Below are 57,671 nucleotides of genomic sequence, written 5' to 3'. Positions count from 1 at the left end.
AAACAAATCACAATTACTCTACCATAGGAGAGAAAAAATGAGCGTTTCAATTGAGCGTGTTTTAAGTGAAATTGATCAATTGACTCTAGTAGAACAGATGCAAGTATTAGAGCATTTGGTGAAGCAGATGAAGCAATCTGTAGAAGCTGTAGCGGTAACTCCAAAGCCTAAGTATGGAGGCAGCCTTAATGAAACTAAGTGATGCTTTTGCAGAGGTAGCAAAGGGGATATCAGCTATACCGACATTCTCAATGATCGTAAAATCGGCTAAAATGGCAAAATGTCATCAAAAACCCATTATCCAAATATAAATATAATTTTACCCAGTCATCCTAACGCACCAAGTGAAATGTTGTAGCGGGGGGAAGATCAAGTTAAAAATAAGTAGGTTAAAGAAACGGGGAAACTAACGTGAGTTCTGGATTTGATTACGATTTAGTGATTATTGGCGCAGGTGTAGGTGGACATGGCGCAGCCCTACACGCTGTCAATTATGGTCTGAAAACAGCGATTATTGAAGCAGCAGACATGGGAGGAACCTGTGTTAACCGGGGTTGTATTCCTTCTAAGGCGCTTTTAGCTGCTTCAGGAAGAGTGCGGGAGTTACGCAACGCTCACCACCTGAAATCTTTGGGAATTCAAATTGGTAATGTAGAATTTGATCGGCAAGCGATCGCAAATCATGCCGATAATCTTGTTTCTAAAATTCAAGGTGACTTAACCAACAGTCTCAAACGCTTGGGAGTCGATATTATCCGGGGTTGGGGAAAAGTCGCTGGTTCACAAAAAGTCACCGTCTCTACAGATAGCGGTGAAAAAACCATCACAGCCCAAAATATCATTCTTTGTCCTGGTTCTGTTCCCTTCGTTCCTCCCGGAATTGAAGTAGATGGCAAAACAGTCTTTACCAGCGACCAAGGGGTAAAATTAGAATCTCTACCCCAGTGGATAGCAATTATTGGTAGCGGTTACATCGGTTTAGAATTTTCCGATATTTACACCGCTTTGGGTTGTGAAGTGACAATGATTGAAGCCCTAGATGTGTTAATGCCAGGATTTGACCGCGATATTGCTAAACTGGCAGAACGGGTTTTAATTACTCCCCGCGATATTGAAACCAAAGTGGGAATATACGCCAAAAAAATCATTCCTGGTTCTCCAGTTGTAATTGAATTGGCAGATTTCCAAACTAAAGAAGATTTAGAAGTGTTGGAAGTTGATGCTTGTTTAGTAGCTACAGGTCGCATCCCCGCTACTAAAAATCTTGGTTTAGATTCTGTGGGTGTGGAACTGGATAAACGGAATTTTATCCCTGTTAACGATGGAATGGCGGTACTTTCCGCAGGTGAAGTAGTCCCCCATCTGTATGCTATTGGTGATGCTAACGGGAAAATGATGTTAGCTCACGCGGCTTCGGCTCAAGGTATCATTGCGGTAGAAAATATCCTGGGTAGAGACAAAAAAGCAGATTATCGCAGTATTCCCGCAGCCGCTTTTACCCATCCCGAAGTTAGTTATGTGGGTTTAACAGAACCAGCTGCTCAAGAATTGGGTTTAGCTGAAGGCTTTGAAATTGGAACTGCTAAGAGTTACTTCAAAGGCAATTCTAAAGCTTTAGCAGAAAATGAAGCCGATGGTATCGCTAAAGTGATTTACCGTAAAGATACAGGTGAAGTATTAGGTGTGCATATTTTCGGTTTACACGCTTCTGATTTAATTCACGAAGCATCCGCCGCAGTTGCTAACCGTCAATCTGTAAAAGACCTGGCTTATTTAGTTCACGCCCATCCTACACTATCAGAAGTGCTGGATGAAGCCTACAAACGAGCGATCGCAAGTTAGGTAATGGGTAATTGGTAATGGGTAATTGGTAATTGATTATTCTCTCCAATTTCCCGTTACTTATTCCCTGTTCCCTGTTCCCTATTCCCTATTCCCTATTCCCTAAAGTAATGCAAATCCGTCGTCGTTCATCTGGTTCAGCTATTGATGTATCAATTATCCGCTACCACACAGTTTTAGATGATTCAGCACCAAATAATATTTTGGAAGAAATTGTTTGGCAAAAAGAGATCGAAGTTGAGCAAATGCGGGAAAAATTGCCTTTGGCAGAATTGCAAAAAACAGCCCTTTCTGCACCACCAACCCGTGATTTTATCGCTGCATTACGTCAAGGTAAAACCAAACCCGCCCTAATTGCAGAAGTTAAAAAAGCTTCTCCTAGTAAGGGAGTGTTACGAGCAGATTTTGACCCGGTAGAAATCGCTAAATCCTATCAAGACGGTGGTGCTAGTTGTCTCTCTGTTCTCACAGATAAAAAGTTTTTTCAAGGCAGTTTTGAGAATTTATCTCTGGTGCGTGCTGCCGTAGATTTACCATTATTGTGTAAGGAATTTATCATTTATCCTTATCAAATGTATTTAGCGCGAATTAATGGTGCAGATGCGGTTTTACTCATAGCAGCAATTCTCAGTGATCAAGATTTACAGTATTTTGTCAAAATTGCTAATAAGCTAAATATGGCTGCTTTGATAGAAGTTCATAGTTTAGAAGAACTTGACAGAGTTTTATCCTTAGATGGTGTTTCTTTAGTTGGTATAAATAATCGCAACTTAGAGGATTTTTCCGTTGACTTACAAACTACTTGTCAATTACTGAAAGACAGAGGTAGTCAATTACAGGATAGAAATATTCTGGTAGTGAGTGAATCAGGAATTCATACCCCAGAGGATTTAAGTGTAGTCGAAACAGCCGGCGCATCAGCTGTACTAATTGGTGAGTCTTTGGTAAAACAACCAGACCCGAAATTGGCAATTACTAATCTTTTTAGCGGTGACAGGTGACAGGGGATTGGGGATTGGGGATTGGGGATTGGGGATTGGGGATTGGGGATTGGGGATTGGGGAATTGGAAAAGAACTAATGACTAATGACTAATGACCAATGACCAAACTTTGTTTGCTATGTAACAATTTATTTAGCAAGAGATAAACTCTTGATAAGCTAAAATCTCACATTAGTAATTTTACATGAACTTCATGGAGCAACTTCCTCTACCTGCGCCTATCCACTATGAACTTATACTGCAACTGTTAGAAAAGCAAACAATGAATGCTGTAAATAATAATCAGGATTTACGGTATGAAGTTAGTCAGTTAATTATTACCCTACGAAAAGCTGCGGCACAACAAAAGCGATTAGAAGAACTTTGTCAAGCTTCATATTTAGGAGTAGAGCATCGTTGGTCACTCAATCATGTTACGGAAAAAGTCGTTACTCCTGATTGATATCTACAGAGAATTGGTCAATCTCTCAGGTAGGATAAATTGATGAGAATCTGAATGAATTGGTAGATAAAGTTATAAAATTTACCATCAGATCAAAACATACTCAAATTTGACTCTTATTTGATTTTTAGGATACAGATAATGGACGATAAGTTAATGTTGATGATTCCTGGACCTACGCCAGTTCCAGAAGCAGCTTTACTGGCATTGGCCAAACACCCCATCGGCCACCGTTCAGGTGAATTTAGCAGCATGATGGGTGAGGTGACAGCAAACCTGAAATGGCTGCACCAAACTGAAAATGATGTACTGATGCTGAATGTCAGCGGTACTGGTGCGGTAGAAGCGGGGATGATTAATTTTCTTTCTCCTGGCGATCGCATTTTAGTTGGTTCTAATGGTAAATTTGGTGAACGTTGGGTAGAAGTTGGTCAAGCTTTTGGTTTGAATGTAGAAACTGTCACCGCAGAATGGGGACAACCTTTAGACCCTGCTAAGTTTGGGGAAATATTACAAGCTGACACCAACAAAGAAATCAAAGCTGTAATTATCACCCACAGCGAAACTTCCACAGGTGTAATTAATGATTTGGCAGCTATCAACAGTCATGTAAAAGCACACGGTGAGGCATTAATTATTGTTGATGCTGTCACTAGCTTGGGTGCTTACAATGTCGCTGTCGATGCGTTGGGTTTGGATGTCGTTGCGTCCGGTTCCCAAAAAGGTTACATGATACCCCCCGGTTTAGGGTTTGTGTCTGTGAGTCCTAAAGCTTGGGAAGCTTACAAAACTGCGAAATTGCCAAAATACTATTTAGATTTAGGTAAATACCGCAAATCGACTGCTAAAAATACCACTCCCTTTACTCCCCCAGTTAACTTGATGGTGGCACTACACACCACCTTGGGGATGATGAAAAAAGAGGGTTTAGAGTCAATCTTTACTCGTCATGAACGTCAAAAGAATGCGACTCGTGCGGCGATGAAGGCTTTAAATTTACCATTGTTTGCAGCTGATGAATGCGCTAGTCCAGCCATTACCGCTGTCTCAGTACCAGGAATGGAAGCGGATAAAATTCGCTCATTGATGAAAAAGCGGTTTGATATTGCTTTAGCTGGTGGACAAGACCATCTGAGTAATAAAATTTTCCGTATTGGTCATTTGGGATTTGTGAGCGATCGCGATATTCTTAGCTGTATCGCATCATTGGAAGTTGTGCTTGCAGAACTTGGCTATGAACAATTTACTCCCGGTGCAGGTATAGCCGCAGCAGGTAAGGTTTTTAGATAAGGTAGGTGACTGGGGATTGGGGATTGGGGATTGGGGATTGGGGATTGGGGATTGGGGATTGGGGATTGGGGATTGGGGATTGGGGAGAATATATATTAATTACTTTCTTTATGCCTTCTGACTCCTGACTCCTGACTCCTGACATTAAAAAGGCGAGTTTTTGATCAACTCGCCTTTTTATTTTAGATATGAATGAGTAAAAACTGTCTGAGTTAATTGTTCTATTGATCAAACTTTGCAAAGAGCAGAGTTGATTTGACATACCTCAATTCTCCTGAAGTAGCTCAACCGTTCCACATTGAATTTGCATAGATTTAGCCGCCAGAATATTTACCAGCAATAGATTTTCTGGGTTTCTATTGCTTACTTATGCAGTCTCCAACCAGTCATAAATTTGTTCTAACTGTTCTAGGGTAATCAATCCATACTGCCACAGGATCATCGTTAAAGAGCCTGTATCCTGCTCACGATGACGCAAAGCCACAGATAGAGATGCTGCGGAAATTGCCAAATCTTCCTGGAGAAAATTAATTAAACGAGAATATCTTGATTGTGCCATTTGTATCTCACCTCCTTGGGTAGAGTGTATTATCATATATCCTTTCCTCTTTTCTCAGTGATCTAAAGCCAGTATTTGATGTGTCACTGTCCTATGACTGAATAAATACTCCAGCACAGATGATTTTTATTTCCTCGTAGCAGGTCATGATTTATTCCTGCTAAATTTTTTGACAAAAGATTAGTTTTATTCTGCTTGTTTTCCCTAAACTGAAGTAGGACTAACTATCTCCTTAAATTGGCTTCATCCCATTGAGTTTTTTGTGCTTGATGTCATCACATCTGAAGTAACAAAGATTCCATAGCTTATACTCGTCTATTGATGACTATTTACACTTATGTCAAAAGGAGGATTTTTGGAATGAAACTTTCAATCCAAGATTTTAGCTATGGAAAAGCTAGGTCTAATGTCAAGAGAACTACTGGTAAATATTAACCTCTTTATTTCACGGAATAGTTTTTTTACCACAGTATCTTTATACAAACTTGACCAATTCTTCATATAGGGAACGGGGACTAGTACCGCAAGGCGGAAGTCAAAAATCAAAAGTCAAAAGTCAAAAGTCAAAAGTAATAGGTCATAAATTTTTTAGCGATTGAGAATGGTTGGTTTACTTACGCCGCAGTGTACTGGGGGAAATGAATCAACTTTTGTCTTGTGACTGCTGCTATAACAACTGAATTTTGACCTGATCTCCTACCTGTAAACCTAATTCCTGAGCGCGTCCAGACCTGAGTTCAATTACTTGGTCTATTGGCTCATTCGGTCCGTAGGTGGGGCAAGGTTCGCTATTACAGGGGGGTGCAGCAGTCTGGATATACTTAATCACCCCATTTTGCAGAAATACCATATCTAAAGCTACGGGTACATTTTTCATCCAGAATCTGACTGGTTGGGGTGAGGGAAATACAAACAACATTCCCCTGTCATCTGGTAAAGCTGGTCGATACATTAACCCCATCGCCTGCTGTTCTGGTGTTTGCGCTACTTCTAAGTTGATTTGTGTGCCATTGGGAATGGTCGCTTTAGCAGAAATTGGCAAATTTTGACCTTGAGATAATGGTGCTTGAATTTGAGCAACTGATGTATTCGTAGGTTTAGCTGTGGTTGGTGGAGAACAACCTATCAGGAAAACACTCAGTAATATACAAAACAAAGTTAGCTGACGAAACATAGGCAATTGAAAATTCAAATTTATCAATGGACAAGTGGAAGGAAGCAGGAGGTATGAACTGAATAATTAAGGTTTTTGTAATTTAGATTTCGATTTTACAGAAATTTAGACAAAATAGCCCGTTATTTTCAATTATTTTTTTGTCATTAAAACTTACCCCCCTTAAATAGAAAGGTTAATGTTGTTTTCTATACAGAAATGGTGATTGGGTATCTAAAAAGGTTTATATTCAATGGAGAAATAAAGACCGTTTTCTTGTAAAGAGTTTCCGGTTCTATCAACTTTAACTAAGGGAACACCCCAATCAAATCTGGCGTTAAAATTTTGACCTACTAATAAACGTAAACCTACACCTAGTGACGATAGGGTTTTTTGCTTGATGTCTACATCAGAATTTGAGTGATTCCAAACAGTACCCAAATCGAAAAAGGGAGTTAATTCTAAAGTGGTTTGCCATTTGGGGACGCGCAGAATTGCTGTACGAATTTCTGCGGAGGCAAATAAGCCATTATCAGCTAGTAAAGAGTCTTGTCGATAACCGCGCACGCTCTGCTGTCCACCGGCGCTAAATTGCTCTAGTGCAACTAAGGGGCGATCGCTTAATTGCATATCTGATCTCAATAATAATGTTGTATCTGGTGTTAATAACCGCAAATATTGAGTTTGTCCACGCCATGTTAAAAACTGACTATCAGGAGCGTCATCATTATTTGTGGCATTAAAAGCATTAATTCCTAAGCTAAATTGCGATCGCAATGCAAAAACTTGCTGACTATCTCGTTGAGTATATTCCTGAAAAAAACGGAGAGCAGAAATTCTCACTTCCCCTTGATCATTTGCACCGGGAGATAAGGGAAAAGGTTCATCTAAAAGGGTGGTTTCTGACTCTTGTCTAGAACCTGTTAAACCCAATATAAATTCTTTTGTCGGGCTTTGATAAAGGGGTTGACGATAAGTAATTTGATAGTTGCGAGATGCAGATTGAATATCTAAGATGTTAAATGGATCTTCAATAATGTTGGTATGGGTGCGACTGTAGCTCAAGCCGATAGTCCCGTTGTAGGGATTGATGGGAAATGTGTAGCTCAAATCATTGAGGGAGTTGCTACCATCAGTATTAATATAACCAACTTGAAAGCGATCTCCAAATCCTAAAAAATTGTTGTGATTGATTTGCAGTTGACGACGCACACTACCCACACTAGGCGATCGCTGATTATCAATACTTATCTCTGTTGAAAAAGCGTCAGCCTCTCGCACTTTAATTTCTAAAACGCTTACCCCAGCACGAGAACCAGCAGCTAATTCTGCTGATAAATTAGCAATTAGAGGATCAATTTGCAACATTTGCAAAGCCTGCAGCAAGCGATTTTGATCTAAAGGTGCTTTTGTTGCTAAAGCTAATCTACTACGAACATAACCAGGCCGCAATCTGTTCAACCCAGAAATATTAATTGATTCAACTTTACCTTCAATTACTGCAATTTTTACCACTCCATCTTTTAATTCTTGGGGAGGAATAAAAGCTCCAGAGGTAATATAACCATTTTCTAAATATAATTCATTAATAACTTCTTTAGCCTTCAATAATTCAGCAAAAGAAATAGGAGTATTAGTAAAAGGTTCTAGTTTTTTTGCTAGTTCTTCTTGACTGAAAACTGTACTACCAATAACTTCAAACTTTGTAATTGTAATTGTTCCAGGAATCTCTTCTAGTGATGGCTGGGGAGTCGTTGGAGTGGTATCTGGTTTGGGAAGTAATTCTTCTAGGGGTGGTAAAGGTGTTTCTGGTAGAGGACCAAAATTAGGTGAGTAAGTCGGTTGTTTTTCTAGTTCCCTAAGTTGCTCAGGTGTTGGGGTTACAGTTTGGGTAATTATTTGAGCATTGACTGGTAATGAAAAATTAGAAAGAAAAAATTCCCCAGACAAAATTGAAACATAAAATATGTATTTTTTAAAATTTTGATTTTTCACTTTTCCTTACACACCTTAATTTCAAACTGACGACTTAACAATTATGAAATCAAACACCATCGGTAGCATTTACTAACAGGAGTAATAAATACTAAGTATTCTATCTGAAGTTCGTGAATATCTCAAGTTTGACTATGAGCAATCACGATACTTTGCGTATGATACACCAAATAATTATTACTTTAATCATACCAGTAAATTTAATTGGCTTATTACGTACTTGATTTGATTAATTATTTGCTCTCAAATTTATCCAAAACCTCACAAATACAGTCTATACAGCCCTATAATCCTAAGAGGATGTTTATAAAGTAAAGTCTAGATTTATACCTATCCCTTACGAAACCGTAGGAATAGGTGGACTTAGTTTGTGTAGCTAACCGCTGATGTATTGATTAACCTACTCAGGTTTAGCAAAAACTGTTAACAATACTGGACCTAATAAATAATAATGACCTAAACACAAAAGTCCAGCCCCAGCACCTAATTGTTGACGTTGTTCTTGATGATAAAATTTAATTCCTGTTGGAGAATTGGCCATGAGTTTAAAAGCAGAATTATCAGCCGTTATATCAACTAAATAAAAGTTTCCACCAGGAGAAAGTACCCGTGCAACTTCATTTAAAACTTTTTCTGGTTGAGGATAATGTAGGAAACTGATAGTGTTAAAAACCGCATTAAATTGACCTTCAGCAAAAGGCAGTGATTCAGCATTACCTTCAAGATAAATTAATCGCGGATGGTGTTGATTACTTTGTCTAGCAACCCGCAACATTTGAGGAGATAAATCTAATCCTGTCCCGCGCAAGTTAGGAAAATGACTCGCTAATCTATTTAGTAAGCGTCCCGTTCCACAACCTAAATCAAGTACGTTAGCATTTGCTGGTAGTTGAATTTGAGAAATCAATCTTTTATGGATAGCTTGGTAAATAAAAGAGGGAAATGTCCAATCGTAGCTTGATGCCCAGCGATCAAAGAGTTGTTTTTTATTATTGATAAAGTTATTCATCGGTTACTGTTTGGTGTAAGCTTTATTTACTCATGTCATGCTAATCAAGCAGGTCTAATATCACAAAATTTCTTATTTGTCAATACTCAAAATTCTATCCATCAAACAACAGCATCGAATTTAGGCAAAATTTGTTTTACTAATCCTTGACTAATTTATTAAGTTTTGTATTATTTTTTGTTCGCAATTCCTGAAGTGCTTATAAATGAAGGCTTTTAAACTTATGCTTTCAACTCAATCTTACAAATAGGCACAATAATCGAAATTACAAATTCTCATAAATCATAGCATATCGCTGAAAGTATTGCAATACCGTTGATAAATAAAAATAATTCTCAATTAATTATTAAGAAAATATAAAGGAAAAATTTTGAAGGTTATAAATTTTTAAATGATTTGGAAAGTCTGATAAGTATTAGCTATATAAATATTCAAAAGAGAGAGTATCTTGCGGTACAGCAAAAAAGGTATCACTTTTTAATTTACTTAGAGAACTCCACAAAAAACATGATCCAATAGTGTAGGGGTAATTCATGAATTACCCCTACTTTCGCGGAAGCTTTAGGGGAATGATATTAAAACAGGATCAATCATTCTATGGAGTTCACTTATCGAAAATTGGGGTTGAAAACTTCGTCTTTCTAAGAGGGTGTTTGAAGCAGAGCCTCTGAGATGGCATTCCCAGCCGGAGACTGGGAACGAGATGACATTAAAGAATGTTCAGCACCCTCCTTAATAAGGCTTGATCTTCTGGTTTGGGTTTCAGACGACCATTTTCTACATCACGAATCCAACTTTGACTTTTACCTGTCAGCTTGGCTAGTTCCCTTTGGGAGATATTAATATCTTTGCGGGCTTGCAAAACCTGTGCAGCTAATAAATCATCTGGGGTTTTGAGAATTCTTTTACTCCTAACAGTACGCCGCTTTTTTTTCTCTGCTTCTGAACTTAATTGTTCCCATTCTGGTGGTAGTTCAAAAGATAGAATCCGCGCATTCATTAGCATATTCCATTTACCACGGGGTCCGCTATCTGTAAGGCGATGATCACCACCACCGTCATTAATCCAAAATTCCAAAGCCTCATCTGGATCTTCGGGAATATCAACTAATTTAGCCCACAAAGGTTGGATTTCTGGAGGATAGGTAACTGGGTCAAAAATTGCCTTAACTCCATAATGATTGAGAACTTCTAAATCATTTTCAAATGTTCGTAATAGACGTTTACGTTCATCCCGTAATCTAGAAGCTAGGTTAATTTTTTCCTCACCATAAGCAACGCGCAGTAAAGTAGGAATAGTGATGCGTTGTTCTCTACCCATTTTGGTTTTAAAAAGTAACCATAACATCAATCTCACTGCGCCTTCATGTTGCTGCCAAAGACTCATAACTGTATTTAACAGCGTTTTCGGAAGACTACCATATTGATAGAATCCAGTCCGCTCTTTACAGCCTTGTTTATTTAGGAAATGCTGCGCCCAAACACCAGCTTTGACCTTAAATGTCAAGCCAATTAGATATTTAGAACCTTGCTTGTCTTCTTGAAAGTGATGCTGAATATCTGTTAAATGCCACAGACGACTTTCTTGAACAGAAAAGCCGGGAACTTTACCCCGTTGTGGCCAGTCAATAGAAACTATGAGTGAGCAAGCTTGCTGAACGATGTTCTTAATTAAACATAGCTTGGTGATTTTGTTTAGGTCTTTGCGTTTTTCTAATCCCAAGTATTTTTCAATTTGGCGTTCATCAATAGCAAATTCTTGTTCCCACGGTTGATCTAAGACTGTAGCATGAGCAGCAAAAATCAGATGAATACAAGCTGCTCGAAGATCGAGATTTTCAATTACTGGTAAATTTTGCGCCAGGTTACTAACTTGAAATGGGTCTTGGATGTAAAATGAAATTGCACCCCGACCTTGATTCACCTGTCGGCTATAGTGTAAATTACCTTCTGCGTCTGTTTCCCAGTTTAATGATTTACGTTGTGCTAGTAGGTTGCAAGCTTCCCAGATAACTATTGCCGAAGCAAAAGGGTGATTCTTGCCATTAGAAAACAAATCAGGACTGGTAGGTTCTCGCGCTTCAACTTTGCATCTGCCTTTTTTTGCTTGCCACGGTATAGGAGAATTTGTTGGACAAGCAATTACACATTGTGGTTCTGGATAATAACCCTCGCAATTGTTACAAAGACAAGGATCAATCCAATATTCATTATTTTCAATTTTGATTGCACCCGTAGGACATTGGAGGCGGCATTTATCACATCTACCACAATTTTGATTAGGAATTGTATAAGGCATAAGGCTTCTTCCTACTCTAATTGCTGAGATGTTTGGCTCAAGTCTCCCCTCGATGTCTCCTCTTGATTCATAACTTGCTACCAAATTATCTCCATGACAAGAAAATTTCTTCTCGCCTCACTTAGCGGTTAACAGTTATCAGGTTCATGATTTAAAGTGAGAGATGGTAATTTGTATTTTCTATCACTTATCACCTCCCTCTTTTAGACCTTTAAACCAAGGCTTCATTGCTTCTTCATTAACTATACATTTCATAAAGATTTCGCTAAGTTTGTTCATAATGAGCTTAGAGGGTGTTTTAAATATTTATGTTTTGATTTCCTTAGAATTCCTTGCTTAAACTGTTTTTAAGGAACATATATAAAATTAGGAATTGTTTTTATTTGGTTAATATTGAGATCATAATTTTATGCAAAAGCTCAAGTATATTCTTGTTAGATAAGTTCAAAATATAACTTTTGCTCTCTTGGCATTTGTATAGATATTTGCATAACTGACAAATAACTAATTTTTAGTATCCGTAAATACTTTACTCATACCTTTTAGATCATAGAAATAATTTTATTTTTGCGAAAAATATCGAAAAATATTAATATCTCTATTCTCAAATATATCTATAATTTTTTGGCTATTTCTTGGATACGCAAGGATTAAGCCTGGATTTTATTAGTAATGAATTGCATTTAAAATGGTTTATTTTACAAACTAAATTGAGATATTTTAGCAAGTCAGCAAAACTTGATAAAAAAGTTAATTTTTATCATCAATATTAAAAAATATTAGGCTAGTATTAAGAGTAAATCACCAACTAATTTGTAAGCAAAATTGCTGAGGATAGATTCATGGCAACATTAACAGGAGTAAGATTTGGCGGTGGCACTTGGACACCTAAATTTGCTACAGAAATTGACAAAGATAAATGTATCGGTTGTGGCAGATGTATTAAAGTATGTGGTCACAAAGTTTTAGGCTTGATGGCATTGAATGAAGAAGGTGAATTTGTAGAAGACGAAGATGATGAAGAAATTGAACGCAAAGTGATGGTAGTTGCTCATCCAGAAAACTGTATTGGTTGTGAAGCTTGTTCTCGGATTTGTCCCAAAAATTGTTATTCTCATGCAACATTAGACAGCTAAGATTTTTGGTAATTAACTAAAGTCTTAACTTGTGTATTTGAGCCTAGCCAGGTAATTAGAGGGGAATACTCAATCCTTACTTAATTTATTTAAATTTGTTAAAAAGTTCACAATAAACAAAAACATAAATTTAAAATTGTTATTGATCGACTATCTCAACATTAAACAGAGATAGATCCCCGACTTCTTAAAGAAGTCGGGGATCTGGTTCAATTTTTCTCTCACAAAAATATAATTTGTAATATTTGGAAGAGAGATATGAAAAAATATGGAAGTTTCAGCACTTTTAATTTAGTGCAAGTTAGAACGGTAATAAGTGAAAATCAAAAACACCTCTGAAATTGTGAAACCTCTTAGCTATGGAAATAATTTAGCTATAGGTAAATATCAATAGCAGAAGTGATGCACTAAATCAGTAAACAATAAACAAATTGATAACTGATAACTGATACAGCAGATTGCAGATCAATGAGGTACAGATGTGAACGATAAAGCCTGATGCTAAGGGACTTTTAAACCTGTTCCCTGTTCCCTGTTCCCTGCTGTAACTGATAACTGATAACTGATAGAGAACAGCTAGTATGCAAAAAGTTCCTGTGTCGTTGTGGACGCTTTTAGCTGGGATGATAATTTCCCCTATCAGCATCTGGATTGGTCAAAATCACAATTTATTGCCAGTACAAGCATCCGAACAAGCACCTTTGGTAGACGGATTATTTAATATCATGTTTACCATTGCGATCGCTCTTTTTCTGGTAGTGGAAGGCACGATTCTAGTGTTCTTATTTATCTATCGTCGCCGTCCAGGAGACAATAGTGATGGTACACCCGTAGAAGGTAATTTAGCCTTAGAAATCTTTTGGACAGCAGTTCCTAGCGTCATTGTGATTGGTTTAGGTATCTATAGCGTAGATATTTATAACCAAATGGGAGGTTTAGAACCAGGTAGTCATCCTCATGGCCATGTTGCTCATGTTTCCGGTACAGCGATGGCTGCTAGTATGAGTGATGGTTCTCAATCTTTAGCTGCTCCTAATATTGGTATTGGTGGCAGTCCTCAAACTCAAAATAAACCAGCAGATTTGGTAGTTGATGTTAAAGGGATTCAGTTTGCTTGGTTATTTAACTATCCCGAAACAGGTATTTCTGCTGGTGAATTACACGTTCCTGTTGGTGCTGATGTGCAGTTAAATTTATCCGCAGATGATGTAATTCATTCTTTCTGGGTTCCTCAATTTCGTCTCAAACAAGATGCACTTCCTGGTATTGCGACTGAATTGCGTTTTGTGGCTACAAAACCAGGTACTTATCCCGTTGTTTGTGCAGAATTGTGTGGTGGTTATCACGGCGCAATGCGGACACAAGTTATTGTCCACAGCCAAGAAGATTTTGATAGCTGGTTAACAGAAAATCAGATTGCTCAAAAACAAGGACAACCTCAAGTTGTAGCAGTAAATCCTGCTAATTTATCTACACCTGAATTTCTTGCTCCTTATGTAAAGGATATGGGAGTGAGTCAAGCAAATCTTGATTCATTAGTCGTAGGGACGAAGCATTTGGTCGATTAATTATCGGTTTTTCCCCAAGTAGGGGCGAAGCATTTGGTCGATTAATTATCGGTTTTTCCCCACGTTTATCTTCCGAATGCTTCGCCCCTACATTTCACTGAAAACTGAACACTGAAAAAAGCATGACACAAATAGAATTTCCACCAAATACACCACCAGAAAAGGTAGTGTCTCACACTCAACATCACCAAGCATGGAAATTGAAGGACTACTTCACTTTTAATATTGATCACAAAGTAATTGGGATTCAATATTTAGTGACATCCTTCGCATTTTATTTGATTGGTGGGTTGATGGCGATCGCTCTCCGCACGGAATTAGCAACACCAGATTCTGATTTTCTTGATCCGAATTTGTATAACGCCTTCATGACCAATCATGGCACAATCATGATTTTTCTCTGGATTGTTCCCAGTGCAATTGGCGGATTTGGTAATTATCTAGTTCCCTTAATGGTGGGTGCTAGAGATATGGCATTTCCTAAATTAAATGCGATCGCCTTTTGGTTAAACCCACCCGCAGGTTTACTGTTATTACTAAGTTTCATCTTCGGTGGTTCTCAATCAGGTTGGACAGCTTACCCACCTTTAAGTTTAGTTACCGCCCCAATTGCTCAAAGTATGTGGATTTTGGCAATTGTGTTAGTAGGAACTTCCTCAATTTTGGGTTCATTAAACTTTGTCATCACCATTTTGATGATGAAAGTTCCCAGCATGAAATGGGATCAAATTCCCCTATTTTGCTGGGCAATTTTAGCAACTTCTATCCTCGCACTTGTATCCACGCCAGTATTAGCAGCAGGTTTAATTCTGCTGTTGTTTGATATTAACTTCGGTACTTCTTTCTTCAAACCAGATGCAGGTGGTAACGTCGTTATTTACCAACATTTATTCTGGTTTTATTCCCACCCGGCAGTTTATTTAATGATTCTGCCAATTTTTGGGATTATGTCAGAAGTAATTCCCACCCATGCACGCAAACAGATTTTTGGTTATAAAGCGATCGCTTTTTCCACAGTCGCTATTTGCGTCGTCGGTTTATTCGTCTGGGTTCACCATATGTTCACCAGTGGAACACCCGGATGGATGCGGATGTTCTTCACTATTTCCACACTCATAGTTGCAGTTCCCACAGGTGTCAAAATTTTCGGTTGGGTAGCAACACTTTGGGGTGGAAAAATCCGCTTTACCACAGCAATGTTATTCGCAATTGGTTTATTATCAATGTTCGTCATGGGTGGTTTAAGTGGCGTAACCATGGGAACAGCACCCTTTGATGTTCACGTTCACGACACCTATTATGTAGTCGCACATTTCCACTACGTTTTATTTGGTGGTTCTGTATTTGGTATTTACGCAGGTATCTATCATTGGTTCCCCAAAATGACCGGCAGAATGATGAACGAAACCTGGGGAAGAGTTCATTTTGTTCTGACATTAATTGGGACTAATTTAACATTTTTACCCATGCACAAACTCGGTTTACAAGGAATGCCTCGCCGAGTTGCTATGTATGACCCCCAATTTATGAGCTTAAACCAGCTTTGCACCATTGGCGCATTCATTTTGGGTATTTCAGTAATTCCCTTCGCTTACAACGCCTTTAAAAGCTGGACAGAAGGAGAATTTGCAGGTGATAACCCTTGGGAAAGTTTAACTTTGGAATGGACAACCAGTTCACCCCCAATTATTGAAAACTGGGAAGTTTTACCTGTTGTTACTCATGGACCCTATGACTATGGTCATAACGATGATGAATCTTCATCAGTAACAGAAGCAGTAAGTTAAATGTAGGTTGGGTTGACTTCAGGAAATCCAACATTTTGGAAATTCAGGAAACCCAACATTTTGGGGGTTTGTTGGGTTGCGCTCACCCTGTTAACTCAACCTACATCTATTCATCATTCACTAGGAAAATAGTATGACTGCAATTACAACAGGTGAACATCACGAAGGTGGACATGAAGCACATCAAGATTTAAGAGTTTGGGGACTCTTGACTTTTCTGGTTTCTGAATCTTTGATGTTTGGTGGATTTTTCGCTACCTACTTATTTTTTAGAGGTACTACCGCAGTTTGGCCACCAGAAGGAACAGAAGTAGAATTATTTATCCCTACAATTAACACCATCATCCTGGTTTCTAGCAGTTTTGTCATTCACTTTGGTGATATGGCAATTAAAAGAAATAGTGTGGGTTGGATGCGGTTTTGGTATTTTATCACCGCAGTTATGGGTGCTGTATTCCTAGCCGGTCAGGTTTATGAATACATGAATTTGGGTTATGGTTTAACCACCAATATTTTCGCCAATTGCTTTTATTTAATGACTGGTTTCCACGGTTTACACGTCTTTATCGGATTGTTGTTAATCTTGGGAGTATTATGGCGTTCTCTCCGTCGTGGTCATTATTCTGATACCAAACATACAGGCATCGAAATGGCAGAAATTTACTGGCACTTTGTTGATATCATTTGGATTGTTCTCTTCACCTTGGTTTACATTCTCAACGCATTTTAAGTCAGATCCCCGACTTCTAATATTAATGATATTACTCAATGATAAATTACTAAAAGAAGTCGGGGATCTTTGCTGCATAACTAAAATCCTGTAAATCCTTAAATCCTGGATATCCTGGTTCTGACAATTAGCCGCAATTTTGCTATAATCATGATGACTTCAATGTAATCGGTGACAAAAGAAACTCCTGATTAATCAAAAATCTGTGATGTTTGTAAATTGAGACTATTAAATTGTGGAGAAATAACTAAATCATCACCACAAAAAATCCCAATCTCATGATAAATTTCATTGACTAATTCTAAAACTAAAATACTTTGATTTTGGGGGTTAATAATCCAATATTCAGGAATACCACAATCTTGATACTGTAGACGTTTAGCAATAAAATCTCTATCTCTTTGTAATTCCCCAGGACTAACAACTTCAACAACCAATAAAGGTGGTGACATTGAGAGGCGAATAGTATTCCGGTTTGCTAATTGTTGAATATGCTCTTCTCGAATAATAGTTAAATCAGGATAACGGTTTCTTGGTTCTCCTCTTATTTCCAATTCCAAACCATGTCCCCGCACTCTATCAATGCCTATTAACAATGCAAAAATGAGAAAAAGACGATTAGCAATCTGCACATTAATTCCTGACTCTGGTGGCATTTCAATCAACTCTCCATTAAACAATTCATACAAGTTATCAGTGCCATCATCATAAGATAAATATTCTTCAAAACTTGCAAATCTATGTTTAGTTTGTACCATGACATTTACTCCATGATTACTGATGGTTTAATTTTAACATTATTTATAAGTATTAAAACATCATCCAATCACATCCTGTAAATCCTGATTCTGAAAATTAGCCGCAATTCTGCTATAATCATAATACTTGCTACGTAATCGGTGACAGCATAATGATTACCACTGTTGAGCGTCGTTATAGTTTAGATGAATATCGCGCTATTGAAGAAACAGCAGAAGGACGCAACGAATATCATGATGGAGAAATTGTACCAATGCCAGGAGGATCACTCAACCACAGCCGTATCAGTGGTAATATTTTTGCATTTCTAAAATTTCTTCTGCGTGATAGTCAATTTGAGCCAATTAATAGTGATTTACGTTTATGGATACCTGAATATAGAAGGGGTTTATATCCAGACGTGATGGTTTTTGCAGGTGAACCACAATTACATGAAAATCGCAGTGATGAAGTTTTAAATCCTACTTTAATTATAGAAGTATTATCTCCTTCTACCGCAGATTATGACCACAAAGACAAGTTTAGAATGTATCGCTCAATTAGCAGTTTTTGTGAATATTTATTAGTTGAACAAGATGAAATTTTTATAGAAAAATATAGTAAACAATCTCAAGGTTGGTTATTAAGTGATTTTAATAATTTAGAAAAATCTATTACTTTGGAGTCAATTGGGGTTGAATTACCGATAGCAGAAATTTATCGCGGTGTTGTTTTTGAGTAAGCAATATTCAGATCCCCAACTTCTTTGATAAATTTATCATTAAATAAGATGATTGATTAAAGAAGTCGGGGATCTTGGTTTTTTCCCAGAATAAAATAATATTCAGATCCCCGACTTCTTTGATTAATTTATCATTAATAAGATGATTGATCTCAGAAGTCGGGGATCTTTGCGTCGTTGTTAAATTACATCCTATAAATCCTTAAATCCTGGACATCCTGTTCGCGTAGCGTGGCGTTAGCCATTTCTGACAAATAACCCCTTGACAATTTCTGAATTATCTATTATTCTAAGTATAATAACTTTATTATAGATATTCATCTCCCCACACCCAAAATCAAATAATCCCAAACCCCAATACCGCACTTCAAAAAAACGCAAAAAAATTGATCGCCTGACGGCGAAGGGAAAGGGCAAAGAAAAAAGCGCAGAGCGCAAAAGGGAAAAAGAGCAAAGGGCTACTGAGTCCTGGAAGATACGACTACACGGAAACCCACGTAGTAGTCCCTATTGACACGCGTGAGGCTGAAACGAAACGCAGAACGACAGCCTCTAGCGAGGGCGTTCCAAGAACCACCACGCAGCAGTCTATACCCGCCGCTTTGATTAATCCAAACACTGCCATCTACAGGCGCATTTATATAATTTTCGTGCCAGTCATCTTCACACCACTCCCAAACATTCCCGTGCATATCATACAAACCAAATTTGTTAGGGGGAAAAGAACCTACATCAGTGGTTTGTTTTCGATATTTACCTTTTGCACCGGAATTATAGGGATAATTACAATGGTAATTTACCAAATCAGTGGTAATATTATCACCAAAATAAAATGGTGTAGTTGTTCCGGCTCTACAGGCGTATTCCCATTCAGCTTCACTGGGAAGACGATATTTTTTACCTGTAGCTTTGCTTATTCTAGCACAAAATTCCTGTGCGTCAAGCCATGAAACCTGTTCCACTGGTCTATTTTTACCAGAAAAGCGAGAAGGTTTAGGATTTAAATCCTGTTTAATTTTTGGTAAAACCGCTACCCTTTCCCATTGTGCCTGAGTAACAGTAAACTTGCCCATGTAAAATGGTTGAATAGTTACCCGATGTTGGGGACTTTCTGAATCACGTCTTTCCGGTTCATTTTCCGGTGAACCCATCAAAAAACTTCCCCCAGGAATAGCAATCATTTCTAACAATACACCATTACCTAAATCTTCGGTAAATGATGTGTGAGAATTAGTAGGTTGAGGTTTAATGATTGTTGGTTGAGGTGGATTATTTGGGGGAGAAACAAACTGTTGAAAAATTTGTTTAAATGGATTATTAGGACTTGGTGGTGTTTGCGGAGGTGGTGGGTTAGGAATAACAACGGTTTTTCTAGGAATGGGATTTTTTAATGCTGCTAAAACTTCTGCTGCTGAATGATAGCGTTTTTTAGGAATATCCTGCAACATTGTTTCTAAAATATCAGTTAATTCCTGACTTAAAGAAACATACTTTTGCCATTGCCATTCCATATTTATAGTATCAAATAACTGATCTGAACCATCAATTTTTTGAAAATGTCCCGTCAATAAACGTACACAAGTAACAGCTAAACTATAAAGATCACTACTTGGGTAAACCATCCCGCGAAATTGTTCCGGTGGTGCATATCCAGGAGTACCTGTAATCGTACCAACTCTAGTTAAAATACTGCCACTGGTTTCCTTAGAAACACCAAAATCAATTAGGAATAATTTACCGTTTTTACTTCTAATAATATTTTCTGGTTTAATATCTCGATGAATTACTTTATTGTCGTGAATAAATTGCAAAACTGGTAATAATTCTGTTAAAATATTTTTAATTTGGGATTCATTTAATTGACCTTGAATTTGTAACTCTTCCAATAAATTTTGACCATCAATAAATTCCTGTATTAAATACAATCTACCATCCTGGGGAAAGAAAGCGAGTAAATCTGGTATTTGGGAATGTTTTCCTAACTCTTGCAGTCGTTTAGCTTCTTGTTGAAATAATTCTGTAGCTTTTGGTAAAGATGAACTTCCTGCTTGTTGGGGTAAAAATTGTTTAATGACACAGGGAGTATTTAATCTTTTCACATCTACAGCTTGAAAAGTCCTCCCAAAACCACCTTCTCCGATAAATTTAATCGGTAGATAACGGTCATCTAAGATGATTTTATTTCCACAACGTTGACAAAAGCTAGTACCCTGGGGATTTTGGTAAAGACAGTCAGGATTGAGACATTGACTCATGGTAGTTGCTGGGTATATCTAGTGATGATTTTAGCATACTACTGTCAGAATCAGGATTTACACGAGACGAGAGGTTCAGATCCCCGACTTCTTGAAGAAGTCGGGGATCTTTTTGTTCATAAATTATTTAGAATTGCTATATTTCCTAGTTATGTGTAATTTATGATTCTGGTTAATTATTTATTATTTTTCAAGATAGATATTGAGATAATATAAAATTTACAGAATTACGTCTAGTCTATGCTATAAATTAAATTGGTAATTGGTAAATTACATCCTGAAAATCCTCAAATCCTGGAAATCCTGATTCAGACAATTTACTATGTTTAAATATTATGCAAACCAACACCAATAAGTTCTCCTGGTTTGATGTATCTGATGATGTCAAAGAACTATTAATATTAGCAACCCAAACCTGGGAAAATACAGAAGAATCTACAAAATATATGCAGCAAGCATTAGCTAAAACAGGAGACAACACAGACGTTTTAGTTGCAGCTTATAGATATTTTTATTACAAAAATAATTATGTTCTAGCACTGACAACAGCAGAGAAAATAATTGCTAAAATTAAAGAAGTCGAGAAATTACCCGATAACTGGGAAAAACTAAAACCTATTTTAGTTCAAAGAAAAGAAGAACCTAAAATCAGACTTTTCTTAAATGCTTATGCTGCTTCTGGGTTAGTATTAGCTAAACTAGGAGAATTAGAAAAAGCTCAAGAAATCAGTGCCAAAATTAAAGGTATTGATGATAAAAATGATTTTGGTGCTGGTATTCTTCTGGATATTTTAACCCGTTCCCCAGAAGAAGATTAAAATAATCCGTAATTGACCGAAACTTTTACCTAGTAACAAATCCTAGAATTAAGCATCATGAATAATTGTTTTTTCATCAATCCAACTTCTGCTCAATCGCTTCCATTATCTACTAAGAATAATATTATCCTACCTGGACTTCCTGAATCTCCTATGACTCCTGTAACTAAAATGCCTCAAGCAAATCCTCCCATAATTTTCTTACCTAAATATTAGTAGTTTATAGTATATAAATTATGCAAGGAAAGGATTTGTTTGTCGCTGGAGATGGAAAGATTCAAATCTGTAAATCAGCGAGAGAATGGGATTTATTGCGTGATAATTATCGTCTATATCGGTTTCTAACTGAGATAGAAGATGTTCTCAATAATGCTGAGGATGAATCAACTCATCTACCAGAAATGAGAATGTTAGTTAGACGATTGATTATTAATTCCTATTGGGTACAAAGTCAATTTATCAAACCCGATCCAAAAACAGGAAATTCGGTTTTATTGTTATATGATGAATTAGGATTTCCCTTAACTGTACAAACAGTCACATTTGCACCAGGAACAACTTCTAATATTCATAATCATGGAACTTGGGGAATAGTTGCAATATTAAAAGGTCAGGAAAAAAACACATTTTGGCGACGCAGTTCCAACCCAGAATTTCCTGATAAAATTGAAAAAACAGGAGAAATAAATTTATCCCCCGGTGATATTATCAGCTTTACACCTGAGACAATACATCATGTTCAAGCCATTGGGGAAGAACCAACAGTAACATTTAATATTTATGGAGAAACAAACCCAAAACAGAGATGGGAATTTGATGTAATTAACCATAGTGCTAAAAAATTTTAAATGTAGTCACAAAAACATCAATAACAGTTTAATCTGATAAATATAATAATATCTGCGTTCATCTGCGTTTATCCGCGTTTAATTATTTTCGATCTAGAAATCAATAGGAGATATAGCAATGGCCAGAGTAATTTTCTATGAAAAACCAGGCTGTAAAAACAATACCAGACAAAAAGTATTACTCACAGCCGCAGGTCATCAAGTAGTAGCATATAGTTTATTAACAGAACCTTGGACAGTGGAAAAATTAAAATCATTTTTTGGCGATCGCCCCGTCATCGAATGGTTTAATAAAGCCGCACCTCGGATAAAATCAGGAGAGGTGATTCCCGAAAACATCGACGCTGACACCGCTTTGGTAATGATGCTTAGAGACCCTTTATTAATTCGTCGTCCTTTATTGGAAGTAGGAGATAAACGAGAAATAGGCTTTGATACCGATAAAATTGACGCATGGATAGGCTTAAAACCCGTCGATGACTCTTTTAAAGAAATGAGTGAAAACCTCATGCAGCAAGACCTTCAGGGCTGCGCTCATGGCAAAAATCACGAACACCACCATCATGGAGAAGGTGGTTGTAAACATCATTAATTTTGATCCAAATACAGCAGCATTCGTAAGAATTCAAGTAAGGCGATAAGATCCCCGACTTCTTTTATTTATTGTGTCCATAAATGATAAATTGATCTTAGAAGTCGGGGATCTGGGTATGAACGATTACTCTAGCTCCTGTATGTTTCCAAGAGGTGATGGGGATAAACATTTATTTAAGCAACTTTAGGGGTTAAAATCCCCGTTGCAAAACGTAATTCTAAATTCTAAATTCTAAATTCTAAATTCTAAATTCTAAATTCTTTTAATTTACCTTTGGGCAACTCGCATTAACAAAAATAAACCTGTTCCTAAACCAAACAAATTAGGCAACCAAGCGCCTATGATTGGAGAAAGTATCTCTGCCTGTGCCAAAGCCCCAGAAACTGATAATAATAAATAGTAAGTAAAAATCACAATTACACTAATACCAAAACTCGTACCTCTACCAGTACGTTGAGGTATGCTTCCCATCGCAGAACCAACTAAACCAAAAATAATACAAACAAAAGGAAAGGCAATTTTTTGTTGAATCCGCACCTCCAATTTTCTAATTTTCTGAGGATTCCCTGCCAAACGTTCTACTTCTAATTGTTGTAAGGCTTGGGAAATATTCATTTCTCCGTAATCCCGGCTATTTTCTGCTAAATTTAAAGGCGTGCGTGGTAGTTGCAATTGTTGATGTTCAAACCGCAAAATATTACGATAAGAACGGTCAGGGGCAACTAAATAAATAGTACCATTATAAAAATCCCAAACTTTTTCAGAAGCATTCCATTCCGCAGATTCAGAAACTAAAATTTGATTTACTCCTTCTCTAGAACGGTCGATAATTGTTAACCCTTTCATTTGCTTACCATCAAATTGGTCAGCATAAAACAAGCGAGAAAGTAATTTATTTGTGCTACCATCTTCCGCTTTAACTTCCCTGTATTCAGGATAATAAATATTTTGTTGTTTAAATGATGGTTTGTCTGATTTGATTGCTTGTTCTAGAGTCCGAGTTGCTTCATAATTTGCTGCTGGGGCAATTTGTTCATTAAAAACATAAGTCATACCTGTAATTAAACTACTTAATATTACAGCAGTTAGTACCATCCGATAAACACTAACTCCGCATCCTCGTAAAGCTATTAATTCACTCTCACTAGATAACTTGCTGTAAGTCATCAACGTAGCTAATAAAGTAGACATGGGGAAAGAATAAACCATTACATAAGGCAATTTTAATAAAAAAACCTTCAATGCAATATTAATTGGTAATCCAGATTCTACTACTTTTCGTAATAATTCAAATAAGCTATCAATGGCTAAAACTACAGAAGTAAATGCCCCCACTCCAAATAAAAATAACGGTAGCAACTGCATAGCCAAATAGCGATCCATGATGGAAAAAGGCAGCAGTGAAGAAACGGTGTAGAAAGATTTAATCTGCTTAGATACCATAATCCCAATTAAAATTTTAAACTACGCCTAATTAAAAATGTGCCTAAATTTTTGTCGTTCTCTATTCCTGATTTTATTTAGGCGTTATTTAGGCGGAAAATTTATCACCTAAATAATATTGTCGCACCAACGGGTTATTATAAAGTTCATCAGCAATGCCAAAAGCGAGAATTTGACCTTCCCGCATAATGTAGGCACGATCTGTAATAGCCAGAGTTTCGCGGACATTATGATCTGTGATTAAAATTCCCATTCCGCGATCGCGCAATTGTCCCACAATTTGTTGAATTTCCGAAACTGCAATCGGATCAACTCCGGCAAATGGTTCATCTAAAAATAAAAATTTTGGACCATCTCTTCCTGCTGCCAAAGCCCTAGCTAATTCTGTCCTCCGTCGTTCACCTCCAGAAAGTTGAATACCTTTACTATTGGCAACTTTTTCTAAGCGAAACTCCCCGATTAAATCATGCAATCGTTGCGACCATTGTCTCCGTGGCACATTAGTTTGTTCTAGGACTAGGAGAATATTATCTATCACCGAAAGTTGACGAAATACACTTGCTTCCTGTGCCAAATAGCCAATGCCTAATCTGGCTCTTTTGTGCATTGGCATTCCTGTAATATCTAAATTATCTAACCACACTCTACCTTGATTGGGTTTTTCTAAACCTGTAGCAATATAAAATGTGGTAGTTTTACCAGCACCATTAGGTCCGAGTAATCCGACAATCTCACCTTGGGAAACAGAAAGGTTAACACGATTGACAATTACTCGCTTACCATAAGATTTGTGAATATTTTCTAAAACAATTTTCACTATTTGTAGTTTTGTGGTAAAAAATGTTAATTAGAACGTTTCAAGGCTGGTGTTTTGGGCGCAGGTTTAGCCGTTTGTCCATTAACATTAGTGTCATCCACCATGTAGACAGATTCTACCTGACGATTGGACTGAGGTAAGGCAATAAATCGACCTTCATCAATTAAATAAGTAACCCTCTCAGCCCTAATACTATTATTACCTTGTTGCAAAATATAGACATTGCCACTAAAATCAATCCTGCGTTCTTTGCTGAAGTATTGCGCTTGGGCTGAAGTGGCTTGTAACTGACGAGCAGGATACAACATCTGCACATTACCACGAGCAGTAATTACTTGAGATTTAGCATCATATTCCTGCACATCAGAGCGAATAGTCAGCGGGCGATTTCCCCCAGCAGATTGGGCTGTAGCGGTAGGGAGTTGGTGAGAAAGGGTTGCTGCACCCAAGAGGGCTACAGGCAGCATCAGAGCTAATCCTAGACGGTGCATTTGTAATTTTGGCAATTGATAGGAAGGTATCATAAAAATTGGGGATAGAAGATTTCAGGTTATATTCTAGTTGGTAAACTTGACGCTTTCTGCAACCTGAAGGTTTCGTTATATCAAGTCTGTTTGATCTGGTGATTGGTAAATAAGTAATGAACCAGACGTGATATTACTGCTATTCCTTAATAATAAAAATGTTGGGTAAAGGTAAAACTGCATTTTCACCCACATTACTACTAGGAATTTTTTCTAACTCTATTTGTTGGAGTACCTTTAAAAATGCCACACTCTCAAGCAACAATTTTTCTACATTGATACCGCAATCATTGTCTGGGTAACGACGCAGACGGTTACTACCTTCTCCTAATAAAATCATTGCTCCGCGCAAGTTGCCATTGCCCAAGTGATATAAAGCTACAGCAATTTGCAAAATACCCTGATACAAACTTTTCTCTGGTTCAGTTGCTTCAATCCACAGAGCTTCCAGGGTATCATGACAAGCGTAGAACTGTCCAGAGTTGAACTGTTCTACTCCTAGCCAAAACTCTTGGGGTAGGTTTTCACTCATCCCATGCTCTCGCGGACTTCTTTGATGGTTTCCAGAGAAATTTCTTGTCTTTCACAGGCAAAATCATTATCACTGGTGAGAAATAGCATACAGTGACATTCTTTGCGTTCTCGCATGGGTACACAAGGACAGTTCCAATAAGCTGCGTTGACTTCCGCTTCTTTGTCTTCATAGTGACGACAGGGACACAAAGGCGCACCCAGGTCGTCTTTATGTTTGGCTAAACCTTCAATCACGACTGCTGTCACAGAAGGTTCAGTACAGAAGTATGTTCCAGTCCGCTTTGCGTATTGTTCGGAAAAATGCCGCATTGCTTCTAGGCTTTTTTCACTGGATTTTGTGTTAACTTCTGAATTGATCATGGGATCGGTGTTCATAATTTAAATATTTCTTTGCATTGTACACCACAGGCAGGGGGGATTGGGGATTGGGGATTGGGGATTGGGGATTGGGGATTGGAAAAAATAAATTCTTGCTCCTGACTCTTCGATCTGCTTTTAAAAGGAACTTAATGGTTTTTGCAACTGAAGTTGTAGTTCTTGTTCACTTTGCAGGATGATGCCGGGGTAATCTCGATTGACTACGACTTGTGCTGAGGATGAGTTGACATTCTCCCATAAAACCCAACGACTTCCCAGAGGTAAGTCAGCTAAGGTGAGGGGATTTTGGGTAAGCCAAATTAGGGGGTATTTCTCTGGTAGTGTATTCGCTTCTTCCAGAGGGTTGGTTGCTGCTAGTGTTTCCAGAACAGTAATATCACCTTTGACTAAACCTGTCGCTGCTGTCCAAAGTTCTACTTGTAATTGTTGTTTTTGAGCATAAAAATATAAGGATGCAGCAGCAGTTACGGCTTGTTCAAATTGTGCTTCTTGCCAGTTGGCTGCGCTATCAAGGGCAATAATGATTTCTTGTCCCCCTGTGATCAGTTCTAATTCGCGTACTCGCAATTCTCCATAACGCGCACTGGTACGCCAATGAATCAGCCGCGTAGGATCACCGATGCGATAGGGACGGAGCGATCGCACTAATCCTGTTGTGGCTAATTGTAATGGTTTACCACGGGGATCATTTCTCTGACTGTCATCTTGGCCAATTTCATCAACTAGGGGACAGGTGCTGAGGGGTAAAACTGTGGGATAGACGATACCTCTAGCTTTGCACTCTCGTTGGCGACGACACCAAAATAAACCCCAGGGCGCACCTGTAGCTAATTCTACTGTTTGCCATCTGTATATTCCCCGTCGTTGAGTGGGGTAGTAGTATTGCCACAGGTAACTATTTTTTGCCTCAATGCTATCAATGGGCTGTTTGACTGGTTTGCCTAAAATGAAAGGCAGTATATCAGCAACTTGTAATAAAGTTACAGGTCGCTGGGTAAGATTATGGATTTCAATTTCAATTTTCAGTTCATCGCCAACGCTGACTGGTGCAATGGGAGAGCGTTTGATGACTAGATTTTTGAGCGATCGCGGTGCTAAGAAAATTGATACACCTAATAAAGCCAGAGATATGCCACTAATTACATATAACCAGCCCGCCATGGTGTTGATAGCAGCGCCTAAATAACAAATAGCAACGCCGGCTAAGACCCAACCGCCATAGGTAGGAGATGAGGCGTGGGTTTCTAGCCAATTGGTGATGTTTTTGGTGATTTTCATAGTTTCTTTTATGAACGACCCCATCTTACTTCGTTGAAGATGGGGTTTGTACATCCCCATCAGTAAGTTGAGATTTTTAACGTTTCACACGACCCTGACAACAACCCAGAAAATTACTTCTCCTGGAGACTCGACCCAGCACCAGCACAAGGCCAATAAATGTTGTACTCCTCAGCAAGCTGAGGTAAACAGCCTTTTGTAGAACACATCCCCGCGATATGCGGGGGTGATTCTAACCGCTAAGAAATAAATGTCTAGAAGTGATCATCATCCCCCCCCCCAACCTCCCCAACTAGCTTATAATTTCCAAGGGGCGGACGCTCTTCATAGGTAAGTTAAAGGGGGATAAATGACACTTAAGCGGTTGCTGTTAATTGGGTTGACACTGTTATCAATAATGTTGTCCGGCTTGTCTTTATTTGCGAGTTGGCAAAAACCACAGTTTCAAAGTCGGTTGGAACTCTACCAAACCAATATTGTCCTACAAGCCCAAACATGGCAACCAGAAGATCGCAACGACGAGAGCTTTCTGGCTATTCGGGAAGCAATAGTCGGTGATAAACCGCTAGAAAGTGCCACCAAGCAATATCAACAAGCACGTGAGTCTGTCCAAACTAACTTGGACAAAGCCGAAAACAAACTGGCAAAACTTCGCGCTCAGGATCTTACAGCAATCACACCACCTAAACCTCTACCAAACGACCCCCTTGATACTAAAACCTCTCTTCAAGAACAGCAGCAACAGTTAGAGAAGTCAGTCCACAAACTGCAAAAATTGCGGGATGAGTTAGACTTGCGTTTGGGAATTTTACAGGTACAGCAAGGGGAAACAGCAACCGCCCTGAAAACTTGGAGTCAAGTACAAAAACCTTCCCAGACAGATTTTAAAGAAGTTGCTCAAGTATTAACTGGATTATGGAGCGACCCTCCGCAGTTACTACCAAATGCACAACCACTGATTCAAGAAAATTTAGAAGGTTGGTTTCGCTCCACAGCTTTAATTCAGCTATACCAACTCCAACAACGTCAAGATGTTCTAGTAAATATTCAAACTGCACAACAAGCAGCCGCTATTGATGCAGTGTGGAAATTAGCATTAATTGCTGCTATTCCCAGCTTAACTGCGTTTATTGGACTGATATTGCTGGTAGCTTTAGTTATTCAGTTATTTCTGAAGGGAAGGGAATCTATATTAGCTCAAAATGCCCAAAAGCCTTGGTCAACACCTTGGAATGTAGAAATAATTTTACAGGTATTTGTGCTGGGATTTTTCTTGATGGGGCAATTATTTATACCTGAATTATTAACTATTCTCCCTATCTCTCGTGCTTCAGATAATGTGCGAGTTCAGGCTTTTTCCGTTTTAGTCAGTTACTTGCTGGTGGCCTTGGGTGCGTTTTCAGTGCTGTATTTTTCTATCAGGCGCTATTTTCCCCTCCCAGAAGATTGGTTTCGCTTTCGTTTTTTCAGTAACTGGTTTTTATGGGGACTAGGTGGTTACTGCACAGCTTTACCCATAGTAGTGATAGTATCGTTAATTAATCAGAAGCTATGGAATGGACAAGGCGGTAGCAACCCGCTTTTACAACTGGCCTTAGAAAGTAAAGATAACGTAGCGTTGGGAATATTTTTCTTTACTGCTGGGATAGCAGCGCCATTTTTTGAAGAGTTTCTATTTCGGGGCTTCTTGTTACCTTCCCTGACTCGTTATCTACCCGTTTGGGGTTCAGTTTTAGTTAGTAGCTTGTTATTTGCTGCTGCTCACCTGAGTTTGTCGGAAATTCTGCCACTTACAGCATTAGGCATAGTGTTAGGAATAGTGTACACGCGATCGCGCAATCTCCTCGCCCCTATGCTTCTCCACAGTCTTTGGAACAGTGGTACACTACTCAGTTTATTTCTTTTGGGTAGCAGCAATAATTAAAACCGACAATTACGGATGAAAAAATCAAAAATATTTGATTATATCGGCATAGAAGGGTCAGATTACGATCTGTTTTTATCTGCAATAACTACCTCACAAAATCAATCTAGTTTCACCATATACAGCGAACTCAAAAAAGTCCGGACATAATCACTATAAACCTGTAAATACTACTACAGTGTGGCAGTTTGGGCTGATTATTAGAGTTAATCATCATCTCAATCTGTCAACCAGCTGCACTGAAATTTGCTCGCTATTTTACCAACAGTCATCTACAAACATGATAGGTTCAGGCTTTGTTGGTTTATATTCTTATACCCATACTTCCCATTTACTTCGGGAATTATGGTGACTTTAGCTATTCATTCATCTTTCATTTCATACTTCAATATACATCAAGGAGCTTAATTTAAAATGACTAATCTCAACCCATCTCACCCTACTAAACAACTTCTCGCTGGTTACTGTGGCATCATTATTGGCGGATTTGGGCTACATAAATTTATACTTGGTTACGCGCCTGAAGGTTTTATCATGTTAGTAATTTCTGTAGTTGGAGGTTCTCTGACTTATGGATTTACCCTGCTAATTATGCAGCTTGTGGGATTAATTGAAGGCATGATTTACCTAAACAAAAATCATGAAGATTTTGTTAATACCTACTTTGTAAAAAAGCAGGGTTGGTTCTAAAATTGATGATTAGATAATTAAATAAATTCTCTATATATCTATTACTTGAATATGCCAACCTTCAAATATAAAAAGATTAGTTTGGTAATATTATTCCTGATAGGAATAGCTTATTTTACCACTATGTCTAGTTTAGAAATTAACTATTTCTACAAAAGCATACTTTTCATGCTGCCTATACAACTTATATCTGTAATATATAGCGTATTTGATTAGAGGTTGTTTGAAAACAGGACTTACGCAAAACATAACATTGCACAATTATTTTTTAATCAAATTTTCTTTCACTTCCATCACCACACTTTCTCCCTGAATACCATAACGACTAACTGCGGAAATAGCCACATTTTCAACTTCATTATTTATCAATAAATAGGAAGTTGTTTGTAAGGGTAAAATATTTGTTTTCCATTCATTTCCTGTTTGAGTGTGTAACACCCATAACTGTATTTTTTGCTTACCTTGAATTTGCCAATTCAAGTGCAGATTACCTGATTTTTCATCTTTAGTAATTGTTAATTCTGGTTTACCCACTCAAAAGAATTGTTTTGATATTCACAATTTTGTTTTTTATTTAATAATTTGAATTTATTTACCAAAAAACTGTATCATCTTTCATATCCAAATTTTTGGTAGTTAGTTCAATATATAAACCAGTGTCAATAATGCTTAAAGATTATACTCCATCTCAGCGTCTTGTATCCCTGGATGTATTTCGGGGAATTGCGATCGCTTTTATGATTCTAGTCAATAATCCTGGTAGTTGGGATTACATCTATCCACCATTAAAACACGCAGAATGGCATGGTTGTACACCCACAGATTTAGTTTTCCCTTTTTTCCTATTTATTGTTGGTGCAGCCATACCTTTTTCCTTTGCTAAATACACACCAGAAAACCGTCCTACTCGTCAGGTTTACCTGCGTATTATTCGCCGAGGTTTGATATTATTTGGGCTGGGTTTGATGTTAACTTTATCTACCATGTTTCTGGATTTACTATTTAAAGAAATACCTTTAGATTTTAGTAAAATGCGAATTATGGGAGTATTGCAACGTATTGGTTTAGCTTATGTCATCGCTGCTTTTGCTGTTCTCAAATTATCTCAACGAAATTTGTGGATATTTTCAGGTATTTTACTCATCGGTTATTGGTTAACAATGCAACTAATTCCTGTACCTGGTTATGGTGCAGGAAATTTAACAGCCGAAGGTAATTTAGGGGCTTATATTGACAGCATTTTATTAACTAAACCACACCTTTATAAAGGAGGTTCTTTTGATCCAGAGGGTTTATTTAGCACTCTACCATCAGTGGTGACAGTTTTCGCTGGCTATTTTACAGGTTTATGGTTACAAAAACAGCAAATAAAAACTAGAACTAGCATTAATTTAGTAATTGTCGGTTTAGCTTGTTTGGTAATAGGTATATTGTGGGGGTTTGTATTTCCTATCAATAAATCTTTGTGGACAAGTTCCTATGTTGTTTATACTGCGGGTTGGGCATTATTAGTATTAGCTTTGTGTTATGAATTAGTAGAAGTCAGAAACCTGAAAAAAATTGGTTTTCCTTTAGAAGTAATGGGTTTAAATGCCATTTTTTTGTTTGTTGGTTCTGGCTTGTTCGGGAGAATTTTGATGAAAACTACTGTAGGTACAGGTGAAAATGCCCTATCTACGAAAAATTGGATTTATAAATACTGGTTTAGTTCTTGGGCTGGTGATATGAATGGTTCATTATTGTTTGCGATCGCCAATATTGTATTATGGTGGTTCATTCTTTATGTTATGTATCGTCGTCGTTGGTTTCTCAAGATTTGATTTTTAAAACACACTTATAGGCGCTAGAGTCGTTGACGATAGTTTACAAACCTAAATATTTTCATTAAATATTATTCACAGTTGCTCATAGTTCCAGATTTCGCCTAAGCTCAAAGTAGAACCGCCTTTTGTCAGCCATTGAATTTTCGTAGCGAATCTAAAAACTTGCCATGCAACTTGCCCCAGAAACTCAGTTTGCCTCAGAATCATCCCCCCCTAATAGAGATACAAACTTAGAAAAAATTATTTTAGATGTCGGGGGTATGAAATGCGCTGGGTGCGTGAAAGCAGTAGAAAGACAGCTAACCCAGTATCCAGAAGTTAAAAATGTCTGCGTCAACCTAGCTACAGAAGTGGCAGTTGTAGAAGCAGAAATTGGTGCTGTAGATGCGGAGGCGCTGGCAAAAGCATTAACAGAAACGGGATTTCCTACCCAAACCCGCACAGCTAATAGTCAAGCAGGAAAGAAATCTGATCCAGCAATCAGACAGCAAGAGGAAATGCAAGCTGCATTGAGACAATTAGTTATTGCGGCGTTGTTATTGGTGTTTTCAGGAATTGGACATTTTGGTAACAGCATTTTCCCCATTTTGAATCAAATCGGGTTGAATAACATCTGGTTTCACTGCGGACTAGCAACAGTGGCGCTACTGATTCCTGGTCGTCCCATCATTATAGATGGCTGGCTGGGATGGCGACGGGGTGCGCCGAATATGAATACTTTGATTAGTTTGGGAACTCTGACAGCTTATACAGCTAGTTTGGTGGCGCTGTTGTTTCCCCAGATGGGTTGGGAATGTTTCTTTGATGAACCAGTGATGATGCTGGGCTTTATCCTGCTAGGAAGAACCTTAGAAAAACAAGCTAGAGGACGCGCTGCATCGGCATTTCGGCAATTATTAGCACTCCAGCCGCAAACAGCTAGATTAATTGCTAACCCAGATTCAGAGAAATTCATCGCCGGGGCAAATATTGCCGAAATTCCAGCCGAACAGGTGCGAGTTGGTGAATGGTTACAGGTGCTACCAGGCGATAAAATCCCCGTTGATGGTGAAGTGCGGTTTGGACAAACCACCGTCGATGAGTCGATGTTAACTGGGGAATCTGTCCCTGTGATGAAGCAACCAGGAGATACGGTGACAGCGGGAACGATTAACCAATCAGGTGCGATCGCAATGCAAGCTACCCGTACAGGTGATGATACCACTTTGGCACACATTGTCGCTTTGGTAGAAGCTGCCCAAACTCGCAAAGCACCTGTTCAGAAATTAGCCGATACGGTTGCTGGTTATTTTACCTATGGGGTGTTAACAGCTTCTTTGCTGACATTTGTGTTTTGGTACTTTTTTGGTACTCACATTTGGCCAGATATTAATATTTCCAGCGGTATGGAAATGATGAGTCATGCCGCACATCACCCCGGAAACAACATCCAACATTCTGCGCTTTTAATTAGTTTAAAATTAGCGATCGCAGTGATGGTGGTTGCCTGTCCCTGTGCTTTAGGACTAGCTACCCCCACAGCTATTCTTGTCGGTACAGGCATGGGCGCAGAAAGAGGTTTGTTAATCAAAGGTGGTGACGTTTTAGAAAAAGTCCACCAGCTAAATACCGTAGTCTTTGATAAAACAGGCACTCTGACTACAGGTAAGCCCACAGTTACAGATTGTTTGTTATTTACAGACTTACAAGAATCGTCACTTCTCCAACTAGCAGCAGCAGTAGAAAGCGGTACTTATCACCCCCTAGCTAAAGCAATTCACCAAGCAGCCCAGCGACAAAATTTATCAATTCCCCATGCAGTAGACTTTCATACTGAGCCAGGAATGGGTGTATCTGCTGTAGTAGAAGGTAAAAACGTACTTCTAGGTAACTGGGAGTGGTTGAACTGGCACGGAATTACTATCAGTGAAACTGCTCAACAGCAAGCGCAAAGATTAGCAACGGCGGGGAAAACAGTTATTAGTGTTGCCATTGATAATACTTTAGCTGGATTAATTGCCGTTAGTGATACTCTCAGACCAGATGCACAAGCAACTGTAGACAAATTGCGTCAGATGGGTTTGCGCGTAATCCTACTGAGTGGTGATAGATTAGAAGCAGCAAGTGCGATCGCCCAACAACTCGGCATAAATAGCACCGATGTCATGGCAGGTATTCCTCCAGCCAAAAAAGCCAGTGCCATTCAATCCCTGCAAACTGGGGACAGCGGAATCATACCCAATTCCAAATCCATCGTCGCCATGGTAGGAGATGGCATTAATGACGCTCCCGCTTTATCTCAAGCAGATGTCGGCATTGCTTTACATTCAGGAACAGATGTAGCTATGGAAACAGCCGAAATTATCTTAATGCGTGATTCTCTAACTGATGTTGTCGAATCAATTCAACTGAGTCGTGCCACATTCACAAAAATTCGTCAAAATTTATTCTGGGCTTTTGCATATAATACAATTGGTATTCCCTTAGCCGCAGGTGTTTTATTACCCAACTTTGGTTTTGTTCTTAGCCCATCCAGCGCCGCAGCCCTTATGGCCTTTAGCTCTGTGAGTGTTGTCACTAACTCAATTTTATTACGACGCTTTGCCCACCAACGGTAAAATTATCACTCTCAAGATAGTTTCTTAAGAAAAAACTTCGGTAAGTTCCATCTTAAGTTAAACTATACTTAGGTATTGATATTTTACTCAAAGTTAAATCTTAACTACTATCAGGTAGAATATAGTTACAATGGTAGAAAATATACACTTGTCCAATTCAATAATATATAGTTTCAAAAACTATTAAATTGAATATTAAATAAATAAATTCTTCGTACAATGGTAAAAAGCCATAATCAAAACCCTATTCTATATCAAACTTCAACAAATTCTAGTAACCATCTGTCAATGGCCGCAGAACTTAGTGAAAACCATCTCCTGATTATTGAAGACGACCAAGGCCGCAAAGAATTTCCTTTGGAACATCCCGTCTATTCTATTGGCAGAGACCGTAATTGTAATATCCGTTTGATATCCCAGTTTGTGTCCCGTCACCATGCTACATTAGTCAGGCTGCCACGCAAGAATAGTCATCATAACTATTATTACCGCATTGTCGATGGTGATCCCAAAGGCAAGCCTAGTGCCAACGGTTTAATGATTAATGGACGCAAATTGCCAGCCCATGACCTCAAAAATGAAGATGAAATTGTGTTTGGACCCCAGGTACGCGCTATTTATTACCTGCTGAAAAATACTAATTCTTCAAGACAAACCGATGCTAGTGAGTATGACATTACATTAATCAACCCTGGAATGACAGAAGATGACTAGTACCGCTTCGCGGAAGTCAAAAGTCATGCATTCAAAAGTCAAAAATATTAGGTCGTCAGCTTTTTAGCGATTGAGAATGGTTGGTTGATTTACGCCGTACGGCGATAAGATCCCCGACTTCTTTTGTTTATTGTGTCCATAAATGATAAATTGATTTTAGAAGTCGGGGATCTGAGGATGAACGATTGCCATAGCTGAATACTTACCCCATGATTTCCTTCCCACTTAGATTGGGTAGGTTTTAATGTTTTAATATCGTATTACAGATAACCATAATTCGTTGCAATTCATAAATTAAAGGGGCTAGTAACGGCTAATAGCAGAGCGGCTTACCCTGCGATGTATCTTTATTTAGCACAGGTAGATATAGGCATTTAGTCACTCTCATTAACAGTAGCGGCAGAGTCATCTGGAAGGTTTCCCATAGATGGAGTTTTTACGATTGCATAAAGTTGGATGTGATGCTACTCACACCAATGCTGTTAAGAAAAAAATATAATAGAAATAACAATAATACTATTTTGAGTCATCAATGATTCGTCGAGATTGATTAGCTAATCGGTCTAAATTTTTATTGTTCTTTTCACCTAATATTATGAACGAAATTTTAATTATTAAAGATGAGTTGAAAATCATAAAAAACATTAATACTGTCAAATTTTCGCCTGATTTTTATTTCTGCCGCAAGCATCTACCAGGAAATCTATATGACACTCAATTACAGTAGCTGGGACGATGATTTACCCCCAGAACCCGAAGAAATATATCAAGATTTAGTCTGCGCCCTGGAAAGAAAATTAGGATTTGGTTTATATTTTGTACAATGCACTCCTGTGGAATCAGATCGTTTTATTCAGAAGATTCCCCAGGATATTCAGCATAAAAAAATTGCTGTATTAAGTTTAATAGAACCAGTGGAAAAGTTATATCAGCAAGTAGCTAATTACATTCAGGAAAAAACAATTGATATTTTATTAATTAAAGGTCTGGAATATTCCCTGTATAAATATGAAAAAAGAAACTTTGGTGAAATAACAGAAGGTCAGTTTATCAATTTAACAAAAGTACCACCAATCCTAAATCATCTCAACCAACAACGAGAAAGATTTAGGGATGATTTTCCATTTTGCTTTGTATTTTTATTGCGTTCATTTTCACTTAACTATTTAATCCATCGCGCTCCTGATTTTTTTGATTGGCGCTCTGGAGTATATGAATTACCAACTACACCAGAATTAGTTGAAGAAGAGTCTCGTCGTCTACTACTAGAAGGAGATTATGAAAAATATCTACAACTGACTTCTGAAGAAAAAATTGAAAAAGTCTTAGAAATTCAAGAACTGCTAACCGAAAAACATCAAACTGATAGTAATAAAGCTAGTTTGCTATTTGAATTGGGAAATCTACTTTATTCTGCTAATGAATATGAAACTGCTATTACATTCTATGAACAAGAATTAAAATTGAAACCTGATGATCATTATGCTTGGTACAACCGAGGCCACGCACTCCTGAATTTAGGAAATAATGAAGAAGCAATTTTATCTTACAACCAAGCCTTAAAATTGAAACCTGATGATTATTCTGCTTGGTACAATCGGGGTAATGCACTCAAGAATTTAGGAAACAATGAAGCAGCAATTGCATCTTACAACCAAGCTCTGAAATTTAAATATGATGATCCCTACTTTTGGTACAACCGGGGTAATGCACTACGGGATTTAGGAGACAACGAAGAAGCAATTTTATCTTATGAACAAGCTCTGAAAATTAAATCTGATGACCCCTACTTTTGGTACAATCGGGGCAATGCCTTACGGAATTTAAACCGCAATGAAGAAGCAATTTGTTCTTATGATCAATCACTTAAATTTAAACTGGATGACGGCTATACTTGGAACAATAGAGGTATCGCGCTGCGAAATTTAGGCAGGTATGAAGAAGCGATTTTATCTTATGATCAAGCTCTGAAAATTAAACCTGATGACCAATATGCTTGGTACAATAGAGGCATTGCCCTACGAAAGTTAGGACGAAATGAAGAAGCTATTTTATCTTATGATCAAGCTTTGAAAATTAGACCTGATGATCACTATGCTTGGAACAATCGAGGTAATGCACTTGATGATTTAGGGCGCACAGAAGAAGCTCTTCTATCTTACGAGCAAGCATTAAAATTAAAACCTGATGATAAATATGCTTGGTATAACAAAGCTTGTTGTTATGCCATTCAGGGCAATATTGAGCAGGCGCTGGAAAATTTAGAACAAGCCATTAATCTTCAACCGGAAGAGTTTGCAAAAATGGCAAAAGCTGATCCAGATTTTTATTATATCCAGGAAGATACACGTTTTCAAGCTTTAATACGCAACTACATAAAATAATAGTTTTTAAAATCATTTTCTAAAGTGATTGTAAGAATAAATTTGCCCGCAGAACATAACATTTTTTAATCCTATCTGTCTATACCTTTTTGCCAAATTTTTCACTATTAAAATCTTGAGCATCTGACATTTGGAACTTATTAGATTAAAATTATATTGCCTATTTTCTATTGCTTATTTTCACTAAATTTCTAGCATCATTAGCACCGAATAAACCAAGTTGTTTACCTATGTCCAACAATACTGAATTACTCAAAAACCTCTACAATGCTTTTAACCCATTCCAACCCTTACCCGCAGGAGATCCTAACTATGTAGACTGTCAAGACGTGCGGGGAGACGCAGATATTTTAGAAGAGTTAGGAAATCGGATTCAGTTAGCAAATCAAAATACTTGTCAGTTATATTCTGGACATAGAGGTGCAGGTAAATCTACAGAATTACTCAGACTCAAAGAATATTTGGAAGCCAGACAATGTTATGTAGTTTATTTTGCAGCGGATGAAGAAGATATTGATTCAGAAGATGCTCAATATACAGATATTCTTTTGGCTTGTACTCGGAGGTTACTAAAAGATTTGCGAACAATGGGTAATCCTCAACCAGTGATAAATTGGCTCAAAGATCGTTGGCAAGATTTGAAAGATTTGGCATTAACTGAAATTCAAATCGAAGACATGAACGTAGAAATGCAAATTTCTCAGTTTGCCAAATTGACAGCAAATTTAAGGGCTGTTCCTGAATTACGCCAACAAATCAGAGAAAAAGTCAATCCCCATACAGTGACTTTAATTAAGGTTTTAAATGAGTTTATTGCTGATGTAAAAAAGCGCCTACCTGCCAACTGTAATCAACTAGCGGTAATTGTTGATAACCTGGACAGAATGGTGCTGGTCAAAGATGGCGATCGCACCAATTATGAAGAGGTTTTTTTAGACCGCTGTGAACAACTTAAAGCTTTAGATTGCCATTTAATTTACACTGTACCCATTGCTATGGTCTATTCTACCAGGGCTACAGACCTGCGAGATATATATGGTGATCCCCAAATTTTACCAATGGTGATGGTTCGCACTCCCACAGGCGAAATTTATCAACCTGGAATCAAAAAAGTCAAAGAGGTGATTTCCCGGCGAATTAAGCAGTTTGCGCCTGATAAACCTCTAGAAACAGCGATATTTGACAGTGCAGAAACCCTAGAACGACTTTGTTTAATGAGTGGAGGTCACGTCAGAAATCTGCTATTGTTGACTCAGGATGCTATTGGACGCACTCAAGATTTACCAATTTCCGAAAGAGCAGTTCGACGCGCCATTACTCAAGCTAGAGATACCTACCGCCGCGCTGTAGAAAACCATCAATGGACATTGCTGGCAGAAGTCTCCCATTCTAAGCGTATCATCAACGATGATCAGTACCGCAATTTGATGTTTAATCGCTGCCTGTTAGAATACCGCTATTTGGATGAGGAAGGGGAGATGCAGCGTTGGTATGATATTCACCCACTGATTCAAGGTATTCAGGAATTTAAAGAAGCTGTAGAAAATCTTCCATGAATTTAGATTTTAGTGACTGGGATCAAGACGTACCCCCTGAAGGATACGAAGAATATCAAACTTTGATAAACGCCCTAAAACGCAAAAATAAAAATGAGTTTGGTTTGTTGTTTGTGGAATGTACATCTCTAGAAGCGGAGAAAGTGTTTTCTCGGATTATCCATGATCTACCAGATAAAAAACTGGATATTTTGCGTTTAGTTGAGCCAGTTAATACTTTATATGATCGAGTTTTAAACCTCTATATAAATAAGCAGTTTGATATCTTATTTATTAAAGGGTTAGAATATTCGCTCTATAAGTATGAAAAGGACAAGTTTGGCGAAGTTACAGAAACCCATGCTCATGATTTATGCGGTGTTCCGTCAATTTTAGACCACTTAAATAAACTGCGAGAAAGTTTTAGAGATAATATTCCCATTACTTTTGTTTTTGTGGGGCGACCCTTTTTAATTGATTATTTTATCCATCGCGCCCAGGATTTTTTTGATTGGAAATCATCAAATGTATTGAATTTAACAACAGTCCCAGATTTAGACATGGAGGAATCAGTCAGTAGTTTGGGGTCAAAGTCACAAATTTCTCTTTTCTCCTGACCCTTTACTTAATTAAGTGCTAAGTATTGCGATAGCATAGGTTAAAATAAAAATATAGAATAATTGGGGGGGCCAGTTAACTGGTCATAAACGCCTATAGAGACTATCTTCGGAAATCTCCAAGGTTTAAAGTCCAGCCAGCTAAAGCAACTACAGCGGCTGTACCACCAGCGTATATCGGGCGATCGCATAACAACACCGGAGTTCGCCCAACGTCTGGCAGCAATTAGCACGGAATTAAATCAACCTGTATGTGCCTACCTCAACCGTCGCGGACAAGTGATCCGGGTGGGGGTAGGCACTCCGCGTCAAACCCAAATTCCACCATTAGAACTACCCCGTTACGGTGCAGACCGTCTGAGTGGTATTCGCTGTATAGCAACCCATCTCAAGACCGAACCACCAAATGAAGCGGCATTGACAGCAATGGCGCTACAGCGGTTAGATGCTTTGGTAGTTCTGAATATTACCGGCACAGGATTTACCCGCCGGGGTGGTGGTGCAACTGGGTATGTCAAAGAAGCCTATTTAGCGCATTTGGCATCTAACAGCAAACAGTTAGTTTTAACTCAGTCATCAGGAATTAGTACCTCAGACTCAGCTTTATATTCCAGCGTGTCGCCGCCTATGAGTTTGGATGCGATCGCTGACCAGGATTTTCTGGACTTAGTGGAAAGTCTAGAAGCAGAATTCCGGCGGGAATATATCGCTCAGGAAGTAGATGCTGACCATGATCGGGTGGTAATAGTGGGGATGCTCACCGATGGGATGAGTCTCCAACAATTCCAAGACACCATCACCGAATTAGCAATGTTAGTCGATACGGCTGGAGGAGATGTCTTACAAACACTACAACAAAAGCGATCGCGTATCCATCCCCAAACCGTAATTGGTGAAGGTAAAGTCCAAGAAGTCGCCCTCACCGCCCAAACTTTGGGAGCTAATCTTGTAGTATTTGACCGCGACCTTTCACCAGCCCAAGTCCGCAACCTAGAAGCGCAAATTGGTGTCAGAGTTGTTGACCGTACAGAAGTGATCTTGGATATCTTTGCCCAACGCGCTCAATCTGGTGCTGGTAAATTACAAGTCGAACTAGCGCAGTTAGAATATCTACTGCCACGACTCACCGGACGAGGTAAATCCATGTCCCGACTAGGGGGTGGTATAGGTACACGTGGACCTGGTGAAACCAAACTAGAAACAGAACGTCGGGCTATTCAAAGGCGCATTTCCCGACTGCAACAAGAAGTTAACCAGTTGCAAGCTCATCGTTGTCGTTTGCGTCAACGACGACAACATCGAGAAGTTCCTTCAGTCGCTTTAGTGGGTTATACCAACGCTGGCAAGTCTACCTTGCTTAACGCTCTCACTAACTCCGAAGTTTACACAGCCGACCAACTTTTTGCTACCCTTGACCCTACTACACGCCGTCTGATTATTCCTCATGCGGATACAAACGAACTACAGGAAACCTTACTTACAGATACGGTAGGGTTCATTCATGAATTACCAGCCTCCTTAATGGATGCTTTTCGTGCCACTTTGGAGGAAGTCACCGAAGCAGATGCCCTACTGCATTTAGTAGACTTGTCTCATCCTGCCTGGTTAAATCACATTCGTTCAGTTCGAGATATTCTCGCGCAAATGCCTATCACTCCCGGTCCTGCGTTAGTTGTATTTAACAAAATTGATCAAGTCGATAGCGAAGCTTTAGCTTTAGCGCGAGAAGAATTCCCTCTAGCTGTGTTTATATCAGCTAGTCAGCGTTTAGGCTTAGAGACTCTCCGGCAGCGTTTGTCTCATTTGATTCAATATGCCGTAGACTGTGATTGATATTCCCACACCGAAAACGAGGCAGTAACAGCTAAACAGGGTAGCTTTCAACCGTTTTGTCCAAAAATGGGAGAGAAGCTACCTTTTATAATTTTCAGTAGCAAAGGTCTAAAATTGAAAAGTATTTGCTCAAATTGAGGATGTTATGACTGCAAAAGTAGAAATTTACACTTGGAGTACCTGCCCATTTTGTATCCGTGCCAAAACCCTACTGTTAAACAAAGGTGTTGACTTTTTAGAATACAGTATTGATGGAGACGAAGTAGCAAGAAATAAAATGGCCCAAAGAGCAAATGGCAGACGTTCTGTACCCCAAATTTTTATCAATGATGATCACATTGGTGGTTGTGATGATATTTACGCTTTAGACCGGAAAGGCAACCTGGATGAACTTCTTGCTGGTAATAAAGTTTAGCTAAAGCTCCATAGAGTTCCTGTTAAGAGTACCCTCTCCTCTTGTAATTGCCCCACTGGTGCTAAACCACCGACTACAAATGACAGAAACTGTGTTCATGCTGTTCAAAACTAACAACTAAATTCTTGATTGAGGTAGAAAGGGTGAAACTGGCCTTTATTATTGATCCCATCCATCAGCTTGACCCATGCCATGATACAAGTGTGGCGCTTATAGAAGCAGCGCAAATTCTTGGTCATGAGGTTTGGATAACTCAGGCCAATCTACTGAATGTTGTGAATAGCAAAGCTTGGGCTGTGCTACAGCAGATAGAACTTGTCCCAGTGGAGTTGGTGAAGGGAAGTTGGGTAGCGGCAAATCCTTGGTATAAGTTAGGTTCTAGCGTCTTAACTGCTTTGGAATCAATGGATGCTGTTTTTATGCGGACAGATCCACCAGTTAACGATTCCTACCTCTATGCTACCTACATTTTGGATTACATTGACCAGAATAAAACCCTGGTGATTAACAATCCTAGTGGAATTAGAGGGGCAAATGAAAAAATGTATGCCCTGCAATTTACCCAAGCCATCCCGGAAACAATTGTTAGTGCTGATAAACAAGTTATCCGTGAATTTGTGGAAGCTAAGGGTGCAACAGTTCTTAAACCATTGGGTAACAAAGCTGGGGAGGGGATTTTATTTTTGCAATCAGGCGATCGCAATTTTAACTCTATAGTCGAACTAAGCACCCTCCAAGGTCGAGTACCCGTGATGGTACAAAACTATTTACCAGCTGCAAAAGAGGGAGATAAGCGGATTATTTTGCTCAATGGCGAACCCATTGGGGCGCTCAATCGCCTTTCTAGTGGCAGTGATTTTCGTAATAATATGGCTACAGGCGGTACAGTTGCGAAAACGGAGATTACCCCCAGAGAGCAGGAAATTTGCGCTTTATTAGCCGATAAACTGCGTCAGGATGGCTTGATTTTTGTCGGTATTGACGTGATTGGTGGCTACCTCACAGAAGTCAATGTCACCAGTCCGACGGGAATCCGGGAAATTGATCGCCTAGATGGTACTCACCTTGCTCATCAAGTGATTCAATGGCTAGAAAAGAAGCTACAGTAGGTGACAGGAAAAGTTATTTTGATTGGGTGAAATTGGATAACTAAAAAAGTCATAGCAATTGCAGTGAGGTATGAGGAAGTTTAGCCATGACTCTAACCAAGCTAAATCTTCGTTTAGTTTGTAGAATTTGCATAAGCTTTCTCATTCCTTTTTATCTAAGAGGGTGTTTGAAAAGTCTAAATTCATACTCGCCCCTTTACACCAGAAGAAGCGGATCATTGTCTCAAACAATTATTAAAAGATAATCCACCCCTACGAAAAAATCGTCTACAAAAAGATATGAGGATTGGGGCGATCGCTTTATCTATTGGCGCTACAGTTGTTACTCGTAATCACAAAGATTTTACTTAAGATGCAATTTGCAATGTGTTAGGTTCAGGGATTGATTCACCTTCTGCTTCCCAAGCTTCTAGGTACATTTCAATTACTTCTTCCCCATTTTTAATTGCTTCGTCACGAGTTTTTCCGTGAGTACAAGGCATGATCACAAGATGGCTAAATTCGGGAATTGTAACTAGGAAAAGTTGGTCTTCCTTTGACCATTGAATAATCATACTGTATTGACTCATTAATTTTGCTCCTCTCCTAATTCTTCCAGTTCAGTTAATAACTTTGCTAATTGCTTTTCTAGGTATGGTGGAACATCATCTCCATCTTTACCTGGAATTGTTAATGTTTTCCTCAGTAAAGGATGTTTCCATCTCTCATGACTGCCTTTCCCACGCTTTGGTAGATACACAAACCCTTTACGTGCTATCTCGGCTTTTAGCTCCCAAATTTTTCTGGGCATTGATTTTTTCTACTTCTTTATATGAATAAATGCTAGTTCTTCATTTTGTAACTCTTCTACTAATTCATTCAAACCCATATCAACTAATTCTTGGGTGAGAATAGTTTCATCTGTGCCTATAAACTGTCGTCCTATAAGAGACTTCTCACCAGCCAAACTAGGTTGTTCACCCAGTATAGATAGAGAGCCAACAAGTGCTAAACAACAACCAATAATATAATTTCCAATATAGAGAGTTACAAAAAAAATAATTGCCGCCTTAGCACCATGTTGATACCCTGGTGGTTCAACTGAAAAGAGAAGATTTACTGATTCAACATTTCCAGATAGTGCTTGATAGAGTAATTGGATATTATCAGATTTCCTAAAACTTCTTATCAATTCTTCAATATTGATCAGCACTTCATTCTCTGGAATATCCATTTTTCTGCATATTTCTATAGCCATTTCTGCAAGCTCATGAACTCTACTCCAGTTATATGCTGGGTCATTAAAAATGCTTGGATCAAATAACGACTGAGGCAAATCTTCTAAACTAAAACTCAAAGTAGGGTATGAACTTGAAATCTCAGACTTCATTTCTACTATAATGGGACTGGATGATTTTTCAAGTATAGTCATAACCTGAAGAAAGTTTTTTAATTCCTTCAGGGAACTACCTTCGGCGTAAGAGCGAATCGAAAAATTTATGTTTTGATTTGATTCAATAATAAATTCAAAAAACCTAGATTCTACTCTAAGTTTTATACGTTCTTTTGGAATGAATTCATTAAAGGGAGAGATATATAATTTCGCAGGAAAAGATATGCCCGGAGAGAATTGATACTCTTTGAATTTTAATTCTGCTTCTAGTGGTTCGCTTTGAAGGGATAAAATTCCTCCATTTCGCTCTATGTAAGGAGTTTTAGACAAAATTCCAAATCTTTTATCATGGATAGTTGAGTTACCTAGATCAAGTTCTTTGCGAATTCCTAAAGACAAATCTAAAATATCTCTAATAGGATCATCACTAGCTAAAGTGAAATTGAACTGATATCTACCATCTTCAAATCCGAGAGTTTTTAATAGCTGATTTTTATTCTCAATATACTTTTCCATACCCTCTGGAATATGTTTCTCAATTTCACTTTTCAAACTTTTTCCAGTTATATCTGCCAAACGATCAGCATCTCCATAACTTATATAAAGGTGTTTCTTATTTAGCTGATCCCCCTTCCCTTCATTTTCTAGCTCTCTAATTCTCTTTAAAGTTTTCTCAATTATCTCCTTTCCGACATGAACTAAATAGATAGCTTGCGGTTCAGGTTTTCCATCAAATTCAATAAAGCAATAAAAAGTTGGTATTTTTGCCTTAATAAGTCTATGTAAATTAGATAGAGTGATTGATTCTCGTTTCCTTTGCTTATCCGTTGATTTCACTTGAATTTTGCACTCTAATGGTGCTGGAAATATATCTTGAGGAGAAAGATTATCCTGCTTCCACGGAAATTCTATAAAGAAATCCCATCCTGTTCTATCCATTTGAGATTGGGATTTATGAACTGTCAATCCTCCAACCTCAAGACACAATCCTTCAAATTTATTTTCTCCTAATGGTCCTAAATCTCTGTCTTGCATATCTTGATTTTCCTAAAGAACAGCGTAATACTAGAACATATAAAGTACATTGTAACTAGTTATTTTTAATAATAGCAAATTGCCAGAAATTTAGGTATTACCTCAATTATCTATTATGAGCTATACTTACACTCATGATAGACTAAAGTAAAACAAGCTAAAAATTCTCTCAACTATGTTAACTGCTACTAACATTGGTACATTAATAACTTGTTCTCCTGATGTGGGTAATGGTCGTCCCATGATTGCAGGGACTAGAACCTCTGTAAGTCGGGTAGTTGTGCTTTACAAACAAGGTGCAAATGCTGAAGAAATTACCCGTCGAATCAGTCACCTAAACCTTGCCCAAGTTTATGCAGCTTTAGCTTACTACCACGCTAACCGTGATCAGATAGAAAATGAGTTAGCACAAGCAGAGGCTGAATACTGGAGTTTGGCAACTTTACACAGCCAGAAAGATAAAAAAGAAGATGAATAAGATCCAGCTTTATATTGATGAAGATTCTATGGATGAAGATTTTGTTCAAGCTTTGCGTTCCCGCAATGTAGATGTATTAACAGTTGCAGATGTGGGAATGTTGTACAAATCCGATCCAGAACAGCTAACTTGGGCTAAGGAAAACAACCGAGTTATATTTAGTTTTAACGCCAGAGACTTTTACCAGATTCATACGACTTTACTGGAACAAGGGTTGTCTCATGCGGGCATAATTTTAGCACCACAACAACGATATGGAATTGGTGAATTAATGCGCGGGGTTTTGCGATTGATTAATACCAAATCAGCGGAAGATATGCAGGGACAAGTAGAATTTTTAAGCAACTGGGTTTATTAATTATGCCAGTTTTGATAGTAAATTCAAGTATCCATGATGAGCGATCGCTTTAGGGAACAAAAAGCCGACCTACTCCCAAATAATTATCAATATCTAATACAATCTCAACGAGACGATCAGCACATTGTTCTCTATAATCATACTCATCCATTCGAGCCAGATTACCGATTGTAATCACAGGAAAAGAAATTGGTGTATTCTCTTCACGCATGACTTGTTCAAGAGAGTCTTCACCTTTCATATTGCGATTGGCTGTGAGGATCATCATTTGGTTTGCTTGAGCATAATGCCAAATAATTCTATCGCTAGTATCCATAGATAATTCAACTTCTCTAAAGGTTACAAAACGAATAGATATTAACTCCAGCCAACCGCGTTTTGCTAAGATACCCAGGAGAAGAAGGGCATATCCATCAAGATTGTAGTCAACCAAAAATATCATAACTTTACTGAGGCGCGTTGTGCTTTTTGCTCCTCCAGTTTAGCCCAAAGAGCTTCTTTTTCAGGCTGGCGCGGTTTGGCTGCAATTTGGGCAAAATGTTTATGGTTTCTTTCTTCCCAGTATTGATGAATTTCTTCTCTAGTTTGCAATACTTCTTGATACTCAAGTTCTACCTGAGTCTGATGTTTCTCAATGTAGGATAAAGCTGTATTTATTTGATGATCTGTAAGATGGAATTTATCTCGGATTAATTTTGGTGGATACTGAGCTTTCACCAAGTCCATGACATCATAAATAGTGATGCGTGTACCAGTAATAGTTAGTCCCCGCTCAGTACGAATAATAGTAGGTTTTTCACTTAATGATGGATTCATATTCTCATTCCTGTGAACAATAACTTTATTGTTAATACTAGCAAATTTCTCAAAGTGTAGGTATTGCTGCAAGTATCCATGATGAGCGCGATCGCCAATCATCAAACCTAACAACTAAACTCAATTAAGGAACTGCTAATTGATACAATTGCTTTGTACCCAAAGGAGTGATCACCACAGCTTCTACTTTGCGATTTTGGGGTAAAGGAACAGTAATATCAAATCTGCCACGAGGATCAATGTTTAGGCGTTGTTGAGATATCATCAACAGATTCACCGGATCAACAGTACCAACAATTTTTACTTGGTTGTTATTAGCTAAAAGTTGCAGGATGTTTAAACGAGTATCTTCTCGTAAAGGAACAGCAACCGAAGGTGGTTCTCCGGGAATAGTCAGATTTTGGAAACCAGCATTTACTAACACTGTTTGTCCTTGAGCAGTAGTAGCGACACTACCCTTTTGAGTACCAACTCCCGTTTTGCCGTTATCCTGGACACTCACACCAAACTCAGTCCCCCGTACCCCAGCCACACCAGCAGGAGTGCTAATTTCTACACGGGATGTATCATGAGTTAATCGGCGAATTTGCAGACGGACTTGGCCTGATTTAACTTGAAGTTGTGTAATTCTTTGACCTCCTGGTCCTACCTCAAGTTTATTAACAGTGACAATTGTATTTTCAGCAATATTAATAAAGCCAGTACCTATATCCATTGCTAAAACTGCACTAGCACCTTGTTTAGTCGTGATTGTATCCCCAACTGATTGCAAGCGCATTCCGCTGTTAGCTGGTTGAGATTTCTGTTTGCTGGAATATATCACTTGTCCAATGGGACGACGTACCTCTAAGTAGCGATTGATTTTTACCCTTAGTGGATCTGCGGAGGAGGCATGAACAGTAGTGATTAAACCTACTAGAACAAAAATAAAGTGACAAACCCACCAATTTTTCATAGATAACACCCCTGTTAATGCTTAACTTTTAACGAAAATAGACAACTCGCGCATCTAGTCCGTGGGATTTTAACAAATAAGACCAGCATTCCGCTTGAAACCGATTTGCATATCCTCCAACATAGACATAAGCACCAAGCCTGTGCTGTGCTAAAAATGCGTCAGCAACATAGCTCCGCACCAAGTTTAATAATTGATTTGAATTACCAGGAACAACAACTATATAAGGACGTTCTGATACCTTGCCAATGACAATCGCATTGCTTTGACGGACATTATTCATGGATTGTGTAACTATGGGCAATCCTGGTGAACTGCAAGGAGGTAGCTGAGTCCAAGCCTGAGATGATAGAGCTTCCCAAACTATAGCTGTGATTATGCCTGTAATCAGATATCTATTCACTATACTCACCAAATGATCATTATTTTCTCTGATTCAATACCTTGTTCAAATTGGAAAAGCCTTGATTTGTAGGTTGGGTTGAAGCATGAAACCCAACAAATGCGTTGGGTTGCGCTGTCGCTTAACCCAACAAAGCAGAAAATGGACAAGGTATTGTGATTGAAAAAGAATTGTGATAGCAACTGATGATAAAATCTAGAGACAGAAAGACTTTTAACTCTGCCAGATGTTAATAATAGTTTCATATTTTAAAAATATGCCAATTAGATGTGATTTACTAGCTGTTTATTTATTTACCACATTTTTGATTATTTAATTTAATTGGCCTGTGCAAATGAATCTTTCCATCCAGTAATAGAATAAATCATTGTTAATTGTTGCCTGCCACGCAGCTGTATCTGTTCTACTTTTTGGGTATCAAAATAATGTTTAATCAATTGAAAGGTAGTTTCACTAACTAAGATACTATAAGGATTTCCCTCTTGAACGTGTTTATTAAGTTGTTCTAAACGCGCTGCAATATTAACAGCATCTCCCAATACAGAATAATTTAATCGTTGAGAGCCGCCAATGCTACCAGCGACTAATAAACCTGTATGAATGCCAATACCGATATTAATTTTAGGTTTACCTAAACTGTCTAATTCTTGATTTAATGATATTAATCTTTTCTGCATAGAGATTGCCGCAGAGACGGCAGCAATGGCATCTTGTTGAATTTCCTCTGATTGGGTGTGGGGAAAAGGAATACCAAAAACAGCCATGACAGCATCACCAATGTATTTATCAATAACGCCATGATGTTCTTGAACGCAATCAGCCATAGCACCCAGATAGGAATTTAACCAGTTTAGTAAATCTCGTGGTTTCATACCTTCAGAAATAGTGGTAAAACTGCGGATGTCGCTAAACAATACCGTTGCTACCATTTCCTGTGCGTCTAGCTCACCGTTTTGGAAAATTTCGGTGCGATGATTCCAGATTAAGTCTGCTGTTTCTTGGGAAACGTGACGAGCAAACAAATTCATCAATTGTTGTTTTTCTTTTTGTTCCTGCCACTGCACACTTAAAGCAGCTAAGAAAATAGTCCCGATGGGAGCAACTGTAGGCAACCAGAGATTAAAAATTGCTAGGGCTAGGACTGATAAACTAAACCAAGTCAGAGGTAATAATCCTAGCAGCAGAGTGCGTTGGGATAATTTTCCAGGAATTAGTATCAAACTCGTAGCGATGCCAATGCTGAATAATAATAGAAGTTCCAGGTGCTGGGGTAATTTTTGCAGAAATCGCTGGTTGAGTAAATTATCAATAGTTGCAGCGTGTAGATAGATACCAGATGTAGGTGGTGTTTGCTCAAAAGGAGTTTTTAAGGGGTCATTTGCACCAGTAGCTGTTAATCCTACCAGAATAATTTTGTTTTTGAGTTTGGCTGTATTTATTTTTTTCTGAATAACATCAATAAAGGAATAGGTGGGGATTTGGTGAGTTGGTGCTATCCAGTTAATCAATGCCGATTGTAGTTTAACTCCTGATTGCACAGCTGGGATCATAGCGAGGGATTTATTGGCGTTGTTGGTATTTGGGGTAAAAGTTTGCTGCAAGCTATTGTTGTATGCTGTAACTAACTGAATGCTCAAGGAGGGAAATTGATTGATGTAGAGGTAGGATTGACGGGTAACTCCATCTATATCGGCATTGCTAACAATGTGACCTTTAGCGGTGACATTATCTAAATCGGGGACTGGACGCAGGGTTTGTTGCTGTAAGCTGGGGGCAATGGCTAGGACTACCTGACCATTAATTTCCATTGCTTCAGCTAGTGCGACATCATTATTAGTCGGTTCAGTAAAGAGAATATCAAAGCCGATGGCTGCGGGTGAGGAAGCGGCGAGAGTTTCTAATAATTGAGTATAGCGATCGCGTGACAGAGGAAATTGCCCATATTCACGTAAAGTTATATCATCAATAGCAATCACAGCAATACGTTGATCCCAAGTAGCATGAGGTAAATAGTTGCGGGTATTGAACAGTATATTAAATCCTAGTAATTCTAGGGTAGTCCAAGCGCCTATTTGCCATAATCCCATGGAGAATAGGGCAGTCCAGATGTAAGGATTTAGTAGATGCTGTTTGAGATGCGGGAGTTTCAGATATTTGTGAAAATCTCGCCCAGATTCTCCCCAAGCTTTAAATGTCATTTTTAAGATCAAGGTGATTAGATACTGAATGTAGAGGAGGCGATCGCAACTTTGCTGATTATCTTAAACTAAATGCAGCCTCAAAACCTAAAATAATTTCATGTTCCTACTCTTGTAACATACCGTGAATTTACGCCAATTAATTCCAATTTTTGATAATTCTGTTTCTAGCTGGGCTTTAGAAGCGCGGTTATTACGCTGGTTAACCTTATTATGGCTGTTTGTCGGCTTAGTTGTACTTTTTTCTGCATCCTATGTTGTTGCGGAGGATCGTCAGGGTGATGGAATGTATTATTTCAAGCGTCAAATTATTTGGGTATTAGTTTCACTCATACTATTCAACATCATTGTCAATCTTCCTCTACGGAAAATTTTAGGAGTATCTCATTGGTTTTTAATACTGTTTTTATTGTTAATTTTCGTCACTCTCATTCCCGGCTTAGGAAAGAAAGCTTTTGATGCAGCCCGATGGATAGCTTTAGGGCCTATTCCTATTCAACCATCGGAATTAATTAAACCCTTTTTAGTATTACAAAGTGCCAGACTTTTTGGTAATTGGGAAAGATTAAATTGGGAGATTCGTATTTCTTGGTTGGCTGTATTTGGTCTGGTACTATTAGGAATTCTCGCCCAACCTAATTTAAGTACAACGGCACTTTGTGGGATGACAATTTGGTTAATCGCACTAGCGGCTGGACTGCCATACAAATACTTGGGAGGAACAGCTATTGGTGGAGTTTTATTAGCACTACTGAGCATTAGTATTAAAGAATATCAACGCCGACGGGTGATGTCTTTTCTCAATCCTTGGGCTGATGCTACAGGAGATGGCTATCAGTTAGTACAAAGTTTACTAGCTGTAGGTTCAGGTCAAACTTGGGGTGTAGGTTTTGGACTTTCTCAACAAAAACTATTTTATCTCCCCATTCAAGATACTGATTTTATCTTTGCAGTTTTCGCGGAAGAATTTGGTTTTGTGGGGAGTATATTACTGTTGCTAATCTTAGCAATGTTCACTACTTTAGGTTTCATTGTCGCCATGAAGGCCAAAAATATCATCCATAGATTAGTAGCAATTGGTATTACTGTTGTGATGATTGGACAATCGTTATTACATATTGGTGTGGCTACGGGGGCTTTGCCAACTACAGGTTTACCCTTACCCATGTTTAGTTATGGTGGTAATTCCATGATTGCTAGTTTAGTGGCTGCTGGATTATTAATTAGGGTAGCCAGAGAAAGTAGCGAAGCTGAGGTTGTACCCTTACGAACTAATAAACTAGAGCATAGAAATAGAAGAGTTTAGGTAAAATTAATGAAGAACTAGTACAAAAATACTATAAATCTTCATTAATCTACGGAAAAATCCCAATAAATATTGATCTTCTAGTGATCAAATATTTATTCAGGAATAGAAGGGTTTAACATTTCTACAACAGAATGAGGGATTTGACTTGTAGTTTGTGGTAAATAAAGATTACGTCCAGGAGTGGCTGACATTGGGATATTTTCTTGTTTAAAACGTTCTTGAATCATTTGGATAACATCTTCATGAACTCCCCAAAAATCATCGGTTTTAGTCCAACCACTCACACCAATAGAAAAATAATATTCTTCCACAGACCAGAGAAATTTACCAGGTTGAGGATCTTGGAGAATTTTCGGATGTGATTTAATGATTTCCACTAGCAATTTTTGCACTTTTACTAAATCTTCATTCATACCAATTCGCAACCAAATACATACTTTACGGATTTCTGTATGAGTAAGATTTTCGATCATTCCCCCCCAAACATTATTATTGGGTATTAAATACATCTGCCCTGCAAAACCTTTAATTTTAGTGCTGGCTAGAGAGATAGAATCAACATAACCCCAAATACCATCAAGTTTGACTTCATCACCAATATCAAAGGGTTTATTAAACATAATCATCAAACCACTGGCAAAATTACCCAAATTGCTTTGCAGGGCAAAAGCTAAGACGAAACTCGCACCCCCAAGCAAGGCTAAAATTGGACCAAGGCTGACTTCTAGTGCTGTTAACGCTAACAAAACACCGACAACAATACCGCCACGCTTGACAACCATGACAATAAACTGACGTAATAGTTCTGAGCCACCGTCAAACTGTTTCAGAGATTTATTAATTACATTTCCTAGTACCTGAGAAACAACTACAGAAACAGCAACAATACCTACAAACTTACCAATATTGATTGCCCAACGCACACCGCCTTCTCCTGATTTTACCCAACTTATCAACCGAACTCCCGCACCTTCAGCGTCTTTTAAGTCAACTGCAACTATGCTGATGGCTTCGATATATTGTTGATAAGCTTTAGGATCTCCACCTTTGCGTTCTAACTCTGCCAGCACAACTTTGAATCTATCAACTATAGCTGTTCTTTCTGATTGTAATTCTGTAACATTAGCCACAAGTTGATTTTTTAATTTCGCTTCTGCTTCTGCATTTTTATCTAATTGTTCTGCGGCTTTTTCAATTTTATTTCCCTTATTTTGCAGACTTTCTTTATCTTTAACCGTATCAACTGATCCTGCAACTTTTGTTGTTCCATCACCTTCTATTTTCGTGTTATCTAAAGCCGTTGCAGCTTTATTTAATTCTTGAGAAGATTTTTTAGTAGCATCTGGTTTTTTAATTCCTTCAATTTCTTCTCGTATTTCTTGGAGAGATTTTTGGGCTGCATCTAACTTTTTAGTTGCTTCTTTAAATTCTGGAGAATCTGGTACACTTTCTTTTTGTTTGCTTTGGGCTTCTTCAAAAGTTTTGATTGCTGCCTCTAATTTATCAATCTTTTTTGTAGCATCATCATAAGCAGATGAACCAGCAGTTAATTCTTCTCGTTGTTTCTTGGCTTGATCTAATGCTTCTTTAGCTTTATCTAATTCTCCTGTTTCTTTAGCTTTATCTATGGCTTCTTTTAAAGTATCATCCTTTTGAATATCTTTTTTAGCTTCCTTAGCTTCCTTAATAGATTCCTGTCCTTTTTTCAGATTTTGTTTGGCTTCTTCTAATTTTTTTGTAGCCTCTGCATATTCTGGAGAACCAGGAGTTGCAGACTTAAGTTGTTCTTCTGCTGCTTTGAGAGCTTCTTGGGATTTATCTAAGGAATCAGATGCTTCTTTCTGTTTATTAATACTTTGATTTTGCCGTTTAATAGCTATTTCTGCATTACTGATTTTTTGAACTTTATCTTTTAGTAAAATCAACCAAGCTGCTGATTCGTTTTGCAGTTCGTCTAAAGTTAATGGCTTTAGTAATAATTGCAGTTCGTCAACCGGCACAGTAGGATCTTGAGTTGTAACTGCAAATTTGGGATCTCCAGAAGGAGGTTGAACTTTCTCAGTTTTTGTTTCATCTGGAGCTTTTTCCTCTGTTCTTGCTGGTGTACCCCATAATGTAAATACACATACTACACTAGCAAGAGCTATAGCATGAAATCGGTATCGCATGAATTTTTTCCTGATTATTTACAAAAAACAGTGATCGCCCATTGAAGTGATCGCCCATTAATTTAATTAGCCCACATCATATCATCTAGTCGTAAAAATCAAAAAATTAACTCTAAATAAATTATTAAATAAATTATCATATCAATATATATCTTAACTTTTTTGGAGAATAAATGCCAAAATAGTTAAATTTTGGTTAAAAGTAAAAAAAGTGTCCCATAATACGTTATTTAGATAAAAGACATAAAAATGCTCAGAGATATACTGCTTGTCGGTAGATATCCATCTTGCAGAATTTAATTTAAGTCCATGCAAACAATTTCTAAACCCAAAACTAAAACTGCTAAACTTGCATTTACCCAAGTTCCCAAACTGGATAATTGTAGTCAGGAAACTCTACAGAATTATTTTGAAAATTCCTGGAATTTAGAAGAAACGCTTTTTCACAGTTTAATTTCATCAGACACATTTTATCTCAATCCTGATTCTTTAAGAAACAAATTAATTTTCTATCTTGGACATTCCGCAGTTTTTTATATCAACAAATTAATTCGGGTTGGTTTATTAGAAAATCGCATTAATTCCCAATTTGAAATATTATTTGAATTAGGGGTTGATCCAGAAACACCAGATGAACTAGAAAATGCAACAAAAGATATAAACTGGCCTGATGTTTCCCAAGTTTGGGAATACCGAGAAAAAGCCAAAGCCGAAATTACCAAAGTCATCAAAAATACCCCTTTAAACCTACCTATTAATCAAGAACATCCTATGTGGGCTTTATTAATGGGAATTGAACATAGTTGCATACATTTTGAAACCTCATCTATGCTGCTGCGTCAATTACCTGTGGATAAATTACAACGTCCTGAAAATTGGCATTATGCACCTACAAATGGGAAAATTCCTGATAATAAAATGCGAAAAATTCCCGGTGGTGTGGTGAAATTAGGTAAAAAAGATGATGATTTAACTTTCGGTTGGGATAGTGAATATGGTAGTTTAGAAGTTGAAGTTAAACCATTTTTAGCCAGTGAGAATTTAATCACTAATGGCGAATTTTTAGAGTTTGTCAAAGCTGGTGGTTACGAAAATCCAGATTATTGGAATCTGGAATCTTGGAGTTGGAAAGAATTATATAATGTGCAACATCCCAAATTTTGGATATTAGAAAATAATGGTAAATACCGTTATCGTGCAGTATTTGATGAGCTAGATTTACCTTTAGATTGGCCTGCGGAAGTCAATTATTATGAAGCAATTGCTTACTGTCGTTGGAAGGGTGGTAATACTCGTTTAATGACAGAAGCAGAATGGAATCAAGCCTTAATATTCTCTCAAGAAATATCTGAAGATTCTAGTTTAGAAAATAACTATAATCTGAATATTTCATTTATTTCTCCTTCTCCTGTGGGAATGTTTGCAAATAATCAAAAATCTGGACTTTCTGATTTACGTGGTAATGTTTGGGAATGGTTATCTAGTACATTTTACCCCTTACCTGGATTTAAAACCCATCATCTGTATGAAGAACAATCAGCGCCATTTTTTGATAATAAACATCAGATGATGTTAGGAGGTTCTTGGGCAACAAATGGTACAATGGCTTTACCATGTTATCGTAACTGGTTTCGTCCGTTTTTCTATCAGCACGTTGGTTTTAGAATTGCTGAAAGTTTGGATTAATTAAATACTTTTTTATTACGCAGAGTTAACTACAGAGGATTAAAAAGATGATTACTCAACCTTTAACAGTTTTAGATCACCATTATCAAGAATTGAAAGATGATGGAAAAGATGTAATTAAGGGATTAAGTCAAAATCCCAAAACTTTATCTCCTAAATATTTTTATGATGATCCTGGTTCTCTATTATTTGAAAAAATTTGTGAGTTACCAGAATATTATCCGACTCGCACGGAAGCATGGATTTTAAATCAATATGCGGATGAAATTGCGGCAATTACCAATTGTTGTGAGTTGATAGAGTTAGGAAGTGGTAGTTCTACTAAAACTCAAGCGTTATTAACTGCTTATCAAAAAATTGCTGATTCTTGTAGATATCTTCCCATTGACGTGAGTGGGGGGATTCTCAAAACTAGCGTTTTACAGTTACAGGAAAAATATCCTGATATTGCGATTCATGGTTTATTGGGAACTTATGAACAAGCGTTAGTTCATTTGGAATCTAATTATTTACAGTCGCGGATGTTGTTTTTCTTGGGAAGTTCTCTAGGGAATTTTAATCAGGAAGAATGTGATGGTTTTTTAACTCAAATTTCTCGCACTTTACAAACTGGTGATTACTTTTTATTGGGGATTGATTTACAAAAACCCAAGGATATTTTAGAAGCAGCTTATAACGATAGTCAAGGTGTAACTGCTGCTTTTAATTTGAATATGCTTTCTCATTTGAATTGGCGTTTTCAAGGTGATTTTGATATCAATTTGTTTAAACATCAAGCGATTTATAACGAGGTTGATAATCAAATTGAAATGTATTTACATTGTCAAAATAGCCATTCGGTAACTTTGGAAGCATTAGATTTGAAAGTTTACTTTGAAGCAGGAGAAAGTATCTTAACAGAAATTTCTCGGAAGTTTGATTTAACAACTATGGAAAAACAATTGCAGAGTAAAGGATTGAATACTGTGAAAACTTGGACAGATGAAAAAGGATGGTTTGGGTTGATTCTTTGCCAAGTTTAGATAATAAACTGGTATATAGGATGATCGCCTATTATCTATTATTATAAATAATATTAGTTGAAGGCGATCGCTTCCTACAAAAAGATAAAAACAAGGCTGCTCATTTTCCTCTAAAATACAACTACTAAAAAAATGAGGTTTTACCCAAAGATGTATCTAAAACTATTCATCCTCACAGGAATTGCTGTTTGTGCATCCTCCATATTTCCTAGTAATGTACAAGCTCAATCTTTAACCGCACCAAAAAGGATATTAATTGCCCAAAATTTAGGCGGAATAGTCAGAAAAATTCCCCTCACAGAAATACCAATGTCGGCAATGTCTGCTGCTAAAACAGTTACAAATGCCCAATTTAACGAAGCCAGAATTGAAATTCAATCAAAAGGTGATTTAATCTACATCCTCAGAGGGAAAAACCAACAGGGTTTTAAAGTAGAAGTACAAGGGG

54 protein-coding genes are annotated in these 57,671 nt (G+C 37.9%); 30 read left to right on the top strand and 24 right to left on the bottom strand.

Annotated elements, in window-relative coordinates; genetic code table 11:
• The first annotated feature begins 37 nt into the window (after nucleotides 1-37).
• The 5 genes from VB694_RS19555 to VB694_RS19535 all read left to right on the top strand — a co-directional run bounded on the left by VB694_RS19555 (nucleotide 38) and on the right by VB694_RS19535 (nucleotide 4,576).
• On the top strand, nucleotides 38-202 hold the full coding sequence (locus VB694_RS19555) for a hypothetical protein (RefSeq protein ID WP_323361999.1): 165 nt from the start codon (nucleotides 38-40) through the stop codon (nucleotides 200-202).
• 209 nt (nucleotides 203-411) lie between these two features.
• Complete coding sequence (lpdA, locus tag VB694_RS19550; protein WP_323361998.1) at nucleotides 412-1,842, top strand: dihydrolipoyl dehydrogenase; 1,431 nt, start codon at nucleotides 412-414, stop codon at nucleotides 1,840-1,842.
• A 110-nt stretch (nucleotides 1,843-1,952) separates the two neighbouring features.
• Nucleotides 1,953-2,843, top strand: a complete 891-nt coding sequence (gene trpC / locus VB694_RS19545) for an indole-3-glycerol phosphate synthase TrpC (RefSeq protein WP_323361997.1) — start codon at nucleotides 1,953-1,955, stop codon at nucleotides 2,841-2,843.
• 194 nt (nucleotides 2,844-3,037) lie between these two features.
• The gene (locus VB694_RS19540; RefSeq protein ID WP_323362018.1) at nucleotides 3,038-3,286 is read left to right on the top strand and encodes a DUF5340 domain-containing protein; all 249 of its coding nucleotides are present in this window, start codon (nucleotides 3,038-3,040) and stop codon (nucleotides 3,284-3,286) included.
• Nucleotides 3,287-3,427: 141 nt separating this feature from the next.
• Nucleotides 3,428-4,576, top strand: a complete 1,149-nt coding sequence (locus VB694_RS19535) for an alanine--glyoxylate aminotransferase family protein (protein WP_323361996.1) — start codon at nucleotides 3,428-3,430, stop codon at nucleotides 4,574-4,576.
• 367 nt (nucleotides 4,577-4,943) lie between these two features.
• Here VB694_RS19535 and VB694_RS19530 read toward each other — a convergent pair whose 3' ends face one another.
• The 5 genes from VB694_RS19530 to VB694_RS19510 all read right to left on the bottom strand — a co-directional run bounded on the left by VB694_RS19530 (nucleotide 4,944) and on the right by VB694_RS19510 (nucleotide 11,591).
• Nucleotides 4,944-5,171, bottom strand: a complete 228-nt coding sequence (locus VB694_RS19530; protein ID WP_096566475.1) for a DUF2949 domain-containing protein — start codon at nucleotides 5,169-5,171, stop codon at nucleotides 4,944-4,946.
• Nucleotides 5,172-5,802: 631 nt separating this feature from the next.
• Nucleotides 5,803-6,309, bottom strand: a complete 507-nt coding sequence (locus VB694_RS19525) for a DUF192 domain-containing protein (RefSeq protein WP_323361995.1) — start codon at nucleotides 6,307-6,309, stop codon at nucleotides 5,803-5,805.
• Nucleotides 6,310-6,522: 213 nt separating this feature from the next.
• Nucleotides 6,523-8,283 carry a ShlB/FhaC/HecB family hemolysin secretion/activation protein gene (locus tag VB694_RS19520; RefSeq protein ID WP_323361994.1) on the bottom strand — a complete coding sequence of 587 codons (1,761 nt, stop codon included), beginning with the start codon at nucleotides 8,281-8,283 and terminating at the stop codon, nucleotides 6,523-6,525.
• A gap of 400 nt (nucleotides 8,284-8,683) precedes the next feature.
• Complete coding sequence (locus tag VB694_RS19515) at nucleotides 8,684-9,292, bottom strand: class I SAM-dependent methyltransferase (RefSeq protein WP_323361993.1); 609 nt, start codon at nucleotides 9,290-9,292, stop codon at nucleotides 8,684-8,686.
• A 709-nt stretch (nucleotides 9,293-10,001) separates the two neighbouring features.
• Nucleotides 10,002-11,591 carry a helix-turn-helix domain-containing protein gene (locus VB694_RS19510; RefSeq protein WP_323361992.1) on the bottom strand — a complete coding sequence of 530 codons (1,590 nt, stop codon included), beginning with the start codon at nucleotides 11,589-11,591 and terminating at the stop codon, nucleotides 10,002-10,004.
• Between the two features lie 842 nt (nucleotides 11,592-12,433).
• On the opposite strand from VB694_RS19510, the gene fdxB reads away from it, so the two are divergent.
• From fdxB to VB694_RS19490, 4 genes are all read left to right on the top strand, one after another.
• Entirely contained in the window at nucleotides 12,434-12,727 is a 294-nt protein-coding gene (gene fdxB, locus VB694_RS19505; RefSeq protein WP_323361991.1) for a ferredoxin III, nif-specific, read from the top strand.
• A gap of 581 nt (nucleotides 12,728-13,308) precedes the next feature.
• Nucleotides 13,309-14,295 (top strand): cytochrome c oxidase subunit II, encoded by a 987-nt coding sequence (locus tag VB694_RS19500; RefSeq protein ID WP_323361990.1) that lies wholly within the window; start codon nucleotides 13,309-13,311, stop codon nucleotides 14,293-14,295.
• A gap of 122 nt (nucleotides 14,296-14,417) precedes the next feature.
• Complete coding sequence (gene ctaD, locus VB694_RS19495; protein ID WP_323361989.1) at nucleotides 14,418-16,082, top strand: cytochrome c oxidase subunit I; 1,665 nt, start codon at nucleotides 14,418-14,420, stop codon at nucleotides 16,080-16,082.
• A gap of 133 nt (nucleotides 16,083-16,215) precedes the next feature.
• Nucleotides 16,216-16,812 (top strand): heme-copper oxidase subunit III, encoded by a 597-nt coding sequence (locus VB694_RS19490; protein ID WP_323361988.1) that lies wholly within the window; start codon nucleotides 16,216-16,218, stop codon nucleotides 16,810-16,812.
• 191 nt (nucleotides 16,813-17,003) lie between these two features.
• Here VB694_RS19490 and VB694_RS19485 read toward each other — a convergent pair whose 3' ends face one another.
• The gene (locus VB694_RS19485) at nucleotides 17,004-17,570 is read right to left on the bottom strand and encodes a Uma2 family endonuclease (protein ID WP_323361987.1); all 567 of its coding nucleotides are present in this window, start codon (nucleotides 17,568-17,570) and stop codon (nucleotides 17,004-17,006) included.
• Nucleotides 17,571-17,722: 152 nt separating this feature from the next.
• Between VB694_RS19485 and VB694_RS19480 the strand changes: the two genes are divergently transcribed.
• Nucleotides 17,723-18,292 (top strand): Uma2 family endonuclease, encoded by a 570-nt coding sequence (locus tag VB694_RS19480; protein ID WP_323361986.1) that lies wholly within the window; start codon nucleotides 17,723-17,725, stop codon nucleotides 18,290-18,292.
• A gap of 458 nt (nucleotides 18,293-18,750) precedes the next feature.
• Here VB694_RS19480 and VB694_RS19475 read toward each other — a convergent pair whose 3' ends face one another.
• Entirely contained in the window at nucleotides 18,751-20,547 is a 1,797-nt protein-coding gene (locus VB694_RS19475) for a bifunctional serine/threonine-protein kinase/formylglycine-generating enzyme family protein (protein WP_323361985.1), read from the bottom strand.
• A gap of 335 nt (nucleotides 20,548-20,882) precedes the next feature.
• Here VB694_RS19475 and VB694_RS19470 point away from each other — a divergent pair, with 335 nt between their 5' ends.
• The 3 genes from VB694_RS19470 to VB694_RS19460 all read left to right on the top strand — a co-directional run bounded on the left by VB694_RS19470 (nucleotide 20,883) and on the right by VB694_RS19460 (nucleotide 22,805).
• On the top strand, nucleotides 20,883-21,365 hold the full coding sequence (locus VB694_RS19470; protein ID WP_323361984.1) for a hypothetical protein: 483 nt from the start codon (nucleotides 20,883-20,885) through the stop codon (nucleotides 21,363-21,365).
• Nucleotides 21,366-21,601: 236 nt separating this feature from the next.
• Complete coding sequence (locus VB694_RS19465; RefSeq protein ID WP_323361983.1) at nucleotides 21,602-22,213, top strand: cupin; 612 nt, start codon at nucleotides 21,602-21,604, stop codon at nucleotides 22,211-22,213.
• Nucleotides 22,214-22,331: 118 nt separating this feature from the next.
• A complete protein-coding gene (locus VB694_RS19460; RefSeq protein WP_323361982.1) occupies nucleotides 22,332-22,805 on the top strand; it encodes an ArsC/Spx/MgsR family protein in 474 nt (157 codons plus the stop codon).
• A gap of 270 nt (nucleotides 22,806-23,075) precedes the next feature.
• Here the strand turns inward: VB694_RS19460 and VB694_RS19455 are convergent, their stop codons facing one another.
• The 6 genes from VB694_RS19455 to VB694_RS19430 all read right to left on the bottom strand — a co-directional run bounded on the left by VB694_RS19455 (nucleotide 23,076) and on the right by VB694_RS19430 (nucleotide 27,782).
• Nucleotides 23,076-24,191, bottom strand: a complete 1,116-nt coding sequence (locus VB694_RS19455) for an LptF/LptG family permease (RefSeq protein ID WP_323362017.1) — start codon at nucleotides 24,189-24,191, stop codon at nucleotides 23,076-23,078.
• A gap of 148 nt (nucleotides 24,192-24,339) precedes the next feature.
• Entirely contained in the window at nucleotides 24,340-25,068 is a 729-nt protein-coding gene (gene lptB / locus VB694_RS19450) for an LPS export ABC transporter ATP-binding protein (RefSeq protein WP_323361981.1), read from the bottom strand.
• Between the two features lie 26 nt (nucleotides 25,069-25,094).
• On the bottom strand, nucleotides 25,095-25,592 hold the full coding sequence (locus VB694_RS19445) for an LptA/OstA family protein (RefSeq protein ID WP_323361980.1): 498 nt from the start codon (nucleotides 25,590-25,592) through the stop codon (nucleotides 25,095-25,097).
• 139 nt (nucleotides 25,593-25,731) lie between these two features.
• Nucleotides 25,732-26,124 carry a DUF309 domain-containing protein gene (locus tag VB694_RS19440; RefSeq protein WP_323361979.1) on the bottom strand — a complete coding sequence of 131 codons (393 nt, stop codon included), beginning with the start codon at nucleotides 26,122-26,124 and terminating at the stop codon, nucleotides 25,732-25,734.
• Complete coding sequence (locus VB694_RS19435; RefSeq protein ID WP_323362016.1) at nucleotides 26,121-26,486, bottom strand: ferredoxin-thioredoxin reductase catalytic domain-containing protein; 366 nt, start codon at nucleotides 26,484-26,486, stop codon at nucleotides 26,121-26,123. Before VB694_RS19435 ends, VB694_RS19440 begins: the two co-directional genes overlap by 4 nt.
• 135 nt (nucleotides 26,487-26,621) lie before the next feature.
• Nucleotides 26,622-27,782 (bottom strand): DUF58 domain-containing protein, encoded by a 1,161-nt coding sequence (locus VB694_RS19430; RefSeq protein WP_323361978.1) that lies wholly within the window; start codon nucleotides 27,780-27,782, stop codon nucleotides 26,622-26,624.
• 349 nt (nucleotides 27,783-28,131) lie between these two features.
• On the opposite strand from VB694_RS19430, the gene VB694_RS19425 reads away from it, so the two are divergent.
• Both VB694_RS19425 and VB694_RS19420 read left to right on the top strand, forming a co-directional pair.
• Nucleotides 28,132-29,706: a type II CAAX endopeptidase family protein gene (locus VB694_RS19425; RefSeq protein WP_323361977.1), complete on the top strand. Its 1,575-nt coding sequence runs from the start codon at nucleotides 28,132-28,134 to the stop codon at nucleotides 29,704-29,706.
• Between the two features lie 414 nt (nucleotides 29,707-30,120).
• Nucleotides 30,121-30,396 (top strand): hypothetical protein, encoded by a 276-nt coding sequence (locus tag VB694_RS19420; protein ID WP_323361976.1) that lies wholly within the window; start codon nucleotides 30,121-30,123, stop codon nucleotides 30,394-30,396.
• 261 nt (nucleotides 30,397-30,657) lie between these two features.
• On the opposite strand, the gene VB694_RS19415 is transcribed toward VB694_RS19420, so the two are convergent.
• Entirely contained in the window at nucleotides 30,658-30,930 is a 273-nt protein-coding gene (locus VB694_RS19415) for a hypothetical protein (RefSeq protein ID WP_323361975.1), read from the bottom strand.
• Between the two features lie 131 nt (nucleotides 30,931-31,061).
• On the opposite strand from VB694_RS19415, the gene VB694_RS19410 reads away from it, so the two are divergent.
• The 6 genes from VB694_RS19410 to VB694_RS19385 all read left to right on the top strand — a co-directional run bounded on the left by VB694_RS19410 (nucleotide 31,062) and on the right by VB694_RS19385 (nucleotide 40,066).
• Nucleotides 31,062-32,216 carry an acyltransferase family protein gene (locus VB694_RS19410; protein WP_323361974.1) on the top strand — a complete coding sequence of 385 codons (1,155 nt, stop codon included), beginning with the start codon at nucleotides 31,062-31,064 and terminating at the stop codon, nucleotides 32,214-32,216.
• A gap of 170 nt (nucleotides 32,217-32,386) precedes the next feature.
• The gene (locus tag VB694_RS19405) at nucleotides 32,387-34,816 is read left to right on the top strand and encodes a heavy metal translocating P-type ATPase (RefSeq protein ID WP_323361973.1); all 2,430 of its coding nucleotides are present in this window, start codon (nucleotides 32,387-32,389) and stop codon (nucleotides 34,814-34,816) included.
• Nucleotides 34,817-35,035: 219 nt separating this feature from the next.
• Complete coding sequence (locus VB694_RS19400) at nucleotides 35,036-35,530, top strand: FHA domain-containing protein (protein WP_323361972.1); 495 nt, start codon at nucleotides 35,036-35,038, stop codon at nucleotides 35,528-35,530.
• Between the two features lie 707 nt (nucleotides 35,531-36,237).
• Nucleotides 36,238-37,914 (top strand): tetratricopeptide repeat protein, encoded by a 1,677-nt coding sequence (locus VB694_RS19395; protein WP_323361971.1) that lies wholly within the window; start codon nucleotides 36,238-36,240, stop codon nucleotides 37,912-37,914.
• Between the two features lie 230 nt (nucleotides 37,915-38,144).
• Nucleotides 38,145-39,470: an ATP-binding protein gene (locus tag VB694_RS19390; RefSeq protein ID WP_323361970.1), complete on the top strand. Its 1,326-nt coding sequence runs from the start codon at nucleotides 38,145-38,147 to the stop codon at nucleotides 39,468-39,470.
• The gene (locus VB694_RS19385; RefSeq protein WP_323361969.1) at nucleotides 39,467-40,066 is read left to right on the top strand and encodes a hypothetical protein; all 600 of its coding nucleotides are present in this window, start codon (nucleotides 39,467-39,469) and stop codon (nucleotides 40,064-40,066) included. Before VB694_RS19390 ends, VB694_RS19385 begins: the two co-directional genes overlap by 4 nt.
• A 103-nt stretch (nucleotides 40,067-40,169) precedes the next feature.
• Here VB694_RS19385 and VB694_RS19380 read toward each other — a convergent pair whose 3' ends face one another.
• Complete coding sequence (locus VB694_RS19380) at nucleotides 40,170-40,292, bottom strand: hypothetical protein (protein ID WP_323361968.1); 123 nt, start codon at nucleotides 40,290-40,292, stop codon at nucleotides 40,170-40,172.
• 62 nt (nucleotides 40,293-40,354) lie between these two features.
• On the opposite strand from VB694_RS19380, the gene hflX reads away from it, so the two are divergent.
• The 3 genes from hflX (at nucleotide 40,355) to gshB (ending at nucleotide 43,423) form a co-directional block, all read left to right on the top strand.
• Nucleotides 40,355-41,899, top strand: a complete 1,545-nt coding sequence (gene hflX / locus VB694_RS19375) for a GTPase HflX (protein WP_323361967.1) — start codon at nucleotides 40,355-40,357, stop codon at nucleotides 41,897-41,899.
• A gap of 145 nt (nucleotides 41,900-42,044) precedes the next feature.
• Nucleotides 42,045-42,314: a glutaredoxin 3 gene (grxC, locus tag VB694_RS19370; protein ID WP_323361966.1), complete on the top strand. Its 270-nt coding sequence runs from the start codon at nucleotides 42,045-42,047 to the stop codon at nucleotides 42,312-42,314.
• Between the two features lie 143 nt (nucleotides 42,315-42,457).
• On the top strand, nucleotides 42,458-43,423 hold the full coding sequence (gene gshB, locus VB694_RS19365) for a glutathione synthase (RefSeq protein WP_323361965.1): 966 nt from the start codon (nucleotides 42,458-42,460) through the stop codon (nucleotides 43,421-43,423).
• 347 nt (nucleotides 43,424-43,770) lie between these two features.
• On the opposite strand, the gene VB694_RS19360 is transcribed toward gshB, so the two are convergent.
• Genes VB694_RS19360 through VB694_RS19350 form a run of 3 tightly spaced genes read right to left on the bottom strand, consistent with a single transcriptional unit; the run spans nucleotide 43,771 to nucleotide 45,830 of the window.
• Complete coding sequence (locus VB694_RS19360) at nucleotides 43,771-43,992, bottom strand: type II toxin-antitoxin system HicB family antitoxin (RefSeq protein WP_323361964.1); 222 nt, start codon at nucleotides 43,990-43,992, stop codon at nucleotides 43,771-43,773.
• Nucleotides 43,992-44,213 (bottom strand): type II toxin-antitoxin system HicA family toxin, encoded by a 222-nt coding sequence (locus VB694_RS19355; RefSeq protein WP_323361963.1) that lies wholly within the window; start codon nucleotides 44,211-44,213, stop codon nucleotides 43,992-43,994. Before VB694_RS19355 ends, VB694_RS19360 begins: the two co-directional genes overlap by 1 nt.
• Nucleotides 44,214-44,222: 9 nt before the next feature.
• Nucleotides 44,223-45,830 (bottom strand): hypothetical protein, encoded by a 1,608-nt coding sequence (locus tag VB694_RS19350; RefSeq protein WP_323361962.1) that lies wholly within the window; start codon nucleotides 45,828-45,830, stop codon nucleotides 44,223-44,225.
• A gap of 175 nt (nucleotides 45,831-46,005) precedes the next feature.
• On the opposite strand from VB694_RS19350, the gene VB694_RS19345 reads away from it, so the two are divergent.
• Nucleotides 46,006-46,308, top strand: a complete 303-nt coding sequence (locus tag VB694_RS19345) for a DUF433 domain-containing protein (protein ID WP_323361961.1) — start codon at nucleotides 46,006-46,008, stop codon at nucleotides 46,306-46,308.
• Nucleotides 46,301-46,666, top strand: coding sequence for a DUF5615 family PIN-like protein (locus VB694_RS19340; protein WP_323361960.1), 366 nt, complete (start codon nucleotides 46,301-46,303; stop codon nucleotides 46,664-46,666). The genes VB694_RS19345 and VB694_RS19340 overlap by 8 nt, the downstream gene beginning before the upstream one ends.
• A gap of 49 nt (nucleotides 46,667-46,715) precedes the next feature.
• Here the strand turns inward: VB694_RS19340 and VB694_RS19335 are convergent, their stop codons facing one another.
• From VB694_RS19335 to VB694_RS19315, 5 genes are all read right to left on the bottom strand, one after another.
• Entirely contained in the window at nucleotides 46,716-47,108 is a 393-nt protein-coding gene (locus VB694_RS19335) for an ACP S-malonyltransferase (RefSeq protein ID WP_323361959.1), read from the bottom strand.
• On the bottom strand, nucleotides 47,105-47,482 hold the full coding sequence (locus tag VB694_RS19330) for a DUF433 domain-containing protein (protein ID WP_323361958.1): 378 nt from the start codon (nucleotides 47,480-47,482) through the stop codon (nucleotides 47,105-47,107). The genes VB694_RS19335 and VB694_RS19330 overlap by 4 nt, the downstream gene beginning before the upstream one ends.
• A 124-nt stretch (nucleotides 47,483-47,606) precedes the next feature.
• A complete protein-coding gene (locus VB694_RS19325; RefSeq protein ID WP_323361957.1) occupies nucleotides 47,607-48,437 on the bottom strand; it encodes a FecR family protein in 831 nt (276 codons plus the stop codon).
• 28 nt (nucleotides 48,438-48,465) lie between these two features.
• On the bottom strand, nucleotides 48,466-48,840 hold the full coding sequence (locus tag VB694_RS19320) for a hypothetical protein (protein ID WP_323361956.1): 375 nt from the start codon (nucleotides 48,838-48,840) through the stop codon (nucleotides 48,466-48,468).
• Nucleotides 48,841-49,157: 317 nt separating this feature from the next.
• Nucleotides 49,158-51,038: an adenylate/guanylate cyclase domain-containing protein gene (locus tag VB694_RS19315; protein WP_323361955.1), complete on the bottom strand. Its 1,881-nt coding sequence runs from the start codon at nucleotides 51,036-51,038 to the stop codon at nucleotides 49,158-49,160.
• A gap of 124 nt (nucleotides 51,039-51,162) precedes the next feature.
• Between VB694_RS19315 and VB694_RS19310 the strand changes: the two genes are divergently transcribed.
• Nucleotides 51,163-52,344, top strand: a complete 1,182-nt coding sequence (locus VB694_RS19310) for an FtsW/RodA/SpoVE family cell cycle protein (protein ID WP_323361954.1) — start codon at nucleotides 51,163-51,165, stop codon at nucleotides 52,342-52,344.
• A 95-nt stretch (nucleotides 52,345-52,439) separates the two neighbouring features.
• Here VB694_RS19310 and VB694_RS19305 read toward each other — a convergent pair whose 3' ends face one another.
• A complete protein-coding gene (locus VB694_RS19305) occupies nucleotides 52,440-54,515 on the bottom strand; it encodes a mechanosensitive ion channel family protein (RefSeq protein ID WP_323361953.1) in 2,076 nt (691 codons plus the stop codon).
• 309 nt (nucleotides 54,516-54,824) lie between these two features.
• Here VB694_RS19305 and ovoA point away from each other — a divergent pair, with 309 nt between their 5' ends.
• The 3 genes from ovoA to VB694_RS19290 form a co-directional block, all read left to right on the top strand.
• Entirely contained in the window at nucleotides 54,825-56,201 is a 1,377-nt protein-coding gene (ovoA, locus tag VB694_RS19300) for a 5-histidylcysteine sulfoxide synthase (RefSeq protein WP_323361952.1), read from the top strand.
• Between the two features lie 47 nt (nucleotides 56,202-56,248).
• Nucleotides 56,249-57,223, top strand: coding sequence for an L-histidine N(alpha)-methyltransferase (egtD, locus tag VB694_RS19295; RefSeq protein WP_323361951.1), 975 nt, complete (start codon nucleotides 56,249-56,251; stop codon nucleotides 57,221-57,223).
• A 150-nt stretch (nucleotides 57,224-57,373) separates the two neighbouring features.
• Nucleotides 57,374-57,671 (top strand): hypothetical protein (locus tag VB694_RS19290; RefSeq protein WP_323361950.1); only part of this gene is annotated, 298 nt, incomplete at its 3' end.

It is taken from the genome of Anabaena sp. UHCC 0451, assembly GCF_034931405.1.
Classification (GTDB): domain Bacteria; phylum Cyanobacteriota; class Cyanobacteriia; order Cyanobacteriales; family Nostocaceae; genus RDYJ01.
The sequence above is the reverse complement of the archived record's forward strand: the minus strand, read 5'-3'. Positions and strand labels throughout refer to the sequence as shown.

What these genes read in the sequence shown, in the direction of transcription:
- VB694_RS19555 (WP_323361999.1), top strand. Translation starts at nt 38, where the DNA reads ATGAGCGTTTCAATTGAGCGTGTTTTAAGTGAAATTGATCAATTGACT.
- trpC (WP_323361997.1), top strand. Translation starts at nt 1,953, where the DNA reads ATGCAAATCCGTCGTCGTTCATCTGGTTCAGCTATTGATGTATCAATT.
- VB694_RS19540 (WP_323362018.1), top strand. Translation starts at nt 3,038, where the DNA reads ATGGAGCAACTTCCTCTACCTGCGCCTATCCACTATGAACTTATACTG.
- VB694_RS19535 (WP_323361996.1), top strand. Translation starts at nt 3,428, where the DNA reads ATGGACGATAAGTTAATGTTGATGATTCCTGGACCTACGCCAGTTCCA.
- VB694_RS19530 (WP_096566475.1), bottom strand. Translation starts at nt 5,171, where the DNA reads ATGATAATACACTCTACCCAAGGAGGTGAGATACAAATGGCACAATCA.
- VB694_RS19525 (WP_323361995.1), bottom strand. Translation starts at nt 6,309, where the DNA reads ATGTTTCGTCAGCTAACTTTGTTTTGTATATTACTGAGTGTTTTCCTG.
- VB694_RS19515 (WP_323361993.1), bottom strand. Translation starts at nt 9,292, where the DNA reads ATGAATAACTTTATCAATAATAAAAAACAACTCTTTGATCGCTGGGCA.
- VB694_RS19510 (WP_323361992.1), bottom strand. Translation starts at nt 11,591, where the DNA reads ATGCCTTATACAATTCCTAATCAAAATTGTGGTAGATGTGATAAATGC.
- fdxB (WP_323361991.1), top strand. Translation starts at nt 12,434, where the DNA reads ATGGCAACATTAACAGGAGTAAGATTTGGCGGTGGCACTTGGACACCT.
- VB694_RS19500 (WP_323361990.1), top strand. Translation starts at nt 13,309, where the DNA reads ATGCAAAAAGTTCCTGTGTCGTTGTGGACGCTTTTAGCTGGGATGATA.
- ctaD (WP_323361989.1), top strand. Translation starts at nt 14,418, where the DNA reads ATGACACAAATAGAATTTCCACCAAATACACCACCAGAAAAGGTAGTG.
- VB694_RS19490 (WP_323361988.1), top strand. Translation starts at nt 16,216, where the DNA reads ATGACTGCAATTACAACAGGTGAACATCACGAAGGTGGACATGAAGCA.
- VB694_RS19485 (WP_323361987.1), bottom strand. Translation starts at nt 17,570, where the DNA reads ATGGTACAAACTAAACATAGATTTGCAAGTTTTGAAGAATATTTATCT.
- VB694_RS19480 (WP_323361986.1), top strand. Translation starts at nt 17,723, where the DNA reads ATGATTACCACTGTTGAGCGTCGTTATAGTTTAGATGAATATCGCGCT.
- VB694_RS19475 (WP_323361985.1), bottom strand. Translation starts at nt 20,547, where the DNA reads ATGAGTCAATGTCTCAATCCTGACTGTCTTTACCAAAATCCCCAGGGT.
- VB694_RS19470 (WP_323361984.1), top strand. Translation starts at nt 20,883, where the DNA reads ATGCAAACCAACACCAATAAGTTCTCCTGGTTTGATGTATCTGATGAT.
- VB694_RS19465 (WP_323361983.1), top strand. Translation starts at nt 21,602, where the DNA reads ATGCAAGGAAAGGATTTGTTTGTCGCTGGAGATGGAAAGATTCAAATC.
- VB694_RS19460 (WP_323361982.1), top strand. Translation starts at nt 22,332, where the DNA reads ATGGCCAGAGTAATTTTCTATGAAAAACCAGGCTGTAAAAACAATACC.
- VB694_RS19455 (WP_323362017.1), bottom strand. Translation starts at nt 24,191, where the DNA reads ATGGATCGCTATTTGGCTATGCAGTTGCTACCGTTATTTTTATTTGGA.
- VB694_RS19445 (WP_323361980.1), bottom strand. Translation starts at nt 25,592, where the DNA reads ATGATACCTTCCTATCAATTGCCAAAATTACAAATGCACCGTCTAGGA.
- VB694_RS19440 (WP_323361979.1), bottom strand. Translation starts at nt 26,124, where the DNA reads ATGAGTGAAAACCTACCCCAAGAGTTTTGGCTAGGAGTAGAACAGTTC.
- VB694_RS19435 (WP_323362016.1), bottom strand. Translation starts at nt 26,486, where the DNA reads ATGATCAATTCAGAAGTTAACACAAAATCCAGTGAAAAAAGCCTAGAA.
- VB694_RS19430 (WP_323361978.1), bottom strand. Translation starts at nt 27,782, where the DNA reads ATGAAAATCACCAAAAACATCACCAATTGGCTAGAAACCCACGCCTCA.
- VB694_RS19425 (WP_323361977.1), top strand. Translation starts at nt 28,132, where the DNA reads ATGACACTTAAGCGGTTGCTGTTAATTGGGTTGACACTGTTATCAATA.
- VB694_RS19420 (WP_323361976.1), top strand. Translation starts at nt 30,121, where the DNA reads ATGACTAATCTCAACCCATCTCACCCTACTAAACAACTTCTCGCTGGT.
- VB694_RS19410 (WP_323361974.1), top strand. Translation starts at nt 31,062, where the DNA reads ATGCTTAAAGATTATACTCCATCTCAGCGTCTTGTATCCCTGGATGTA.
- VB694_RS19405 (WP_323361973.1), top strand. Translation starts at nt 32,387, where the DNA reads ATGCAACTTGCCCCAGAAACTCAGTTTGCCTCAGAATCATCCCCCCCT.
- VB694_RS19400 (WP_323361972.1), top strand. Translation starts at nt 35,036, where the DNA reads ATGGTAAAAAGCCATAATCAAAACCCTATTCTATATCAAACTTCAACA.
- VB694_RS19395 (WP_323361971.1), top strand. Translation starts at nt 36,238, where the DNA reads ATGACACTCAATTACAGTAGCTGGGACGATGATTTACCCCCAGAACCC.
- VB694_RS19390 (WP_323361970.1), top strand. Translation starts at nt 38,145, where the DNA reads ATGTCCAACAATACTGAATTACTCAAAAACCTCTACAATGCTTTTAAC.
- VB694_RS19385 (WP_323361969.1), top strand. Translation starts at nt 39,467, where the DNA reads ATGAATTTAGATTTTAGTGACTGGGATCAAGACGTACCCCCTGAAGGA.
- grxC (WP_323361966.1), top strand. Translation starts at nt 42,045, where the DNA reads ATGACTGCAAAAGTAGAAATTTACACTTGGAGTACCTGCCCATTTTGT.
- VB694_RS19360 (WP_323361964.1), bottom strand. Translation starts at nt 43,992, where the DNA reads ATGAGTCAATACAGTATGATTATTCAATGGTCAAAGGAAGACCAACTT.
- VB694_RS19355 (WP_323361963.1), bottom strand. Translation starts at nt 44,213, where the DNA reads ATGCCCAGAAAAATTTGGGAGCTAAAAGCCGAGATAGCACGTAAAGGG.
- VB694_RS19350 (WP_323361962.1), bottom strand. Translation starts at nt 45,830, where the DNA reads ATGCAAGACAGAGATTTAGGACCATTAGGAGAAAATAAATTTGAAGGA.
- VB694_RS19345 (WP_323361961.1), top strand. Translation starts at nt 46,006, where the DNA reads ATGTTAACTGCTACTAACATTGGTACATTAATAACTTGTTCTCCTGAT.
- VB694_RS19340 (WP_323361960.1), top strand. Translation starts at nt 46,301, where the DNA reads ATGAATAAGATCCAGCTTTATATTGATGAAGATTCTATGGATGAAGAT.
- VB694_RS19335 (WP_323361959.1), bottom strand. Translation starts at nt 47,108, where the DNA reads ATGATATTTTTGGTTGACTACAATCTTGATGGATATGCCCTTCTTCTC.
- VB694_RS19330 (WP_323361958.1), bottom strand. Translation starts at nt 47,482, where the DNA reads ATGAATCCATCATTAAGTGAAAAACCTACTATTATTCGTACTGAGCGG.
- VB694_RS19325 (WP_323361957.1), bottom strand. Translation starts at nt 48,437, where the DNA reads ATGAAAAATTGGTGGGTTTGTCACTTTATTTTTGTTCTAGTAGGTTTA.
- VB694_RS19315 (WP_323361955.1), bottom strand. Translation starts at nt 51,038, where the DNA reads ATGACATTTAAAGCTTGGGGAGAATCTGGGCGAGATTTTCACAAATAT.
- VB694_RS19305 (WP_323361953.1), bottom strand. Translation starts at nt 54,515, where the DNA reads ATGCGATACCGATTTCATGCTATAGCTCTTGCTAGTGTAGTATGTGTA.
- ovoA (WP_323361952.1), top strand. Translation starts at nt 54,825, where the DNA reads ATGCAAACAATTTCTAAACCCAAAACTAAAACTGCTAAACTTGCATTT.
- egtD (WP_323361951.1), top strand. Translation starts at nt 56,249, where the DNA reads ATGATTACTCAACCTTTAACAGTTTTAGATCACCATTATCAAGAATTG.